Source organism: Pseudomonas sp. 3MA1, assembly GCF_029237275.1.
Taxonomy (GTDB): Bacteria; Pseudomonadota; Gammaproteobacteria; order Pseudomonadales; family Pseudomonadaceae; genus Aquipseudomonas; species Aquipseudomonas fluorescens_AP.
In genome coordinates this window covers 283,127-339,212 of the sequence record NZ_JAACFX010000004.1, presented here as the reverse complement: position 1 = coordinate 339,212, position 56,086 = coordinate 283,127, and the positions used below count along the sequence as shown (strand labels likewise).

Sequence of the window (56,086 nt, the reverse complement as noted above, 5' to 3'; positions counted from 1 at the left end):
AGTAGCCCAGCTTGCCGGCCGAGCGGACCTTGGCGGCGTGTTCGGCGGCCAGGTTCGGATCGCGACGGAAGGCACCGCCGTAGATCAGCGGCGCGATGCGCATCACATGGGAAGGCTGCACGTAGCGCCGTGGGCTGGCCATCATCCACAGCACCTTGGGTTTGCCGGGGACCATGAAAGCGCCAGCGGCAGTGGCCGCCAGTACCAGTTTCTTGCAGCGTTCGGGGTAGTCGTAGGCGAACTGCTGGGCCAGGGCTCCACCCCAGGACACGCCCACGGCATTGACCTGGCCGTAGTCCAGGTAATCGAGCATGCGGGCGGTCAGCTTGGCCAGGCCGGGAAAACGATAAGGCCGGCTCGGGGTCGAGGAACCGCCCACGCCGGGGACGTCGAAGGCAATGACTTCCAGGTCAGGATCCAGGGCCTGGACAAAGGGAAAGACCAGCTCCAGGTTGGCGCCGATGCCGTTGAAGATCAGCAGCGGCGTCAAGTGAGGCTTGCCGGGGCGTACCGCCGTGCGGATGGTCTGCCCATCCAGATCAACGGTGCGAAAGATAAAAGAGTGTGGCATGCCGTAGCCCTGTGAATTGAACCAAGGGCGACGCCGTTCCTGGCGTCGTCCGGATTTTCTGAGGCTAGGCCTCGTACCAAGAATAGGGCTTGGCGACGCCTCCTGGCGCCGCATCGTTCAATGCCTTGACTCAGCGCTCGTGGACGTAGGTCCCCGGTGCGGCTTCGGCGGCGGCGTACTTTTTGTTGCCCAGCGTGCTGGGGGCCGCTTTCAGCTCGCCGGAACGCTCTGCTTGCCAGGCTTGCCAGTACAGCCACCAGGAGTCGGTGTGCTTGATCGAGTTTTCCTGCCATTGATCGGGGCAGACCGGGATCTCGGTGCTGGTCATGTAGCGCGCCTTGGGGTTGCCCGGCGGATTCAGGATGCTCTGGATATGCCCGCTGCTGGACAGCACGAACTCCACGTTGCCGCCAAACAGTTGCGCCGACTTGTAGCAGGACTTCCACGGGGTGATGTGATCGTTGGTGCCGGCCAGGGAAAAGATATCGGCGGTCACCTGTTTCAGGTCGATGGGCGTGCCGCACACTTCCAGTGCATTGGGGCGCACCAGGGGGTTGTTCTTGAACATCTCGATCAAATCGCCGTGGAACGCCGCGGGCAGGCGGGTGGTGTCGTTGTTCCAGAACAGGATGTCGAACACCGGTGGTTCGTTGCCCAGCAGGTAGTTGTTGACCCAGTAGTTCCAGATCAGGTCGTTGGGGCGCATCCAGGCAAATACCTTGGCCATGTCGCGACCTTCGAGCACGCCGGCCTGGTAGGAGTGGCGCTTGGCCGCTTCCAGGGTCTGCTCGTCGACGAACAGCGCCACCTGGGTATCCAGGGTGGTGTCGAGCACGCTGACCAGCAGGGTCAGGGCATTGACCTTCTTTTCCCCGAGCGCGGCGTAGTGGCCCAGCAGCGCGGTGCAGGTGATGCCGCCGGAGCAGGCCCCGAGCATGTTCACATCCTTGCTGCCGGTGATCGCGGTGACCACGTCGACCGCCTCCTTCAGGGCCTCGATGTAGGTCGACAGGCCCCATTCCCGTTGTGCCTTGGTGGGGTTGCGCCAGCTGACAATGAAGGTCTGCACGTTGTTGCGCAGGCAGAAGCGCGCCAGGCTCTTGTCCGGGCTGAGGTCGAAGACGTAGAACTTGTTGATCTGGGGTGGCACCACCAGCAGCGGGCGTTCATACACCTGCTCGGTGATCGGCCGGTACTGGATCAGCTCCAGCACATCGTTGCGGAACACCACCGCACCTTCGCTGGTGCCGAGGTTCTTGCCCACTTCAAAGGCGTCCATGTTGACCTGGCTGGGCATGCCGCCGTTCTGCACCAGGTCCTTGGCCAGATGGGACAGGCCGTCCAGCAGGCTCTTGCCGCCGGTTTCGAAGAAGCGCTTGACCGCGGCGGGGTTGGCCATGCTGTTGGTCGGCGCCATGGCCTCGGTCATCAGGTTGATCACGAAATGACCACGGCTGATGTCCTGGTCGGACAGGTTGCTGTCGCCGATCCAGTCGTGAAGCTCCTTGCGCCACGCCAGGTAGGTTTGCAGATAGCGTTTGTACAGCGGGTTCTGGCTCCAGGCCGGATCGTTGAAGCGACGGTCGTCGCTCTCCGGTTGCAGGGTCGACTTGCCAAATAGCACGTTCTTCAGCTCAAGGCCGAAATGGGCGACATGCTTGACGCTGTGGATGGGTTGTTTGATGGCCTGGGTGAGCACCATTCGAGCAGAGGTAAGCAGATCCTTTCTACGTAAGCCGATGACCGGATTGAGCCCCAGGGTGTTTTCCGAGGCTTGGCGTTTCAGGTCATCGATATTCTTGTTACTCATCTACGACGCTCCATTGTCCTGAGACGAGTACCGGACCTGCTGTGCAGTCACACAGCACGATGCCAGGTACTACTGCTCGGGTGACCGTTGATTGCGTACCGCTGCTTTAAAAGTGCAGAGAACTCTGCAGGGAACTTGCCAGTTCCATTGGTTACCCGAGTTTAATTTTTTTCGCAAGCAGGCCATTCATTGGCCATGCAGCCCAGCATTCAAACAGATGAAATTAGAAAATGCCCTCTAAACAGCCGGAGGCTCGGGCTAGAGCATCAGCTTGATTATCGACTCATTCGGATCGCGGGATTTTCCGGCCGCTTTGAGCTCTGCCAGATAATCGCTCCACAGCTCGTCCTGACGCAAAGCCAACTGGTACAGGTAGTCCCAGGTGAACAGTCCGCTGTCATGGCCATCGTCGAAGGTCAATTTCAGTGCGTACTGGCCCGCCGGTTCAACCTTGCTCAGGCCGACGCCGAGCTTGCCGAATTGCAGGATGGGCTTGCCGTGGCCCTGGACCTCGGCGGAGGGAGAATGCACCCGCAGGAATTCCGCAGGCAGGTGATAGACCTCGTCCGGCCCGTAGGTCAGGGTCAGGGTTTTCGAGGCTTTGTGCAGGTTGATGCCGGAGGGGAGTTTAGTCATGGAGGCAGCTTAAAGCTGCAAGCTGCAAGCTACAAGATGACCGCGATCAACTTGCAGCTTGAGGCTTTGAGCTTGTCTCTTAGAGGATGTAGCGCGACAAATCTTCGTTCTGCGCCAATTCGCCCAGGTGACTGTTGACGTAGGCCGCGTCGATGCGGATCGGCTCTTCGTTATGAGCGCTGGCCAGGTCGCCGGCACTGAACGACACCTCTTCCAGCAGGCGCTCGAGCAGGGTGTGCAGGCGACGGGCACCGATGTTCTCGGTCTTCTCGTTGACCTGCCAGGCAATCTCCGCCAGGCGCTTGATGCCCTCGGGCAGGAACTCGATGTTCAGGCCTTCGGTCTTGAGCAGCTCACGGTATTGCTCGGTCAGCGATGCGTGAGGCTCGCTGAGGATGCGCTCGAAGTCTTCCGGCGACAGGGCCTTGAGTTCGACACGGATCGGCAGGCGCCCTTGCAGCTCCGGCACCAGGTCGCTGGGCTTGCTCAGGTGGAAAGCACCGGAGGCAATGAACAGGATGTGGTCGGTCTTGACCATGCCCAGCTTGGTGTTGACGGTGCAGCCTTCGATCAGGGGCAGCAGGTCGCGCTGCACGCCTTCGCGGGACACATCGACGCCGCCGGAGTTGCCGCGCTTGGCCACTTTGTCGATTTCGTCGATGAACACGATGCCGTGTTGCTCGACGGCTTCCAGCGCCTTGGCCTTCAACTCCTCGTCGTTGACCAGGCGGCTGGCCTCTTCATCCCGCACCAGCTTCAGCGCTTCCTTGACCTTGAGCTTGCGGCTCTTGCGCTTGCCCTTGCCCATGTTGGCGAACAGGTTCTGCAGCTGGTTGGTCATTTCTTCCATGCCCGGAGGTGCGGAGATGTCGACGCCGGTGACTTCCGCCACTTCGATCTCGATTTCCTTGTCGTCCAGCTGACCTTCGCGCAGGCGCTTGCGGAACAGCTGGCGGGTGTTGGAGTCCTGGGCCGGCGCTTCATCGCTGCTGAAGCCCATGCGCGCCGGTGGCAGCAGGGCGTCGAGGATGCGCTCTTCGGCGGCGTCTTCGGCGCGGTGGCGAACCCGGATCATTTCCTGTTCGCGGAACATCTTGATCGCCGCATCGGCCAGGTCACGAATGATCGATTCGACGTCGCGACCGACATAGCCGACTTCGGTGAACTTGGTGGCTTCGACCTTGATGAACGGTGCATTGGCCAGCTTGGCCAGGCGGCGGGCGATTTCGGTCTTGCCGACACCGGTCGGGCCGATCATCAGGATGTTCTTGGGCGTCACTTCAACGCGCAGTTCGGCCGGCAGTTGCATCCGGCGCCAGCGGTTGCGCAGGGCGATCGCGACGGCGCGCTTGGCATCGTCCTGGCCGATGATGTGGCGATTGAGTTCGTGGACGATTTCGCGGGGTGTCATGGACATAGTAATTGGCGGTCCTCAAGCAAGAATGAATGCCGTGGCGCGAGCGCCGCAACAGGCTTATTCCGCGAGATCCTGCTCCTCGATGGTTTGAGTGTGGTTGGTGAATACGCAGATGTCGCCGGCAATGCCCAGGGCCGTCTCGACGATTTCGCGAGCCGACAGGTCGGTCTTTTTCAGCAGGGCGCTGGCCGCGGCCTGGGCGTAGGCGCCACCGGAACCCATGGCGATCAGGCCGTCCTCCGGCTCCACCACGTCGCCGTTGCCGGTGATGATCAGGGAGGCGTCTTTGTTGGCCACGGCCAGCATGGCCTCCAGGCGGCTGAGGGAGCGGTCGGTGCGCCATTCCTTGGCCAGTTCGACGGCGGCGCGCACCAGGTGGCCCTGATGTTTCTCCAACTGGCCTTCGAAACGTTCGAACAGGGTGAAGGCGTCAGCGGTGGCCCCGGCAAAACCGGCAATCACCTGGCCGTGGTACAGGCGACGGACTTTTTTCGCGTTGCCTTTCATCACGGTGTTGCCGAGAGAAACCTGGCCGTCGCCGCCCATGACGACTTTGCCGTGGCGGCGGACTGAAACGATGGTGGTCAAGGGGAAGTCTCCACACAGCGGGGCGAAAGTGCCCTGATGGAAACTCATATGGGGGTGGCTGAGCGTTTTTCAACTGGAGGCTTTGGCGGGGGACCGGCGGTCATTGTTGCCAGCTGCAAGCGCTTCGCGGGCCAGCCCGCTCCTACAGCGCGTTGTGCAGGAGTGGGCTGGTTCGCGATCCATCGTGGAGCGGTCGGCTCAGCGGCTCTGGCGCTGTTGTAACAGCAGGTTGCTGAAGCCGGCGCCGGCCAGTTGTTTCTGGGCCACGGTGAGCTGTTCGCGGTTGCTGAACGGCCCGACCAATACCCGGTACCAGGTTTCGTCCTTCACCGTGCCGGATTCCACCGCCACCGACTGGCCTAGCAGGATGATCTGCGCCCGTACCTTGTCGGCATCGGCCTGCTTGCGGAACGAGCCCGCCTGGAGGAAGAACCTGGTCACCGGCGCCGCCTTGGCCACCGGTGGCGCCGGTGGCGGGGTGATGCCGGCCAGGGCCGCCTGGGCCCGGGCGGTGTCGATCTTCGCCGCTTCCGCCGGGGTTACCGGGGTGGTGGGCACCGGCGGCACTTGCGGCGTCGGCAGGGTTTTCTCCGGCACGGCCTCTGGCGGCACTATGACCTCCGATTCCGGCAGCAGGGTATAGAAGTCGTACTTGGGCTTCACCGGTTGCTGCGGGCTCGGCGGGGTCTTGTTGGCCTCGGCGATCTTGCTGGCTTTCTGCTGTTCGATCTTCTCGCGCTTGACGCTGTCGCCGCCCTTGCCCGGTTCGAGCTTCATCAGAAACACGATGAAGGCACCGATGGTCAGGCCGATGGCCAGCCACAACCAGCCCGGAATCGGCTTCTTGGCCGGGGCCTGGTAGCGGCTGGCGCCACGCTTGGGTGCGGGTTTTTTCTTGGCAGCCAACTTACATTTGCTCCAGGACTTTGAGGCCCAGCAGTTCCAGACCTTGCTTGAGGGTACGGCGTGTCAGCTCGGTGAGGCGCAGGCGGCTGTGCATCTGCGTCGGCGTCTCGGCCGCCAGGATCGGGCAGTTCTCGTAGAAGCTGGAGAACAGGCCGGCCACGTCATACAGGTAGGTGCAGAGGATGTGCGGCGTGCCCTTGTCGGCGACGTTGTTGAGGATCTCGCCGAACTGCGCCAGCTTGGCCGCCAGTTCCATCTCCTGGGCCGCGTGCAGTTCGATCTGCCCGCCGACTTGGCTGAAGTCCTTGCCCAGCTTGCGGAACACACCGGCGGCACGGGTGTAGGCGTACAGCAGGTAAGGGGCGGTGTTGCCTTCGAAGTTGAGCATCAGGTCGAAGTTGAAGCTGTAGTCGCTGGTGCGGTGCTTGGACAGGTCGGCGTATTTCACCGAATCGATGCCCACCACCTTGGCGATGCTGCGCAGATCGGCTTCCGGCAGTTGCGGGTTTTTCTCTTTGACCAGGGCGTAGGCCCGTTCTTCGGCTTCGGTGAGCAGGTCGATGAGCTTCACGGTGCCGCCGTCGCGGGTCTTGAACGGACGGCCGTCGGCGCCGTTCATGGTGCCGAAGCCCATGTGCTCCATTTCCATCGGATGGGTCACGAAGCCGGCCTTGCGGGCCACGGCGAACACTTGCTGGAAGTGCAGGGCCTGGCGCTGGTCGACGAAGTACAGGGCGCGATCGGCCTTGAGCTTGCCACTGCGGTAGCGCACGGCGGCCAGGTCGGTGGTGGCGTACAGGTAGCCGCCGTCGGCCTTGACGATGATCACCGGCAGCGGCTCGCCTTCGGCATTCTTGAACTCGTCGAGGAACACGCACTGGGCGCCGTTGCTTTCTACCAGCATGCCCTGGGCCTTGAGGTCGTTGACCACGTTGATCAGGTCATCGTTGTAGGCGCTCTCGCCCATGACATCGGCCATGGTCAGCTTGACGTTGAGCAGCTCGTAGATCTTCTGGCAGTGGGACAGGGAGATGTCCTTGAACTTGGTCCACAGCTCCAGGCAGTCCGGGTCGCCGGCTTGCAGCTTGACCACCAGGCCGCGGGCGCGGTCGGCAAAGGCTTCGGACTCGTCGAAGCGCTGCTTGGCGGCGCGGTAGAAGTTTTCCAGGTCCGACAGCTCGTCGCTGGTGATCGGGTTTTCTTCCAGGTAGGCCATCAGCATGCCGAACTGGGTGCCCCAGTCGCCGACGTGGTTCTGACGGATCACGGTGTCGCCGAGGAACTCCAGGACCCGCGCCACGCCGTCACCGATGATGGTGGAGCGCAGGTGGCCGACGTGCATTTCCTTGGCCAGGTTGGGCGCCGACATGTCGATCACGGTGCGCTGCACCGGGCCGGCCTTGCGCACGCCCAGGTGCTCGTCGCCAAGGGCGGCGTCCAGGCGCGCGGCCAGGGCCTGGGTGTTCTGGAAGAAGTTGATGAAGCCCGGGCCGGCGATTTCCGCCTTGCTCAGGTCCTCATGGGCCGGCAGCGCGGCGATGATTTTTTCCGCCAGGTCGCGGGGCTTCATGCCGGCGGGCTTGGCCAGCATCATGGCGATATTGCTGGCGAAGTCGCCGTGGGTCTTGTCGCGGGTGTTTTCGACCTGGATCGCCGGCGTCAGGCCTTCTGGCAACACACCTTCGGTGACGAGTTGGGTGATGGCTTGCTGGATGAGCTGGCGAATGGTGTCTTTCATGGTCTTCTCGTTCGACCGCTGGCGCGGCGGCGCGTTGGTGCGCGGGTGGAAAAACTGGGCATTATCCGTTGCTGGAACGGGCTTGCCAACTATAGAGGGCAGCAGGGGGATCGGTGGCGGCTATTCGGTCCTGTTCGCGGGCCGGCCCGCACCTACGGGTCTGATGCTGCCCATTGTAGGAGCGGGCTGGCCCGCGAAAACGCGATATCGGTCAATACAAATCCACCGGGTCCACATCCAGCGACCAGCGGACCTGGCGTCCGCTGGGCATCTGCTCCAGCACCAGCAGCCAGCTGCTCAGCAGCCGATGCAGCGGTGCCCGGGCATTGGCTTGCAGCAGCAGCTGCGCGCGATAACGCCCGGCGCGCCGCTCCATCGGCGCCGGAACTGGCCCCAGCAGCTCGATGCCCCCCAGATTCAGTTCCGCCAGCAGGCGCTCGGCCTCGCTGCAGGCCTCATCGAGAAAACCTTCGGCCTGCCCCGGTTTGTGCGCCTCGGCCCGCAGCAGGGCCAGGTGGGCAAAGGGCGGCAGGCCAGCGGCGCGGCGCTCGCTCAGGGCCTGTTCGGCAAAGGCGAAGTAGCCCTGTTCGGTTAGTTGCACCAGTAGCGGGTGGTCGGCGAGGTGAGTCTGGATGATCACCTTGCCGGGCTCTTCGGCACGCCCGGCGCGCCCGGCGACCTGGACGATCAGTTGCGCCATGCGCTCGCTGGCGCGGAAGTCCCCGGAGAACAGGCCACCGTCGGCGTCGAGGATCGACACCAGGGTGACCCGGGGGAAGTGGTGACCCTTGGCCAGCATCTGGGTGCCCACGAGGATGCACGGATGTCCTTTCTGGATGGTGGCGAACAGCTGGTTCATCGCGTCCTTGCGCGAGGTGCTGTCGCGGTCCACCCGCAATACCGGGTAGTCGGGAAACAGAATGCCCAGGCGTTCTTCCGCGCGCTCGGTGCCGGCGCCCACGGGACGCAGGTCGACCTTGCCGCATTGCGGGCAGTGCCGGGGCACCCGCTCGACATGGCCGCAGTGGTGGCAGCGCAGCTCGCCGGAGCGCTGGTGCACGGTCATCCGGGCGTCGCAGCGCTGGCATTCGGACATCCAGCCGCAGTCGTGGCACAGCAGGGTCGGGGCGAAACCGCGCCGGTTGAGGAACACCAGCACTTGCTGCCCGGCGGCCAGGGTCTGGCCGATGGCTTGCTGCATGGGACCGGAAATGCCGCTGTCCAGGGGACGGCTCTTCACATCCAGGCGCAGGAAGCGTGGTTGCTTGGCGCCGCCGGCCCGTTCGTTGAGGCGCAGCAGGCCGTAGCGGCCGGTATAGGCGTTGTGCAGGCTCTCCAGGGACGGCGTGGCCGAGCCGAGGACGATGGGGATGTTTTCCTGGCGGGCGCGCACCAGGGCCAGGTCGCGGGCGTGGTAGCGCAGGCCTTCCTGCTGTTTATAGGAGCCGTCGTGCTCCTCGTCGATGATGATCAGCCCGGGGTTCTTCATCGGCGTGAACAAGGCCGAGCGGGTGCCGATGATGATGTCGGCCTCGCCATCCCGGGCGGCGAGCCAGGCGTCCAGGCGTTCGCGGTCGTTGACCGCCGAGTGCAGCAGGGCGATGCGGGCGTTGAAACGCTGCTCGAAGCGCGCCAGGGTTTGCGGGCCCAGGTTGATCTCCGGGATCAGCACCAGGGCCTGTTTGCCGGCTTCCAGGGTTTCGCGGATCAACTGCAGGTAGACCTCGGTCTTGCCGCTGCCGGTGACCCCGGCCAGAAGAAAGGCGTGGTAGCTGTCGAACCCGGCGCGGATCGCTTCGTAGGCGGCGCGCTGCTCGCTGTTGAGCGGCAGTTCGGGCTGGGCCAGCCAGTGTTCATGGCGCACGCCCGGCGCGTGCTTGCGTACTTCCACTTGCACCAGGTCCTTGGCCAGCAACAGGTCCAGGCTGTCCTTGCTCAACATCAGCTTGCTCAGCAGCGCGTGGGGCACGCCATGGGGGTGTTGGGCCAGGGTGGCCAGCGCCTCGCGCTGGCGCGGGGCGCGGGCGATGCGCGGGTCATCAAGGCGGGCGCCGGGAGCTATCGACCAGAAGCGTTCCTGGCGGGCCTCGGCCAGCTCGCCCTGGCGCAGCAGCACCGGCAAGGCCCAGCTCAGGGTGTCGCCGAGGCTGTGCTGATAGTACTGGGCGGTCCACAGGCACAGCTTGAACAGGGCCGGGGGCAGCGGTGGCATGGGGTCCAGCAAGGCCAGGGCCGGCTTGAGCTTTTCTGCCGGAACCTCGCTGTGATCCGCCACCTCCACCAGGATGCCGATCATTTCCCGGCGGCCGAAGGGCACTCGCAGGCGCATCCCCGGATGCAGCTGGGCGCGCAGCACACCGGCCGGGGCACGGTAGTCGAAGAGGCGGCGCAGAGGCGAAGGCAGGGCGAGGCGCAGAATGGCGTCGGGCACGCGGGACAATCTCGATGAGCGGACGGTGAATAGGCTCCGGAGCCTAACAGACGAGCCGTGGGGTGTCCTGCATAAGCGTGCGTGCCTCCTGCTCTGCGAAGGTTTTCTCGCGGCCGGGCAGGCGCCGCCGTTCAGTGCTTGGCAAAGCCTGGGCTGTCAAGGTTGTGCTGGCTTTTTCTGATGGGGGGTACTCAGGATCTCTTGCGCGTTTGATGCGGTCTGGTAGAATCCGCGCCCTAATTCGTGCGGTATTCAACAATAGTGTTGGGTGGCGGCACGCTAGCCTGAGGAATACACCATGAAAGCCGATATCCATCCAGTATACGAAGCCGTTACCGCTACCTGCAGCTGCGGTAACGTCATCGAAACTCGCTCCACCCTGGCCAAGCCTCTGAGCCTGGACGTGTGCAACGAGTGCCACCCGTTCTACACCGGTAAGCAAAAGACTCTGGACGTTGGCGGTCGTGTCGACAAGTTCAAGTCGCGCTTCGGTGCTTTCGGCGCAACGAAAAAGGCCTGAGGCTGATCGTTCTGGAAAGCCGATACCGACTTTCCTCGCTGATGAAAAAGGCGTCCCTAGTGGGCGCCTTTTTTGTGGGCGCGATTTGGCTGACCACCGCCCAGGCGTTTTGCCCGGCGCCCGAGGGGCTGATTCCTGCAACGGTCCAGCGGGTGGTGGATGGCGATACCCTGCGCCTCAAGGATGGTCGCAGTGTACGGATGATCGGCCTCAATGCGCCGGAACTGGCCAGCCGGGGGCGTCCGGCCGAGCCGTTCGCGCTGGCGGCGCGGCAACGTTTGCAGCGCCTGGTGGCGCAGAGCGGTGGGCGGGTCGGCTTGTTGCCCGGGCGTGAGCGGCGCGACCGTCATGGTCGGATGCTGGCCCATGTCTATGACGGCAGCGGGACCAATCTCGAAGCCCGGCTGATTGCCGAAGGGCTTGCCTATCAGATCGCCATCGTGCCGAACGTCGCCCTGGTCGCGTGTCAGCAGGCTGCGGAAAACCATGCGCGCCGAGCGGGGCTGGGGCTTTGGCGGCGACCAGCTGTACTGAAAGCGCAGCAGATCCGCCGTTCGGGCTTTGTCCTGCTCGAGGGGCGTGTGAGCAAGGTCGAACGCAATCGTGGCGGGGTTTGGATCACATTGCGTGGTGCAGTTGTATTGCGTATTGCACCCAATGTGCTGGGGCGTTTCGAGCGTCGGTGGCTCAAGGGGCTGTCCGGGCGGCGGATCGAGGCCCGGGGCTGGGTGGTGGCACGATCGCGTTCGGCTGGTTTCAGGTCGGGCGGGGCGGACTGGATGTTGTCGCTGAGCGACGTTTCCATGGTCAGACTTCTCTGATAAAGAAAAATTGTAGACATTTTTTAAATGGATTGTGAACAGTTGAAAGCCTTGTACCCCGTGGCTCTTGGCCCAAAGTCGTACGCTACGGGCCTTGACAGGGGTGACTGGGCAGTCTTGTAGGGACTATGCGACACGCGTATCCTCGGCGGTCCGTCTGTCCAACAGTAAAAAGCGGAATGCCCACATGTCTGATTTGAAAACTGCCGCTCTCGAATATCATGCCAATCCTCGTCCAGGAAAGCTGAGTGTCGAGCTCACCAAGGCCACTGCTACCGCTCGTGATCTGGCCCTGGCCTACAGCCCCGGCGTAGCCGAGCCGGTACGCGAAATCGCTCGCGATCCGGAACTGGCCTACAAGTACACCGGCAAAGGCAACCTGGTTGCCGTCATTTCCGATGGCACCGCGATTCTCGGCCTGGGTAACCTCGGCCCACTGGCCTCCAAGCCGGTGATGGAAGGCAAGGGCGTGCTGTTCAAGCGTTTCGCCGGCATCGATGTATTCGACATCGAAGTCGACTCCGAGAGTCCGCAGGCTTTCATCGACACCGTCAAGCGCATCTCCATCACCTTCGGTGGCATCAACCTGGAAGACATCAAGGCCCCCGAGTGCTTTGAGATCGAACGCGCTCTGATCGAGCAGTGCGACATTCCGGTGTTCCACGATGACCAGCACGGTACCGCGATCGTGACCGCCGCCGGCATGATCAACGCCCTGGAAATCGCTGGCAAAACCCTGTCCGACGCCAAGATCGTCTGCCTGGGCGCCGGTGCGGCCGCCATCTCCTGCATGAAACTGCTGGTGAGCATGGGCGCGCAGATCGAGAACATCTTCATGGTTGACCGTACCGGCGTTATCCACGCTGGCCGTGACGACCTGAACCAGTACAAGGCGGTGTTCGCCCACACCACCGACAAGCGCACTTTGGCCGACGCCCTGCAAGGCGCCGACGTGTTCGTCGGCCTGTCCGGTCCGAACCTGCTGAGCGCCGAAGGCCTGAAGTCCATGGCGCCGAACCCGATCGTGTTCGCCTGCTCGAACCCGGATCCGGAAATCGCTCCCGAGCTGGCCCACGCCACCCGTAACGACGTGATCATGGCCACCGGTCGTTCGGACTACCCGAACCAGGTGAACAACGTGCTGGGCTTCCCGTTCATCTTCCGTGGTGCCCTGGACGTTCGCGCCAAGCGCATCAACGAAGAAATGAAGATCGCTGCGGCCAACGCCCTGCGTGAGCTGGCCAAGCTGCCAGTGCCGCAGGAAGTGTGCGACGCCTATGGCGGCATCAAGCTGGAATTCGGCCGTGAGTACATCATTCCGAAGCCAATGGATGCCCGCCTGATCACCGTGATCTCCGATGCCGTGGCCAAGGCCGCCATCGAGACTGGCGTTGCAACCCTGCCGTATCCGAAGAACTACCCGCTCAAAAGCGTGGATGACGTGTTCAACGGCTAACAGCCGCCCATAAAAAACCCGGCCATCGAGCCGGGTTTTTTTATGGGCGGGCAATCGGCGGCTAGCTGCAAGTTTCCAGCTGCAAGAGCGGGGTGCGCTCTTGCTTGCCGCCGATCACTTGCAGCTTGCCGCTGCTCTTAGAAGAGGTCGATCGGCGCCGCTTCGTCCGCCGGCAGCGGGCTGCCCGGGGCGACGCCATTGCCCAGCTCATTGACCGAGGGTGGCGTGTCTTCGCTCTTGAACAGCTCGAAGTAGGCATTCGGTGTGCCCGGGGCGGCGGCGCGGCCGCTGACCGGATCGACCCGCAGGCTGAGGATGCCTTCCGGTTCGGCCTGGGTGTGCGGCGGCTTGCCCTTGAGGGCGGCGCCCATGAAATTCATCCAGATCGGCAGGGCCACGGTGCCACCGTATTCGCGACGTCCGAGGCTTTCCGGCTGGTCGAAACCGGTCCAGACGGTGGTCACATAGTCTGCGTTGTAGCCGGAGAACCAGGCGTCCTTGGATTCGTTGGTGGTACCGGTCTTGCCGGCCAGGTCCGAACGGCCCAGGGCCAGGGCTCGGCGGCCAGTGCCCAGCTTGATCACGTCCTCGAGCATGCTGTTGAGGATGTAGGTGGTGCGTCCGTCGATGATCCGTTCGGCGACGGCAGGCGTCTGTACCGGCGCCTGGACCGGGTTTTCGCCGGCCACGGTGTTGACCGTGAAGCTGTGCTCTGGCGCCGCGATGCCGCTGCTGGCGGTGTTCCCGGTGGGGACGCTGGGCGGATTGGCGCTGAACAGCAACTCGCCGTTGCGGCTTTCGATCTTGTCGATGATGTACGGGGTGATCTTGTAGCCGCCGTTGGCAAAGGTGCTCCAGCCGGTGGCGATCTCCATGGGGGTCAGGGTCGCGGTGCCCAGGGCCAGGGACAGGTTGCGCGGCAGGTCCTGCTTGTTGAAGCCGAACTTGCTGATGTAGTCGATGGTGTGGTCCACGCCCATGCTCTGCAGCAGGCGGATCGACACCAGGTTGCGCGACTTGTACAGCGCCTCGCGCATGCGAATCGGGCCGAGGAAGGTGTTGGTGTCGTTCTTCGGCCGCCAGACCTTGTCCAGGTATTCGTCGACGAACACGATCGGTGCATCGTTGACCAGGCTGGCCGCGGTGTAGCCATTGTCCAGGGCCGCGCTATAGACGAACGGCTTGAAGCTCGAGCCGGGCTGGCGCTTGGCTTGCATCGCGCGGTTGTAGTTGCTCTGTTCGAAGGCAAAACCACCGACCAGGGCGCGGATCGCACCGTTTTGCGGGTCCAGGGTCACCAGGGCGCCCTGGGCGACCGGGACCTGGCTGAACTTCAGGGAATTGTCCGCCTGGCGCTGCACGCGTATCAGGTCGCCGACCTGGGCCACGTCCGCCGGCTGGCGAGGCGCGGCGCCCATGCTGTTGGTGTTGAGGAACGGCCGGGCCCATTTCATGCTTTCCCAGGCCACATGTTCCTCGCCGTTGCGGGTCAGCACCTGGATACCGTTCTTCTCGACCTGGGTGACGATCGCCGGTTCCAGGCTGCTGATGGTCCGCTGCTTGGTCAGCTCTGTGGCCCAGGCAGCATGGGTCTTGCCGGGCAGGCGCGACTCCGGCCCGCGGTAGCCATGGCGCTGGTCGTAGGTCATCAAGCCTTCCTGGACCGCGGTATTGGCCATTTCCTGCAGGTCGCTAGGCACCGTGGTGGTGACGCGGAAACCTTCGGTGTAAGCGTCGCTGCCATAGCGGCCGACCATCTCGGCGCGGGCCATTTCGGCGATGTAGGGCGCGTTCACTTCCGGTGTCGGCACGTGGTAGCTGGCGTTCAGCGGCTCGTTGATGGCTTCGGTGTAGGCCGCTTCGGTGATCTTGCCCAGCTTGTACATGCGGCCGAGGATCCAGTCGCGGCGCTCCTTGCTGCGCGCCGGGTTGGCCAGCGGGTTGAAGCGCGAAGGGGCCTTGGGCAGGCCGGCGATCATCGCCATCTGCGCCAGGCTCACGTCACGAATGGACTTGCCGTAGTACACCTGGGCTGCCGCCTCGATCCCGTAGGCGCGGTTGCCCAGGTAGATCTTGTTGACGTACAGCTCGAGGATCTCGTCCTTGGTCAGCTGCCGCTCGATCTGCAGGGCCAGGAGAATCTCGGTGGTCTTGCGCGAGAAGCTGCGCTCGCTGCTGAGGAAGAAGTTCTTCGCCACCTGCATGGTGATGGTGCTGCCGCCGGACTGGATGTGTCCGCTCTTGACCAATTGGGTCGCGGCGCGCATCAGGCTGCTGGGGTCAACTCCGTAATGGTTAGCGAAGTTGTCGTCTTCAGCACTTAGTAACGCATTGATGAAGTTGGGCGGAATTTCGGCGAAACGTATGGGGGTACGGCGCATTTCGCCAAATTCTGCGATCAACTTGCCGTCGCTGCTGTACACCCGCAGAGGAATCTGCAACTGGATGCTTCTCAGGGCCTCAACCGATGGAAGGCCGGGACTAAGATAGAGAAACGCACCGGAGAGGGCGAGAAGCAGCCCGCAGAACACAGCGACGATGGACCACCCGAAAAACTTCAGCAGACGAATCAAGGCTTTTGGATTTCCAGAGAAAGGAATGAATTAGGCGTCAGGGCATTCAAGGTAATCAGGGACCGACCCACGCAGCAGGAAAAGCGGAAAAAAACGCTGGGCATTATAAGCATTTTCCGCCGAGAGCGTCATTTGCCCGTCTGTCAAGGTGTGGCGATTGAACGCGGTGCTGCTCCTGGGGTTCGTAAGTCACGGATAGTCAAAGGGAATTGATGTGCTTGGAGTCTTCAGCAGAAAGCCGGGTTCCCTATTGGGGATCGATATCGGCGCCACGTCGGTCAGACTCCTGGCCTTGAGTCGGGAGGGTCGGGGCTATCGGGTCGAGGCGTATGCCCGGCAAGACCTGGCCCCCGACTCATTTCTCGAGTCGGGTGGGGTCGATCCCGAGGCGCAGGCCATGGCCTTGTCCCGGGCCTGGCGCGCCAGCGGCAGTCGGCTCAAGGCGGCCGCGGTGGCGGTCCCCGGTGAAGCGGTGATCAGCAAACTGATCGAGATGCCGGCGGAGCTGGATGAAGCCGAGCTGGAGTGCCAGCTCAGTCTGGAAGCGGGCCAATACATTCCCTATCCCCTGGACGAGGTGGCCACCGATTTTGAGGTGCAGGGCAGGGTGCCGGGCAATCCCCGGCGGGTCCAGGTGTTGCTGGTGGCCTGTCGTCACGAGACGGTCGAGGCCCTGGAGGTGCTGCTGGCCCGGGCCGGTCTGACGCCGCAGGTGGTGGAGAGCGCGCCCCTGGCCCTGGAGCGTTGCCTGGCGCTGTTGACGGCGCAGAGCCCGGTGGCCGCGCAGTCTGCGGTGGCGTTGTTGGACATCGGCTCGGGCGTGAGCGGTTTCAGTGTCATGCGCGACCAGCGAATCATTTACCGCCGCGAGCAGCTGTTCGGTAGCCGACAGCTGGCCCAGGTCCTTGAGCAGCGTTTCTCGTTGACCCTGGATCAGGCGCTGCGAGCCGAGCGCCAGGGAGCGTTGTCGCCTGCCTGTATCGAGCAGGCGCTGCGGCCCTTTGAGCAGGACGTGCTGCAGAACGTCCTGCGTGCCTTGCAACTGTTCGCCGAGTCGCCACAGCGGCAACCGGTGCAGTTGCTGCTACTGGCTGGCGAGGGCAGTCGCCTTGCCGGGCTGGAGCGGCGGATCGAACAGCAACTGGGAATAGCCACGACCCTTGCCAATCCGTTCGTCGGCATGAGCGTCGGGCCTCGGGTCGATGCCCAGGCACTCGCCGAGCAGGCGCCGGAGCTGTTGCTGGCTTGCGGGCTGGCCCTGAGGGGATTCGACTGATGGCCCGGATCAACTTTCTTCCCTGGCGGGAAACCGCGCGGGCGCAGCAACACCGACGCTTTCTGCAGGTATTGGCGGCCATCATGCTGCTGGGGCTGGCGCTGGTGCTGCTGGCCGCTGCCGGCATCGAGCGGATGAGTGCCCGCCAGCAGGCCCGCAACCAGTACCTGGAGCAAGCGAACGCGGGCCTGGATCAACAGATCGCCGATGTTCGCCAGATCAAGGTTCAGCGCCAGCAATTGCTTGAGCGCATGAGGGTTATCGAGGACCTGCAAGGCAACCGCCCGACCCGGGTGCGGATTTTCCAGGAGCTGGCCCGCAGCGTGCCCGATGGCCTGCATTTCACCGAAGCCGATCTGCAGGGGCAGAACTTGAGTATCAGTGGGGTGGCTCAGGCCAATGGCCGGATTTCCGACTTGCTGCGCAATCTGCAAGCGACCGCAGTTTTTGCCGCTCCCAGCCTGGCCGAAGTGAAAAAGGCCAGCGAGGCGCAACCGCAGCCGAGCAACCGGTTTCGGCTCAGTGTCGGGTTGCTGCCGTCACTGCCTGAGGAGGCGAAGCGATGAATCCGGGCGGTTGGCTGGCACAGTTGCGTGGCACCGATCTGCGAGAGCTGGAGCTGAGCAGCCTCGGCTCCTGGCCGACGCCGCTGAAGACGCTGGCGGCGACCTTGCTTCTGCTGGTGGTCCTGGCAACGGGCTACGGCCTGTACCTGAGCCCTCATCTGCGGCAACTGCAGCAGGTGCGTCACGAAGAAACCCGCCTCAGGCAGCAGTTCGCTATCAAGGCCCGGCAAGTGGCCAATCTCGAGCTTTATCGGGAGCAACTCGCGTCCCTGCGCAACAGCTTCGAGCAGTTGCTGCGTCAGTTGCCCAGCGATAGCGAGGTCCCGGGGTTGCTTGAAGACATCAGTCGCCTGGGCTTGGGCAGCGGCCTGGTGTTCGAGGCGATCAAGCTGCAACCGGAAGTACCGCGGCCGTTTTATGTCGAGCTGCCGATTCAGATCACGGTGACTGGGGGCTATCACGATCTGGCGACCTTCGTCAGCGGCGTCGCCGGCCTGCCACGAATCGTCACCTTGCATGACTTTCAGCTCAGGCCCCTGGAGTCGGGTGATCCTGCGCGACTGCGCTTGAGCATCGAGGCGCGAACCTACAGGTACGACCGCCCGGAACCGCGATCATGAAGGCCTGGCGCTGGCTGATGTGTGCTGGCTTGGTTCTTGGCTTGTGCGGGTGTGAGGGGACCGCAGATTTCGCTGGAGCGCAGGCTTATATGAACCAGATGCGCCGGCAAGCGCCGGAGCCGATTGAACCGCTGCCGGTTGTCCGCTCCTACCCCGCGTTCACCTATGACGCCAGCGGGTTGCGCAGCCCGTTCCAGCCTCCGCAGAGCGTCGAACCAGTCGCGCGTCGGCGGGGCGAGCGCGCGGTCCGCCCCGATCCGCAGCGAGCCCGGCAGTACCTGGAGGGCTTTGATATCGAGCAGTTGCAGATGGTCGGAACCTTGTCCAGCGCCAGAGCAAGCTTGGCTCTGTTGCGCAGCGCCGAGGGTGTCCACCCTTTGCAGGTTGGCGATTACCTGGGGCGAAGCGAAGGTCGGATCGTGGCGATCAGCGAGTCCCGGGTGGAAGTGGTGGAAATTGTTGGCGATGGCGCGGGTGGCTGGCAGGAGCGACCACGGACGCTGCTGCTGAAAAAACACTCTTAGGTGGAATCTGCACAATGAACAGGACTGTTTCAGCCATCGGTGTGGCGCTAGGGATGGCGCTGCTGGCACCGCTGGTCGGCGCCGCCGAGCTCACGACCACTGCGGTGGCTAAGGCGGCTCGGGTCTCCGCGGCGCTTCAGGCAGGGGACGCAACCCCGCCACACTCGGTTGGCGGTGCTGTGGCCGGGCCTGCTTATGGGGGTGCCAGGCTTTCGTTGAACTTTCAGGACATCGAAGTGCGTTCGGTGCTGCAACTGATCGCCGACTTCACGGGCCTCAACCTGGTGGCCAGCGACACGGTGCAAGGCAGCATTACCCTGCGCCTGCAGAGCGTGCCCTGGGATCAGGCCCTGGATCTGGTGCTCAAGACCAAGGGTCTGGACAAGCGCCAGGTGGGTGATGTCTTGCTGGTGGCCCCGGCGGATGAAATGGCCGCCCGGGAACGCCAGGAGCTGGAGTCGCAGAGGCAGTTGCAGGACCTGGCGCCGCTGCGCCGGGAGCTGCTGCAGGTCAACTACGCCAAGGCTGCGGACATCGCCAAGCTGTTCCATTCGGTGACCGGCGCCGAGGAGCGGGCCGGCGAACGGGGCTCGATCACCGTGGACGAGCGCACCAACAACATCATTGCCTACCAGACCCAGGAGCGCCTCGACGAGCTGCGGCGCATCGTTGGCCAGCTGGACGTTGCGGTGCGTCAGGTGATGATCGAGGCACGGATCGTCGAGGCCAACCTCGATTACAACAAGAGCCTGGGAGTGCGCTGGGGCGGTTCGCTGCCCAACAGGGGCAACTGGCACGCCTCCGGGGTGCAGGGTGGCGGCTCATCGGCCGTCGAGGTGCCGGGCAGTAGCAGCGCGCCGTTCGTCGACCTCGGGGCTGTGGCCAATACCTCGGGCATCGGCATCGCCTACATCACCGACAACGTGCTGCTGGATCTGGAGCTGAGCGCCATGGAGAAGACCGGCAATGGCGAGATCGTCTCCCAGCCCAGGGTGGTCACCTCCGACAAGGAGACCGCGAGGATCCTCAAGGGCACCGAGATTCCCTATCAGGAAGCCAGTTCCAGTGGCGCCACGTCCGTGTCGTTCCGGGAGGCCTCGCTGTCCCTTGAGGTGACGCCGCAGATCACCCCCGACAACCGCATCATCATGGAGGTCAAGGTCACCAAGGACGAGCCGGACTACCTGAACAAGGTCCAGGATGTGCCGCCGATCAAGAAGAACGAGGTCAATGCCAAGGTCCTGGTCCGTGACGGCGAAACCATTGTCATTGGCGGGGTTTTTTCCAATACCCAGAGCAAGGTTGTAGATAAAGTGCCATTTCTTGGCGATGTGCCGTATCTTGGCCGCCTTTTCCGGCGTGACGTGGTGTCGGAGAAAAAATCCGAGCTGCTGGTATTTCTCACTCCGCGTATCATGAACAACCAGGCGATTGCTGTGAGTCGTTGATTCTGTGCGAAATTTGATTCTTGTTGGGCCGATGGGAGCTGGAAAAAGCACCATAGGCCGCTTACTGGCCAAAGAGCTGCGCCTGCCATTCAAAGATTCCGATAAGGAAATTGAACTGCGCACAGGCGCGAACATCCCGTGGATCTTCGATAAGGAAGGCGAGCCGGGCTTTCGCGATCGCGAGCAGGCAATGATCGCCGAACTCTGCGGCACCGACGGCGTGGTCCTGGCCACCGGTGGTGGTGCGGTCATGCGCGAAGCCAATCGTCGGGCGCTGCATGCCGGCGGACGAGTGGTGTACCTGCACGCCTCGGTGGAGCAACAGGTCGGCCGGACTGCCCGGGACCGCAATCGTCCCTTGCTGCGCACCGCCGATCCGGCCAAGACCCTGCGCGATCTGCTGGAAGTCCGCGATCCGCTTTATCGGGAAATCGCCGATCTGGTGGTGGAAACCGATGAGCGGCCCCCACGAATGGTGGTGCTGGACATCCTGGAGCGCCTGCAGCAGTTGCCGCCCCGTTAATGCGCCGAGCGAAATGCGCTATTCTCGGCGGCGCGCCATGACCGCCAGGGTGTGGCGCAGAGCTATCGGGCAGCGTCAGAAGACCTGACGAGGCCCATCGTCAATACAAGGCACAACGCCTGCTTCCATCTTCACTGTGGGGACACATGCAGACACTTAAGGTCGATCTAGGCGAGCGCAGCTACCCGATTCACATTGGTGAAGGACTGTTGGACCAGCCCGAGCTGCTGGTGCCACATATCGCCGGGCGGCAAGTGGCGATCATTTCCAATGAGACGGTCGCGCCGCTGTACCTTGAGCGCCTGACCCGCAGCCTGGGGCAATACTCGGTGATCTCGGTGGTCCTGCCCGATGGCGAGGCGCACAAGAACTGGGAAACCCTGCAGTTGATCTTCGATGGCCTGCTGACCGCGCGCCATGATCGGCGCACGACCATCATCGCTCTGGGTGGCGGGGTGATCGGTGACATGGCCGGCTTTGCCGCCGCCTGCTATCAGCGCGGTGTGGACTTCATCCAGATCCCGACCACCCTGCTGTCCCAGGTGGACTCTTCGGTGGGCGGCAAGACCGGTATCAACCACCCGCTGGGCAAGAACATGGTCGGCGCCTTCTATCAGCCCAACGTGGTGCTGATCGACACCTCCAGCCTCAATACCCTGCCCAGCCGAGAACTGTCGGCGGGCCTGGCGGAGGTGATCAAGTACGGCCTGATCTGTGACGAACCCTTCCTGACCTGGCTGGAAGAGAACGTCGACCGCCTGCGGGCCCTGGACCAGCAGGCACTGACTTACGCCATCGAACGCTCCTGTGCGGCCAAGGCCGCCGTGGTGGGTGCCGACGAACGTGAATCGGGGGTGCGCGCCACCCTCAACCTGGGCCACACCTTCGGCCACGCCATCGAAACCCATATGGGCTACGGTGTCTGGCTGCATGGCGAGGCGGTTGCTGCGGGCACCGTCATGGCCCTGGAAATGTCCGCGCGCCTGGGCTGGATCAGCCACCAGGAGCGTGACCGCGGTATTCGCCTGTTCCAGCGCGCGGGCCTGCCGGTCATCCCGCCTGAAGAGATGACCGAAGCGGATTTTCTCGAACACATGGCAATTGACAAGAAAGTGATCGACGGTCGTTTGCGTCTGGTGCTGTTGCGCCGCATGGGCGAAGCCGTAGTGACCGACGATTATCCGAAAGAGGTTTTACAGGCCACGCTGGGAGCGGATTACCGCGCCCTGGCTCAGCTTAAAGGTTAATAAAATCCCGATGACTAGTTTGCACGCCGACGAGGCTTTCCTCGGCCATTACCAGTTGAGCCATGATCCTTTCGCTCCCCGGGTTCCTGGCTTCAAATTCTTTCCTGCCCAACGCAAGCCAGTGTTGGGGCAGTTGCATCACCTGGCTCGCTATAGCCAGCTGCTGCTGGTGGTTACCGGCCCCCAGGGCAGCGGCAAGACCCTGCTGCGCCAGGCGCTGGTCGCCAGCACCAACAAGCAGTCGGTCCAGAGCGTGGTGGTTTCCGCCCGTGGTGCCGGCGATGCCGCCGGCGTATTGCGCCAGGTGGCCCAGGCGCTGAATGTGGCCCAGGCCGAGATCGGCGCGATTCTGGCCCAGGTGGTGCAACTGGCCCTGACCGGCCAGGAAGTCTATCTGCTGGTGGATGACGCCGAGCAGCTCGACGAGTCGGCGCTCGAGGCGCTGTTGGCCCTGGCGGCGGGGGCTCCGGAAGGCCGCCCTCATGTCTTCCTGTTCGGCGAGTCGTCGCTGATCGCGACCCTGGATCAGTTGAGCACCGAGGAAGAACGCTTCCACGTCATCGAGCTGCAGCCCTATACCGAAGAAGAAACCCGTGAATATCTGGCCCAGCGCCTTGAAGGCGCGGGTCAGGGCATCGAACTTTTCTCCGCAGATCAGATCAGTGATATTCACGAAAGCTCCGATGGCTGGCCGGGCAACATCAACCAGGTCGCCAGGGATGCAATGATCGAAGCCATGATCGCCAGCCGCTCTGCGGTCAAGCGTCCAAGTATGGGGTTCAACATGCCGAAGAAACACGTATTGGCCATTTCCGCTGTGGTAGTGGTGGCCTTGGCTGCCGCCTGGCTGATGCCGGGGCGCAGCAAGGCACCGACCAGCGGTACGCCGACCAATGAGCAGGCGCAGTTGCCTCTGGGGCAGACGCCGACGCCAAATGCCAATGGCAGTCCATCCGTGGAGTTCGCCGGCTCATCCCAGCCGATGCCTCTGCCGTTGGTCGGCCAGTCGCAGCCAGTGATGCGTGGTCCTCTGGCGGAAGCCGCGGGCGGCATTACCGAGGGGGATGACGGGGTTCCGGTGGAGGGTTCCAGCGCGGTTCCGCCCACCGTGACCACCACCGCGCCACCTGCTGGCGCCGTGGCCGGTCCGGCACCGACTCCGGCTGCGCGGCCAACCCCGGCGCCGACCCAGGTCGCCACCGCCAAGCCGACACCAGCGCCCAAGCCGGTGGAGAAACCGGTTGCCGCCAAGCCTGCTCCAGCCGCCAAGCCAGCGGAGAAGCCGGCCACCGTGGCCAAGGCCGCCGGTGGCAGCTGGTACGCCGGTCAAGCGCCAGGCAACTACGTGGTGCAGATCCTCGGTACCAGCTCGGAAGCCACCGCGCAGAATTTCGTCAAGGAACAAGGCGGCGAGTACCGCTACTTCAAGAAAGTCCTCAACGGCAAGCCGCTGTATGTGATTACCTACGGCAACTTCGCAAGCCGCGACGCCGCGGTCAGCGCCATCAAATCCTTGCCAGCGAAGGTTCAGGCTGGTAAACCTTGGCCTCGCACTGTCGCTAGCGTTCAACAAGAACTGGCAACAACTCGCTGAAGATTCGGCGGCCTTACCCAGGCCGCCTCTCCCGGCAACCTCAAATTTCCGCATCGGCATGCTGCCTTACAGGCCGCGTGCCTTGTGGTGTCTGCGTCACAGTAGTTTTTGAGTCGCGGCAGTCAAAAGCAAAACTTTTTGACTAGCACAGCATATCGCTTTAAAACGTTCATAAATGCGACATAAATTTGCGACGAATCGTCGCTTAATTTGTGGGCCTTTGTGTCGGTGTGTACAATGACCTCCCTTTTGCCCCCGCAAAGTCGGCGTACGTTCGACGTGGATGGTAAGTGGTTGAATTGAAAAGAAATTTGTCTCGATAAGAGGCAGCCTGGTGAGAAAGTGTCTATGAAAGCAGGTCTGTACCAACCAGATGAATTTAAGGACAACTGTGGTTTCGGCCTGATAGCCCATATGCAGGGCGAACCCAGTCATACCCTGTTGAAAACGGCCATTGAGGCCCTGACCTGCATGACCCACCGCGGTGGGATCAACGCGGACGGCAAGACCGGCGACGGTTGCGGTCTGCTGATGCAAAAGCCCGACCTGTTCCTGCGCGCCGTCGCCAAGGAGCAATTCGGCACCGACCTGCCCAAGCAATATGCCGTGGGCATGGTGTTCTTCAACCAGGATCCGGCCAAGGCCGAAGCCGCTCGCGAAAACATGAACCGCGAGATCCTGGCCGCCGGCCTGCAACTGGTGGGCTGGCGCAAAGTGCCGATCGATACCAGCGTGCTCGGGCGTCTGGCCCTGGAGCGCCTGCCGCAGATCGAGCAGGTGTTCATCGGTGGCGAAGGCCTGAGCGATCAGGATTTCGCCGTCAAGCTGTTCAGTTCCCGTCGTCGCTCCTCGGTCGCCAACGCTGCCGACACCGACCACTACATCTGCAGCTTTTCCCACAAGACCATCATCTATAAAGGCCTGATGATGCCGGCGGACCTCGCCGCCTTCTATCCGGACCTGGGTGATCCGCGCCTGCAGACCGCGATCTGCGTGTTCCACCAGCGCTTCTCCACCAACACCCTGCCGAAATGGCCGCTGGCCCAGCCATTCCGCTTCCTCGCCCACAACGGCGAGATCAACACCATCACCGGCAACCGCAACTGGGCCCAGGCCCGGCGCACCAAGTTCAGCAACGATCTGATGGATCTGGAAGAACTCGGGCCGCTGGTCAACCGCGTGGGTTCCGACTCTTCGAGCATGGACAACATGCTCGAACTGATGGTCACCGGTGGCATCGACCTGTTCCGTGGCGTGCGCATGATCATTCCGCCAGCGTGGCAGAACGTCGAAACCATGGACCCGGATCTGCGGGCGTTCTACGAATACAACTCCATGCACATGGAGCCCTGGGACGGCCCGGCCGGCGTGGTCATGACCGACGGCCGCTACGCCGTCTGCCTGCTGGACCGCAACGGCCTGCGTCCGGCCCGCTGGGTCACCACCAAGAACGGTTTCATCACCCTGGCTTCGGAGATCGGCGTCTGGAACTACCAGCCCGAGGACGTGATCGCCAAGGGCCGGGTCGGTCCGGGGCAGATCTTTGCCGTGGACACCGAAACCGGGCAGATCCTTGACACCGACGCCATCGACAACCGCCTGAAGTCGCGCCATCCGTACAAGCAATGGCTGCGCAAGAACGCCCTGCGCATCCAGGCCACCATGGAAGACAACGACCACGGTTCGGCCTTCTACGACGTCGACCAGCTCAAGCAGTACATGAAGATGTACCAGGTCACTTTCGAAGAACGTGACCAGGTCCTGCGTCCGCTGGGCGAGCAAGGCTACGAAGCCGTGGGTTCGATGGGCGACGACACGCCGATGGCGGTGCTGTCGCAGCGCGTGCGCACCCCTTACGACTACTTCCGCCAGCAGTTCGCCCAGGTCACCAACCCGCCGATCGACCCGCTGCGCGAAGCCATCGTCATGTCGCTGGAGATCTGCCTCGGTGCCGAGCGCAACATCTTCCAGGAATCGCCCGAGCACGCTTCGCGGGTGATCCTCAGCTCGCCGGTGATCTCCCCGGCCAAGTGGCGCTCGCTGATGAACCTCGACCGCCCGGGCTTCGAGCGGCAGATCATCGACCTCAACTACGACGAAAGCGTCGGTCTGGAAGCGGCGATCCGCAACGTCGCCGATCAGGCAGAAGAGGCCGTGCGCGCCGGTCGTACCCAGATCGTCCTCAGCGACCGCCATATCGCGCCGGGCAAGCTGCCGATCCATGCGTCCCTGGCCACGGGCGCGGTGCACCACCGCCTGACCGAAAAAGGCCTGCGTTGCGACTCCAACATCCTGGTGGAAACCGCCACCGCTCGTGACCCGCATCACTTCGCGGTGCTCATCGGTTTCGGCGCTTCGGCGGTCTATCCGTTCCTGGCCTACGAAGTGCTGGGCGACCTGATCCGTACCGGTGAAGTGCTGGGCGACCTCTACGAGGTGTTCAAGAACTACCGCAAGGGCATCACCAAGGGCCTGCTGAAGATCCTGTCGAAGATGGGCATCTCCACCATCGCCTCCTACCGTGGCGCGCAGCTGTTCGAAGCCATCGGCCTGTCCGAGGAAGTCTGCAACCTGAGCTTCCGTGGCGTGCCGAGCCGGATCAAGGGCGCACGTTTCGTCGACCTCGAAGCCGAACAGAAAGCCCTGGCGGCCGAAGCCTGGAGTCCGCGCAAGCCGATCCAGCAAGGCGGCCTGCTGAAGTTCGTCCACGGTGGCGAATACCACGCCTACAACCCGGACGTGGTCAACACCCTGCAGGCCGCCGTGCAGCAGGGCGACTACGCCAAGTTCAAGGAATACACCGCGCTGGTGGATAACCGCCCGGTGTCGATGATCCGCGACCTGTTCCAGGTGAAGACCCTGGACACGCCGATGGACATCAGCGAAGTGGAGCCCCTGGAATCGATCCTCAAGCGCTTCGACTCCGCCGGCATCTCCCTGGGCGCCTTGTCGCCCGAGGCCCACGAAGCCCTGGCCGAAGCCATGAACCGCCTCGGTGCGCGTTCCAACTCCGGTGAAGGCGGCGAAGACCCGGCGCGCTACGGCACCATCAAGAGCTCGAAGATCAAGCAAGTGGCCACCGGCCGTTTCGGCGTGACCCCGGAGTACCTGGTCAACGCCGAAGTGCTGCAGATCAAAGTCGCCCAGGGCGCCAAGCCCGGCGAAGGCGGCCAGCTGCCCGGCGGCAAGGTCAACGGCCTGATTGCCAAGCTGCGTTACGCCGTGCCCGGCGTGACCCTGATCTCGCCACCGCCGCACCACGACATCTATTCCATCGAAGACTTGTCGCAACTGATCTTCGACCTCAAGCAGGTCAACCCGCAGGCCCTGGTCTCGGTGAAGCTGGTGGCGGAAGCCGGCGTTGGCACCATCGCCGCCGGTGTGGCCAAGGCCTATGCCGACCTGATCACCATTTCCGGCTACGACGGCGGCACCGGCGCTTCGCCGCTGACCTCGATCAAGTACGCCGGCGCGCCGTGGGAACTGGGCCTGGCGGAAACCCACCAGACCCTGCGCGGCAACGACCTGCGCGGCAAGGTCCGGGTGCAGACCGACGGCGGCCTGAAAACCGGCCTCGACGTGATCAAGGCGGCCATCCTCGGCGCCGAAAGCTTCGGCTTCGGCACCGCGCCGATGATCGCCCTGGGTTGCAAGTACCTGCGCATCTGCCACCTGAACAACTGCGCCACCGGCGTCGCCACCCAGAACGAGAAGCTGCGCAAGGACCACTACATCGGCACCGTCGACATGGTGGTGAACTTCTTCACCTACGTCGCCGAGGAAACCCGTGAGTGGCTGGCCAAGCTCGGCGTGCGTTCCCTGGAGGAACTGATCGGTCGCACCGATCTGCTGGAAATCCTCGAAGGCCAGACCGCCAAGCAGCACCACCTGGACCTGACCCCGTTGCTGGGTAGCGACCATATCCCGGCGGACAAACCGCAGTTCTGCCAGGTGGACCGCAACCCGCCGTTCGACCAGGGCCTGCTGGCCGAAAAAATGGTCGACATGGCGCGTTCGGCGATCAACGACAAGAGCGGCGCCGAGTTCGACCTGGACATCTGCAACTGCGACCGTTCCATCGGCGCACGGATCTCCGGCGAGATCGCCCGGCTCCATGGCAACCAGGGCATGGCCCAGGCGCCGATCACCTTCCGCTTCAAGGGCACTGCGGGCCAGAGCTTCGGCGTGTGGAACGCCGGCGGCCTGAACCTGTACCTGGAAGGCGATGCCAACGACTACGTGGGCAAGGGCATGACCGGCGGCAAACTGGTCATCGTTCCGCCCAAGGGCAGCGTCTACAAGACTCAGGACAGCGCCATTATCGGCAACACCTGCCTGTACGGCGCCACTGGCGGCAAGCTGTTCGCCGCCGGCACCGCGGGCGAGCGTTTTGCCGTGCGTAACTCTGGTGCCCACACCGTGGTGGAAGGCACTGGCGATCACTGCTGCGAGTACATGACCGGTGGTTTCGTCTGCGTCCTGGGCAAGACCGGTTACAACTTCGGCTCAGGCATGACCGGCGGTTTCGCCTACGTGCTCGACCAGGACAACACCTTCGTTGACCGGGTCAACCACGAACTGGTGGAAATCCAGCGGATCAGCGGCGAAGCGATGGAAGCCTATCGCAGCCACCTGCAAAACGTGCTGAACGAGTACGTCGCGGAAACCGACAGCGAGTGGGGGCGTGAACTGGCCGAGAACCTCGACGACTACCTGCGTCGATTCTGGCTGGTCAAACCCAAGGCAGCGAACCTGAAATCGCTGCTCACCAGCACCCGTGCCAGTCCGCAATAAAGCAGCTGCAAGTGGCAAGCCTCAAGCTGCAAATGAAGCGGTTCGAGGTTTGCCGGGCATACGTGATCGACTTGCGGCTTGCAGCCTAGAGCTTGCAGCTGCTGTATAGAGGTTTTGAAAAATGGCTGAACGTCTGAATAACGACTTCCAGTTCATCGATGTCGGGCGCAAGGATCCGAAGAAGAAACTGTTGCGTCAGCGCAAGAAAGAGTTCGTGGAGATCTACGAACCGTTCAAACCCCAGCAATCGGCCGACCAGGCCCACCGCTGCCTGGGGTGTGGCAACCCGTACTGCGAATGGAAGTGCCCGGTGCACAACTTCATTCCCAACTGGCTCAAGCTGGTGGCCGAGGGCAACATCCTCGCCGCCGCCGAGCTGTCGCACCAGACCAACACCCTGCCGGAAGTCTGCGGCCGGGTCTGCCCGCAGGATCGTCTGTGCGAGGGTGCCTGCACCCTCAACGACGGCTTTGGCGCGGTGACCATCGGTTCGGTGGAGAAGTACATCACCGACACCGCCTTCGCCATGGGCTGGCGCCCGGACATGTCCAAGGTCAAGCCCACCGGCAAGCGTGTGGCGATCATCGGCGCGGGCCCGGCGGGCCTGGGCTGCGCCGACGTGCTGGTGCGGGGCGGCGTGACCCCGGTGGTGTTCGACAAGAACCCGGAAATCGGCGGCCTGCTGACCTTCGGCATCCCCGAGTTCAAGCTGGAAAAGACCGTGCTGAGCAATCGTCGCGAAGTCTTCAGCGGCATGGGCATCGAGTTCCGCCTCAACACTGAGGTCGGCAAGGACGTGACCATGGAGCAACTGCTCGCCGAATACGATGCGGTGTTCATGGGCATGGGCACCTACACCTACATGAAGGGCGGCTTTGCCGGCGAGGACCTGCCGGGGGTGTACGACGCGCTCGACTTCCTGATCGCCAACGTCAACCGCAACCTGGGCTTTGAAAAGTCGCCGGAAGACTTCGTCGACATGAAGGGCAAGAAGGTGGTGGTACTGGGCGGTGGCGACACCGCGATGGACTGCAACCGCACCTCGATCCGCCAGGGCGCCAAGTCGGTGACCTGCGCCTATCGTCGTGACGAAGCCAACATGCCCGGCTCGCGCAAAGAGGTGAAGAACGCCAAGGAAGAAGGCGTGAAATTCCTCTATAACCGCCAGCCGATCGCCATCGTCGGTGAAGACAAGGTCGAAGGCGTGAAGGTGGTCGAGACCCGTCTCGGCGAACCGGACGCCCGTGGCCGCCGCAGCCCCGAGCCGATCCCCGGTTCCGAGGAGATCATCCCGGCCGACGCCGTGGTCATCGCCTTCGGTTTCCGCCCGAGCCCGGCGCCGTGGTTCGAGCAGTTCCAGATCCAGACCGACAGCCAGGGCCGGGTCGTTGCACCTGAACAAGGTCAGTACAAGCACCAGACCAGCAACCCGAAGATCTTCGCCGGTGGCGACATGGTGCGTGGTTCTGATCTCGTGGTGACGGCGATCTTCGAAGGGCGCAACGCCGCCGAAGGCATCCTCGACTACCTGGGCGTTTAAGCTGCTGCGCTCGGCAATGCTGCGTTGAAAACAGACTCGGAATGCTCATTGACAGCAGTCAACTCCGCTTCCTCGTCTGTTTTCGCCTTGCCTTGCCTTCGCTCGCGACGCTTAAACAACTGCTTGTAGTCCGCGATAAATTGACCTGATACATAAAAGGCACGGCTCTTGCCGTGCCTTTTGTGTCGCGCTCTGAGAAAATGCCCCCACTTTTTTTCCGGATGCCGACATGACTGCCCTGAAGAACGACCGTTTCCTTCGTGCCCTGCTCAAGCAACCCGTAGACGTCACCCCGGTGTGGATGATGCGTCAGGCTGGGCGCTACTTGCCTGAATACCGCGCCAGCCGTGCCAATGCCGGTGACTTCATGAGCCTGTGCATGAACCCGGCGTTCGCCTGCGAAGTCACCCTGCAGCCTCTGGACCGCTATCCCCAGCTGGATGCGGCGATCCTCTTCTCCGACATCCTGACCATCCCCGACGCCATGGGCCAAGGCCTGTACTTTGAAACCGGCGAAGGTCCGCGCTTCAAGAAAGTGGTCAGCACCCTGGCCGACATCGAAGCCCTGCCGATCCCTGATCCGCAAAAGGACCTGGGCTATGTGATGGATGCGGTCAGCACCATTCGTCGTGAACTCAATGGCCGCGTACCGCTGATCGGTTTTGCCGGCAGCCCCTGGACCCTCGCCACCTACATGGTCGAAGGCGGCTCCTCGAAAGACTTCCGCAAGTCCAAGGCCATGCTCTACGACAACCCGCAAGCCATGCACCTGCTGCTGGACAAGCTGGCGCAGTCGGTCACGTCCTACCTCAACGGGCAGATCCTGGCCGGTGCCCAGGCGGTGCAGATTTTCGATAGCTGGGGCGGCAGCCTTTCCTCGGCGGCTTATCAGGAGTTCTCCCTGGCCTACATGCGCAAGATCGTCAGCGGCCTGATCCGCGAGCACGACGGGCGCAAGGTGCCGGTGATCCTGTTCACCAAGGGCGGCGGCCTGTGGCTGGAAAGCATTGCCGATGCCGGCGCCGATGCCCTGGGCCTGGACTGGACCTGCGACATTGGCGAAGCCCGCCGCCGGGTCGGCAGCAAGGTCGCCCTGCAAGGCAACATGGACCCCACCGTGCTGTATGCCAACCCGCAGGCGATCCGCAGCGAAGTGGCGCGCATCCTCGCCAGCTACGGCACCGGCAGCGGCCACGTGTTCAACCTGGGCCACGGCATCACCCCGGAAGTCAAACCGGAGCACGCCGGAGCCTTCCTGGAGGCGGTGCACGAGTTGTCGGCGCAATACCACGCATAAGCGCCACCCGATAAAAAACGCCCGGCACCTGCCGGGCGTTTTCATTGGCGAACCCTTTTTTGTAGGAGCCAGCTTGCTGGCGAATAGGCCCTCGAGACTTGCTCCTGCCTGTCGGCCGCCTTCGCTGGCAAGCCAGCTCCCACAAGGGCCCGCCGGCACAGCCCCGATCCGTGTAGGAGCCGGCTTGCCGGCGAAAGGGCCCTCGAGACCTGCACCTGCCTGACGAACGCCTGCACACAGGCCAGGCGTCACAACGGCGGCAGTCTCGCCAGTTTCACGGCAATCAGCAGTGCCCCGAGCAACAGGGCGCCGATAAACAGGCCGATGCCGTTCCACCCCGCCAGGTGCCAGAACACCCCGCCCGCGGTGCCGGCGATGCTCGACCCGGCGTAGTAGCTGAACAGGTACAGCGAGGAGGCCTGGCCCTTGGCCTTGGTGGCGCGGCGACCGATCCAGCTGCTGGCCACCGAGTGGGCACCGAAGAAGCCGAAGGTGAACAGCAGCATGCCGACCAGCACCAGGGCCAGTGGGGCGAGCAGGGTCAGGGCAATGCCCGCGAGCATTAGCACGATGGTGGCCCACAGCACCCGACGCCGGCCCAGCTGGTCGGCCAGGGCACCGATCTTCGCCGAGCTGTAGATGCCCGACAGGTAGACCACCGACAGCAGGCCGACCAGGGCCTGGCTCAGGTGATAGGGCTCGGCCAGCAGGCGATAGCCGATGTAGTTGAACAAGGTGACGAAGGCCCCCATCAGCAGGAAGCCTTCGAGAAACAGCCAGGGCAGGCCGGCGTCGCGAAAGTGCATGGTAAAGCCGTCCAGCAGGCTGCGCGGATGCAGCGAGCGCGGGCGGAAGTTGCGCGACTCGGGAAGGATGCGCCAGAACACCGCCGCTGCAATCAGCGCCAGGCCGCCGATCACCAGCATCGCCGTGTGCCAGCTGACAAAATCGATCAGCACCCCGGTGATCAGCCGCCCGCTCATGCCGCCAATGGCGTTGCCGCCGATGTACAGGCCCATGGCCAGGCCGATGTGCTGCGGGTGGATCTCTTCGCTGAGGTAGGTCATGGCCACGGCCGCCAGCCCGCTCAGGGACAGCCCCACCAGCGCTCGCATCAGCAGCACCCCGTGCCAGCTGGGCATCAGCGCGCTGGCGATGGTGCACAGGGCGGCGGCCAGCAGGGCGGCGAGCATCACCGGCTTGCGGCCGATGCGGTCGGAAATCGGCCCGGTGATCAACAGACCGATGGCCAGCATGGCGGTGGCGACTGAGAGGATCAGGCTGCTCTGGGCCGCATTGATGGAAAACTCCGTGGACAGCAGCGGCATCATCGGTTGCACGCAATACAGCAGGGCGAAGGTGGCAAAGCCTCCGGAGAACAGCGCCAGCACGGTGCGCATGAACAGCGGCGTGCCTTTTTCGATGTAGACCTCGTTGAGCTGGGCGACCACCTCGTCCAGGGGCGTGGAGGGGATTTCGTGGGCAAGGGGGGCGACAGCGGTTTTCACGGGAACCTCGGGGGGCAGCGCAGCCGGTCAGGCAATGGAAAAAAGCATATAGCTGGCTAATGTTCCTTTCCAATATATTGTTCGACCTGTTTGATAGCTTTAACGACTCAATGGAGCCGCCCCATGGAATTGCGTCACTTGCGCTACTTCATCGCCGTCGCCGAAGAGCTGCACTTCGGCCGCGCGGCCCAGGTCCTGGGCATTTCCCAGCCGCCCCTGAGCCAGCAGATCCAGGCCCTGGAGCAGGAGGTGGGTGCCCGCCTGTTCGAGCGCACCAATCGTCGGGTCGAGCTCAGCGAGGCCGGACGCCTGTTCCTTGAAGAGGCGCGCCTGGCGCTGGCCCAGGTGGACAAGGCGGCGGACGTGGCGCGGCGTGCGCAGCTGGGCGAACTGGGGGAGCTGAAGATCGGCTTCACCTCGTCGGCGCCGTTCAACTCGACCATTCCCCAGGCGATCTTCGCCTTTCGCCAGCGCTTTGCAGCGGTGCACCTCAAGCTCAAGGAAATGAGCAGCACCCAGGTGGCCGAGGCGCTGGTGGACCAGTCGATCCAGGTCGGCATCATGCGGCCCCTGCCATTGCCCGATTCGCTGTCGGTGGTGGAGCTGCTGCGCGAACCGCTGGTGGCGGTGCTCAGTTCCAAGCACCCGCTGGCCAGTGGCAGCGAAGAGGGCCTGCATTTGGCGGCGCTGGCCCAGGAGCCCTTTGTGTTCTTCCCTCGCAGCTACGGCAGCGGCTTGTATGCGCAATTGCTCAGCCTGTCCCGGGACGCCGGTTTCACCCCGCATTTTGCCCAGGAGGCGGCGGAGGCCATGACCATCATCGGCCTGGTGGCGGCGGGCCTGGGGGTTTCGGTGCTGCCGGCGTCCTACCAGCGCATGCGCATCGACGGCGTGGTCTACCGCCGGCTGCTGGACCCCGAGGCCATGACCGCGGTGTGGCTGGTGCAGCGCAAGGATCAGTGCTCACCCATGGCCAGGGCCTTTGTCGAGCTCCTGACGCGCAAGACCGGGGCCGCCTCCTGAGCCGGCGCTGCCGCATCAGCCGATCGTCTCCCGCGCTTTCACCTGCACGCACGGCCCCGGTCTCCCGACCAGCGGCTCGCCCATAAAAAAGGGCGCCTCAAGGCGCCCTTCGCGGTGTGCAACGGCTCACTGCACTTTCGACAGATCCCCGCGCAGCGCCACGCCCGCCATGATCGCGCCGGCATGGCACTCATAGGTCGTGGCGTCCTTGCGCTCGCGGCTCTTGTAGAAGCTGGCGATGTCGGTCACGGCGTTGGCGCCGACTTTCTTCGCCGCTTCATGCAGGGTGATCAGCGCCGACTGCAGGGCCCACTCGCAGGCCACCTGGTCCGCCTTGCCGAAGGCGTTGGTCTTCTTGTTGGTCACGGCGCCGGGGCTGAGCACGCTGACCTTGCCGGCGGGCTTGTTGCCCGCCAGGTAGAACTTCACGCTGCCGTCGATCTTGCCGGTGCTGATGGCTTCGGCCACCACCTTGTCGAACGGCAGGAACAGGGCGGTGTCGCGGGCCTGGCTGACGCCGGGCAGGGTGCACAGCAGCAGGGTGGCGGTTGCCGCCAGGGTCTTCAAACGCATCGCAGTCTCCTTGACTTGAAAAGGGGGCAAAGCAGCCCGGTGACCGCGGTCACCGGGGGATGATCATTGGCCAGCCGGGAAGCTCTTGGCCGCGGCGTCTGACAGTTGTTGCGCGGTCCGCTCGTTCTGGTTGTCCCGCAGCTCGCGCAGGATGCCCTTGTCCAGCAGGCGCACCCAGCGGATGTAGTTCTTGTGGATCTTGCCGTCCTTGTAGTCCAGGTCGCGGCTGTCGCGGTAGACGATCTTGTAGGTGCTGGCGCTGTACGGGATATCGATCTCGGCGTGGAACTGGCCGCGCACGGTGATCTCGGCCTGGATCAGCTCCGGGCTGATGCGTTGCACTGTCCACTTGCGGGCCACCAGATTCTTCAGGATCGCCTGTTTGACCTGCTCCTGGCTGGCCTGGATGGTGGCCGGGATGACCCGGTTCGGGGTGTACATCGGTTTGCTGGTGCAGGCGGCCGTGCTCAGCAGGGCCAGGACGATCAGCGTTGCGCGAAACAGGGAGGACATTCCATTTCTCCAGTGGGGTTGGGCGTCAAGGCCAGCGGCGGAAGATCAACGAGGTGTTGACCCCGCCAAAGGCAAAGTTGTTGTTCATCACGAATTCGTGGCTCATGGCCCGGAAACCGCCCTGCAGGTAGTCCAGCTCGCCGCAGCGCGGGTCGATCCGGTCCAGGTTGCAGGTGTGCACGTACAGGTCGCGGTTGAGCATCTCGATGCTGAACCAGGATTCCAGGGCCCCGCAGGCGCCCAGGGTGTGGCCGAGAAAACTCTTCTGCGAACTGATGGGCATGCGGCTGCCGAACAGGCTGTGGGTGGCCAGGGTCTCGGCGATGTCGCCCTGCTCGGTGGCGGTGCCATGGCCGTTGACGTAGCCGATGGCCGCCGGGTCCAGCATCGCATCTTCCAGCGCCAGCTCCATGGCCCGGCGCATGGTGCTCTGCTCGGGACGGGTGGTGTGCTGGCCGTCGGCGTTGCTGCCGAAACCGACGATTTCCGCGTGAATGCGCGCGCCACGGGCCAGGGCGTGTTCCAGCTCTTCGAGCACCAGCATGCCGCCGCCTTCACCGATCACCAGGCCGTCGCGGTCGGTGTCGTAGGGCCGGGGGCTGGTGTGGGGCGCATCGTTTTTCAGGCTGGTGGCATAGAGCGCGTCGAACACCATGGCCTCGGTGGGGCACAGCTCTTCGGCGCCGCCGGCGAGCATCAGCGGCAGGCGCCCGAACTTGATCGCTTCATAGGCGTAGCCGATGCCCTGGCTGCCGCTGGTGCAGGCGCTGGAGGTGGGAATCAGGCGTCCGGTGAGGCCGAAGAAGATGCTGATATTGGCCGCGGTGGTGTGGGGCATCATGCGCACGTAGGAGTTGGCGTTGAGCCCCTCGGCCACCGAGTTCAGCAGCATGTTGCCGAAAGCCTTGATCTCGTCGGTGCTGCCGGTGGAGGAGCCACAGGCCACGCCCATGCGCCCGTCCTTGATCGACGGGTCGCCCAGCAGTCCGGCGTCGGCCAGGGCCTGCTCGGCGGCGCCCACGGCCAGCCGCGAAACCCGGCCCATGCTGCGCAGTTGCTTGCGGGTCCAGTGGCCAGGCACCTGGAAGTCATCGATGGGGCCGGCCAGGCGGGTGTTGAGCTCGCTGAAGCGGTCCCATTCATCCATGCGCCGGATGCCGCTGCGGTTGGCGGCGAAGCGCTCGGCGATGCTGGCCCAGTCGCTGCCCAGGGAGGTGATGCCGGCCATGCCGGTGACAACCACGCGTTTCATCAGCACAGGCCCCCGTTCACCGCCAGCACCTGGCGGGTGATGTAGGCGGCCTCGGCGGACATCAGGAAGTTCACCGCGCCGGCGACTTCTTCCGGGGTGCCCATGCGCTGGGCGGGGATCATCTTCATCAGCTCGTCCACCGGCACGTTCTCATCGAGCATGGCGGTGTCGATCAGCCCCGGGGCCACGCAGTTGACGGTGATCTTGCGCTTGCCCAGCTCGATGGCCAGGGCCTTGGCGGCGCCGATCAGGCCGGCCTTGGAGGCGCTGTAGTTGACCTGGCCGCGGTTGCCGATCAGCCCCGACACCGAGGTGATGCAGACAATGCGCCCGGCGGCGCGGCGGCGGATCATCGGCATCATCACCGGGTGCAGGACGTTGTAGAAACCGTCGAGGTTGGTGCGCAGCACCTGGTCCCAGTCGTCTTCGCTGAGGGCCGGGAAGGCGCCGTCGCGGGTCAGCCCGGCGTTGAGCACCACGCCGTAATAGGCGCCATGGGTTTCGACGTCGGCTTCCAGCGCGGCCTTGCAGGCCGCTCGCTCCGACACGTCGAATTGCAGGATGCGGGCGCTACGGCCCAGGGCTTCGATCTCGCCCTTGACGGCTTCGGCTTCGCTGCGGCCACTGCGGCAGTGCAGCACCAGGTCATAGCCAGCCTGGGCCAGGCGCAAGGCGATGGCGCGGCCGATGCCACGGCTGGAGCCGGTGACCAGTACGGAGTCAGTCATGAGGGAGTTCCTGTAGAAGAGGCAGGTGTTTCATGCAGATAGTCGGCGGCCTGGGGCGGACGGTACACGTTCAGGCGTGCCGTGGCGGCAATGCCGGGGCCGCTGAGGTGGCATTCGAACACGCCCATGCCGTTGTCGTCTTCGAGGGAGCGCAGGGCGTGGATCTCCAGCAGGCTGTCGACCGGGAAGTGCTCGACATTGCATTCGAACTTGCGGCTGCCCAGCAGAAAGCCCAGCTCCACCGGCAGGCCTTGCTGGCGCGCACGACAGCCGGCGTAGGCGGCCACGCTCTGGGCCATCAGTTCGATGCCGACCCAGGCCGGCAGGCTGCCGTCGGGGCGGTTGAACAGGCCGCCGGGGCGAACCTGGAGGCGGGTACGGATCTGTTCTTCATCAAAGGCCAGGACCTGATCGATGAGGATCATGTCCCCGGCGTGGGGCAGCAGTTCGGCGAGCGGCCAATCGATCATGGGGCGTCTCCGATTATCAGGCTGACGTTGTTGCCACCGAAGGCGAAGGAATTGCTCATCAGGTGGCGCGGTGCATGCGCCGCCAGCCGGTCGGCCGGGGTGACCCAGCGCAGGGGCGGCAGGGCCGGGTCGGCCTCGGCGTCCCAGACATGGGGCGGCAGCGCCCGGTCGGGGTTGTCGGCGCTCAGGGCCAGCCAGCAGAACGCCGCTTCCAGGGCTCCGGCGGCGCCCAGGGTGTGGCCGCTCATGGGCTTGGTCGAGGAACAGGGCAGGCCCTCGGGGAACAGCTGGGCCACCGCCAGGCTTTCCATGGCGTCGTTGTGCTGGGTGGCGGTGCCGTGCAGGTTCAGGTAGTCGATCTGCCGTGGCTGCAGGCCGGCGCCGCGCAGCGCCAGGCGCATGGCCTGCAAGGCGCCACGGCCATCGGGAGCCGGGGCGGAAATATGGTAGGCATCGGAGCTGGCGCCACCGCCGAGCAGGGCGATGGGAGCTTCGCCGCAGGCCTCCCGGCTCATCAGGAACAGCGCCGCCGCCTCGCCGATGTTGATCCCGTCACGGTTGCGCGAGAACGGATTGCAGCGCTGCGCGGACACCGCTTCCAGGGCGGTGAAGCCGTTCAGGGTGAGCTTGCACAGGCTGTCGACCCCGCCGCACAGCACGGCGTCGCACAGGCCCAGGTCGAGCAGGCGCCGGGCGCTGATCAGGGCCCGGGCGCTGGAGGTGCAGGCGGTGGAAATCACATAGGCCGGGCCGCAGAGTTGCAGCCAGTCGGCGAGGAAGTTCGCCGGGGCGCTGAGCTCCTGCTGGCGGTAGTCGTATTCGGCGGGAAACTGCCGGTCCTGCAGATAACGGGCAATGCCCCGGCTGGCTTCGTCGATCCCTGAGGTGCTGGTGCCCAGGACGATGCCGATGCGGCCCCGGCCGTAACGCTGGATCGCCTGGCGGATGTCGTCCTCGATCTGCAGCGTGGCCTCCAGCAACAGCTGGTTGTTGCGGCTGTTCTGCGCTTGCAGGCCGTCCGGCATGCTCGCCAGCGCACCACGAACCGCCGCCACCGGCAGGCTGCGCTCGGGCACCCAGTGGCTTTCTTCGCGCATGCCCGAGCAGTCGCCGGCAAACAGGCTGCGGGCGACTTCCCGGCGATTGCGGCCCAGGGCGCAGATCACCCCGAGGGCATTGAGGTAGGCCGTCATGGCGTGCTCCCGGTGCTCAGTGGGCTGATGTGGTAATGCGGGCCTTGAGGCAGGTTCAACTCGAAATCCAGAGGTTGTTGATAGTCAATCCGCCAGCGTGGGCCGAGGGTGCGTCGCGTGCCTTGCTCAAGGGCGCCGGGGTAGTTGGCCCGCAGTTCGGCCGCGGGGGTGAGGGCGAACAGCAGGGCGGCGAACAGCTCCCGGGCCTCCGGGTTGGGCGGCAGCAGACCGTCGGCCTGCCACTGGCCAGCCACCAGGCGCTGACGGGCCTGGGGAATGCCCAGCGGGTCCATCAGCGACCAGCGCAGGTCCGGGCCTTCGGCCTGGATCACCAGCAGCCAGTCCTGGCGTTGTCCGTCGGCCTGGCGCTCTACATGCAGTTGCAATGGCAACGCCAGGGTAGGCATGCGCTCGGGCAGCGGCGCCTGACTGACGCAAGCGCTCAGCAACAGGACACACCCGAGCAACAGAGCGCGGATCATGCGCACCCACCTGCCCCGGCAACACTGGCATCCAGAGGCTTGCGCGCCACCACGTTGACCAGGGTTTCCTCGCGCTGGCCCACCGGCGGCGGCTGGCGCAGGCCGAGGCGTTCCAGCAGGCCGAAGTCCTTGGCGCGACTCCACCACAGGTAGGGATAAGACACGTTCTGCGGGCCGAATTCAAAGCCCTGCCGACGAATCATCTGCAAATATTCATCGGCACTTTTCTGCACCTGCATCGGATGGCGGAACAGCCAGCGGATCACCCAGGTATCGATGTAGGCCTCGGTGGATTCGGCGAACAGCAGGTAGCCCCCGGGCTTGAGCACCCGGTAGAACTCGGCCAGGGCCTTTTCCTGTTCCACCAGGTGATGGAAGGTCTGGTGGCAGAACAGCAGGTCGACGCTGGCGTCGGCCAGTTGCAGGCTCGCGCAGTCGCTGCCGATCAGTTCCACCGCGAACTCTTGGCGCCGGGCTTCTTCGGCGCTGAGCTTGAGGCTGTGGGGGTCGGCGTCGATACCGATCAGGCGCTGCGGGGCGAACACCCGACGCAGGTGCTGGAAGGATTTGCCCTGGCCGCAGCCGGCATCCAGCAGCACCGGATGGGCCGGCGGTTCGCCGTCGAACAGTGAACGCAGGTCGTTGATCGCCACCCGCAGCACATGGTGCTGCCAGGTGTGGCTGCGCAGGAACCAGAAGCCGAAGCGGGTTTCCTCGACGTAGCTGGGGCTCAGGTACTGGCCGCTTTGCTCGCTCATGCCACGTCCCTCGCGCAGACTTCCGACAGCGCCTTGAGCCGGCGCTTGGGCTCGCTGACGAAGGGGTTGCGCTCATCCCAGGCGTAACCGGCGAGGATCGAACTGATCATGCGGCGGATTTCCGGCGAACTGCCGGGGTGGTAGATCACGTCCTGGAAGCTGCCGGCGTACCAGCCCTCGACGTAGCAGCGGAAGGTATCGACGCCACGCTTGAGCGGTGCGGCGAACTCGCTCGCCCAGTCGACGCTTTCGCCCTGCAACTGCCGGTGCAGCACGGCGGCGGCCATGCTCGACGAGCGCATGGCGATGGTCACCCCGGAGGAGAACACCGGGTCGAGGAACTCCGCGGCATTGCCCAGCAGGGCGAAGCCCGGGCCGTGCAGGGTGCTGACGTTGGCCGAGTAGCCGCCGATGGTCCGCGCCGGGGTGTCCCACTCGGCGTTTTCCAGGACCCTGGCCAGGCTCGGGGTTTCGTTGATGAAGCCGCGCAGGCAGGCGTCCAGGTCGCCATCACGTCCGGCGAAGTGTTCATCGGCGGCCACCACGCCCACCGAGCAGCGGCCGTTGCTGAAGGGGATGCTCCAGAACCAGATGTCGCGGTGCTCCGGGTGGGTGGTGATGAGGATCTTGTTGCGGTCGAAATGCTCGCAGTCGATGCGGTCTTCGACATGGGTGAATACCGCCCGGCGTACCGGGAAGTTCGACGGCGCTTCCAGCTCCAGCAGGCGCGGCAGCACCCGGCCGTAGCCGCTGGCGTCGAGGATGAAGTCCGCTTCGATGCGGTACTGGCTGCCGTCCTCGCGGCGGCAGTCGAGCTGCGGCAAGGGCCGCTCCACGTCCACTGCGATGATCTCCTCGCCGTAGCGGATCTCGACCCCTTGCAGCGCCGCCTGATCGGCCAGCAGCTTGTCGAAGTCGGCGCGCTGCACCTGGAAGGTGGTGGGCTTGCCACGGCTGAAGGTGTCGCCGAAATCGAAGGTGCTGTAGTGCTCGCCCCAGGCAAACGCCGCGCCATTTTTCAGCTGGAATCCGGCGGCCTGCACCGCCTCCAGCATCCCGGCTTCCTCGACGAAATCCAGGCAGTGGGACAGCAGGCTTTCGCCGATGGAGAAACGCGGGAAATGTTGCCGCTCGACGATCAGCACGTCATGGCCCTGGCGCTTGAGCAGCGCGGCCGCGATGGCCCCCGAGGGACCGGCACCGATCACCACGACCTGGCGACGTTGCATTTCAACTGTTGGCACTGGGGCTCCTTGCCGGTTTGGCGATGTTCAGATTCAAGGGGGCCGCGTGGGGCGCGGTCCGAGGTGTTCGGTGCATCCCGGCCAGGGCCGGCAGCAGGGTGGCGATCAGGCCCATGAGCATCAGCGCGAAGTACAGCGCCGGGCTGATCAGCTGTTGTTGCAGCAGCAGGTTGAGAAAGACGATCTCGCTCAAGCCGCGAATGTTCAGCAGCAGGCTTTCCCGCCAGCGGCTGGCGCCCTCGAAGGAGGCGCCGGCCCAGCCCAGGCCCAGCCAGTTGCCCAGCAGCTTGCTGGCAATCGGCAGCACCAGCAGCGCCGCCAGCTGCACCCAGCCGAGGCTGTCCATGGCGCTGTGCACATTGATCTGCACGATGCCGAACGTGAGGATCAGCGGGATGGCGACCAAGGTCTGCAAGCGGTGCATCCAGGCAGCCTGTAACGGCAGCACCAGCGGCAGCTTGAGGGCAGCCATGCACAGCAGGTAGCCGATGCCGAAGATCAGCGCATTGAGCTGGTAGTGCTCGGCCAGCACCAGCAGGCCGAAAAAGCCCAGGCTGTGCAGCAGCGGCTGGCGCAGGCCCAGGCCACGCAGTAGCAACGGCAGGCAGGCACCGGCCAGCGGCAGCAGCAGGCTGCTCAGGTGCAGGCTGCCCTGGGCCAGGGCGAACAGGCTCCAGCAGGTCAGGTCGATGAGGATCGCGGTCTGCACCAGGCGCCGGGTGGCGGCGGGCGGGTACTGGATGTGCCGCAGGTACAGGTACAGCACCGGGATCGCGGTGATGGCGAACAGCAAGCCCAGCGCCAGGGAGCTGATCCAGGGTTGCGCCGGCAGCAGCCACAGGGCCGTGGCCAGCCCGCAGGCGAAGGGAATGCCGAAGCTCGGCATGGCGATCTTCAGGCTCTGACGGTCCAGGCGCAGGTCGATCACGTCACTGAGGATGTGCCCCAGCAGCAGGGCGAAGCTCAGGCCGTAGAGGAACTTGAGCCATTGCGGGGAGACCAGCTGCGCGCCGCCCAGCTGCCAGTGGGGTTCGATCCACAGGAGCATCAGCAACGGCAGGCCGAAGGTCGCCAGCAGCAGTTGGCTGACAATCGGGATCAGGCCCAGACGCCGGCCGACGTGGGTGGCCAGGGCGAACAGCCCGAGGGCCAGCAGCCAGAACAGCAGGATCAGCATGGGCCGTGCTCCGCCTCGGGCAACGGGTGTGGCGTGTGGCCGGCCCAGGGCGCGAGGATAAAGCTGAAGGCCAGCCCCAGGCTCACCGCCAGGCCGAAGTTGCTCACCGCCGGGGTGCTGGAAATCGCCAGCAGGCCGAACGACAGCCAGGTGGTCAGGGCCGCCAGTAGGGTGCCCAGCAGGCTCACCGCGGCGCCACCGATCTGCTCGCGCATGAGGATCGCGTAGTCGACGCTGATGGCGGTCACCAGCAGCAGGCCGAACAGGCTGAACAGGGTCAGGGGCTGGCCCAGCCAGCCGAGGCTGGCCAGGCTGCACAGGGCCGCCAGCAGCGGCAGCGCCACCAGGCGCAAGGCGCCGCCCAAGCCGAAGGGCAGGATCAGCAGCAGCACGATCAGCGCGCAGGAGGCCAGCTTGAGTTCGGCGGCGCTGACCTGGGTCGCGGCGAACACCCGGTTCAGCTCATCGAGGCGATCCACCAGTTGCACCCCGGGCAGATCGTCGGCCTGGACCCGCAGCAGGGCGGCGTCGTTCAACCCTTGCAGGCTGACCATGGCCGCCACGCCGTCGGCATGGGGCCCCAGCCACAACGGGCGATAGGGTTCGGCCAGGGGGCCGTTTAGGGCGCTGTCGATATCGGTCAGCGGCAGTTCCTGCAGTTGCTGCAACTCGGCTTGCAACGCCTCCAAGGGCACGCCCAGGGCCAGCAGCGGCTGCCAGAATTGCGGCAATTGTCGGAGGGCGTCGCGGACCCGCTGCTGCTCCTGGGCCTGGCTGAGCAGTTGCTCCAGGGACAGGTAGCCCTTGAGCTTGCCCAGGTTCACCAGTTGCTGCAGGCGCTGGTCCAGGGCGCCCAGGCGTTGCAGCAATTGCTGCTGGTCGGCCGCGCGCACCAGGAAGAACTGGCTGGTGGGTTGATAGCCGGTGATCCGGGCAATGGCCTGGGCTTCTTGCAGCAGTTGCGGCGGCGCGCCGACCCACTGGCGAATGTCGTTCTTGCTTTCCAGTTGCCACAGGCCGCCGGCGCAGAACAGCGCCAACAGGGCCAGCAGCGCTGGGCTCGGCACGCGTTTGAGCAGCGCCTCACGCACGCTGAGCAAGGCCTCGGCGACCCGCAGCGGCCATTGCGCCGGACGCAACTCGACGCCCTTGAGCAGCGCTGGCAGCAGGCACACCGCCGACAGGTAGGCCCCCAGCAGGCCGGCGGCGGAGAACGCGGCGATCTGGGTCAGGGCCGGGAACGGGGTCCAGGCCAGGGCCAGGTAACCGATGCAACTGGTGATCAGGCTCAGGCTCAGTCCGGGCAGGGTCAGGCGCAGGGCCGGCCAGCTGCGCCAGGGGTTCAGGCTCCAGCTCTTGGACAGGTAATGCAGCGGGTAGTCGACGGCCACGCCGATCAGGCTCGACCCCAGCACCAGGGTCATCACGTGCATGTGGCCGAACAGGGCGACACAGGCCACCGCGCCAAACAGCATGCCCACCAGCACCGGGACGAAGGCCAGCAAGGCGCGCCAGCGGCGAAAGGCCAGGAGCAGCAGCAAGAGGATGCCCAGGGTCGCGCCACCGCCCACCCAGGTGATCTCGCGGCTGGCCTGCTGCTGGCCGTTGGCGGCGTACAGCAGGCCGCTGGCGGCCAGCAGCTGGACCTCGCCCTGGCTCGCCTGTTCGCGGCTGTGGCGCAGCAGCTCGGCCACTTGCAGCGGCAACTGCATGTCGAACGCGTTGCCGCGGGTATGGGCCCGCAGCAGCACCCATTGCCGGCCCTCGGCTTCGGCCACCAGGGCGCCGCTGGCGATATCCAGCTGCACCGCGCCGTGTTGTGGCTGGCTGTTCTGGATGCGTCCGCTCAGGCCCAGCCAGTCATCCTGGCTCGGCACCAGGGAGAAGCCGGCAAAGGGGTCGAACAGGCTTTGCACCCGCTGCTCGATGAACACCTGGGGCTGGTTGATCAACTGCTCGCGGTCCTTGGCCGCGAGCATCGCCAGGCGGCCTTGCAGCAACTGCTTGCGCAAGGCCGGCAGGTCGGCCTGGAGGTTCCACTGCACCTTGTCGAACAGCCCGCTGGCCTGCCACTGCTCGGCCAGTTGCCGGGCCATGTCCACCGCCTGCGGGCGCTCGGCGTGGCCCACCAGCACCAGGATTTCCCGGTTCAGCGGCTCCTGCATGCGTTGCTCGGCCTGCAGCTCCAGGGCGTCCGGGGCGGTGCCGGGGACCAGCTCCATGAGGTTGGCCGACAGCGGCGCGCCGTGGCGCCACTGCCAGGCACCCAGGGCCAGGACCGCCAGCAGCAGGATCAGGAAAGCCCGGGGCAGCCAGCGTTCACTCGGCAAAGTCATGTTGCTCCGCTTCGCTCAAGGGTTGGGCGCTGCTGCTGTCCTGCATGATCAGCAAGGTACGGTCGCCCTGGGCCTCCAGCAGTTCGATGCGTTGCACCAGGGCGCCGCCGTCGATGTTGATCTGGTTGAAGATCTGCTTCAGCAGCAGGGACCGGGGGATCAACTGCAGGTGCCAGTCCTCGGCGCTGCCTTGCAGCTTGAGCTCGAAGTCCCGTTGCAGGCCGCTGCTGTCGCCTTGCAGCACGGCGAGGAACAGGCGGTTCTGCTCGGCCCCGGCGCTCTTGCCCGGCAGCATCTGCCAGCCGCCGGCATCGCGCCGGGCAATGCCGGCGGCGGTGATGCGGTAGTCCTGCTGCAACGGGGTTTGCAGCAGCCACAGCAGGCCGTGATTTTTCGCCAGCACGAAGTGGCCCTTGCTGGTCAAAGGCTGGGGCAGGGCGCGCAGGTGTTTTTCCTGGATGAAGCGGCCGTGGATCACCTCCGGCCGCGACAGCTGATCGCTCAACTGTTGCAGATCGAAAGCCTGGGCCAGCCCCGGCACACACCACAGCACCAAAACCGTAGGAGCGAGCTTGCTCGCGAACCGCCGCACCATGGTGCTTAGCCTTGTGCAATGGGCAGATAGACCAACGATCTTCGCGAGCAAGCTCGCTCCTACCTTCATGGCAGGGCCCTGGCGACGGCGTCGGTGAACACCTTGGGCGAGGCCAGTTGCATTTCCCGGCTGGCGATCTCCACCGCCACCTGCACCGAGCTGGCGCGGGTCAGGCGCTCGCCGGTGGCCAGGTCGGTGATCAGGTAGTTGATCTTCAGGCGGTTCTCCCACTCCACCAGGCTGGCGCGCACGTTCAGGGTCTGGCCGAACACCGCGCCGCGCACGTAGCGCAGTTGCAGGTCGATCACCGGCCAGGCGTAGCCGGATTCGAGCATCTGGTTGTAGTTGTGGCCGAGCTTGTCCAGCAGGGCGCAGCGGGCGACTTCCAGGTACTTGACGTAATGCCCGTGCCAGACGACGTGCATGGTGTCGACGTCGAAGAACGGCACCAGCACCTGGGTGTCGGCGTGGATCACTCCCTTGCTACGCATGCAGCCTCCAGTGTTGTTCGGCGATACGTTGCAGGCACAGGCGCAGTTCGCGCTCCAGGGCGCGGTCCTCGATCACCGGTGGGAAGTCCGCGGCCAGTTGCTGGTGCATGGCCTCCAGGGCCGGCGGCAGCGGCCGCGCATCGGCTTCCTGGCGGCGCAGCCAGACGCCCTGGTTGGCCGCGAGCAAGGTGGCGGCGGCCACTTGCTCGGTCAGTTCCAGCACGCGGATGGCGTCGCGGGCGGCGATGGTGCCCATGCTCACCTTGTCCTGGTTGTGGCACTCGGTGGAACGGGAGAACACGCTGGCCGGCAGGGTGTTTTTCAGGGCTTCGGCGGTCCAGGCGCTGGCGCCGATCTGCACCGCCTTGAAGCCGTGGTTGAGCATGGCGCGTTCGGCGCTGGCGCCGGACAGGTTGCTCGGCAGGCCGTGGTTGTAGCGCACGTCCACCAGCAGCGCCAGTTGCCGGTCCAGCAGGTCGGCGACGTTGGCCACCAGGTTCTTCAGGCTGTCCATGGCGAAGGCGATGTGTCCGCCATAGAAGTGCCCGCCGTGCAGCACGCGTTCGGCTTCGGCGTCGATGATCGGGTTGTCGTTGGCGCTGTTGAGTTCGGTTTCGATGAAGCTGCGCAGCCAGTTCAGGCTGTCGGCCAGCACCCCCAGCACGTGGGGCGCGCAGCGCAGCGAGTAGCGGTCCTGCAGGCGGTGCAGGGGCGCGGTCGGTGCGTCGATGGCCAGGTCCTGGCGCAGCCAGGCGGCCACTTGCATCTGCCCCGGGTGCGGCTTGGCGGCGAACAGGCGTTCGTCGAAGTGCTCCGGGTTGCCTTGCAGGGCCACCACGTTGAGGGCGGTGATGCGGGTGGCCAGGTGCAGCAGGTAGTCGGCCCGGGCAAAGGCCAGGCAGGCCAGCCCGGTCATCACCGCGGTGCCATTCATCAGCGCCAGGGCTTCCTTGGGCCGCAGCACCAGGGGTTCCCAGCCCAGCTCGCGGTGCACGTCGGCGGACTCACGGCGCTCGCCGCGAAACAGCACTTCGCGTTCGCCGGACAGGGTCGCCGCCACGTAGGACAGCGGCGTCAGGTCGCCGCTGGCGCCCACCGAGCCTTCTTCCGGGATCAGCGGCAGGATGTCCTGGTCGAGGAAGGCCTGCAGGCGCTCCAGCAGCTCCACCCGGACCCCGGACACCCCGTGGCACAGCGACTGCAAGCGCGCCGCCAGCACCGCGCGGGTGGCCTGGGCGTCCAGCAGCTTGCCCAGGCCGCAACCGTGGAAGGTGTACAGATGACGGGGCAGGGCCTCGACGTGCTGCAGCGGCACCGCCACCACGCAGGAGTCGCCGTAGCCGGTGGTCACGCCATAGATCACCCCTTCCTTGTCCAGCAGGGAATCGAGGAACTGCGCGCCCTTGGCGATCCGCTGGCGCCAGGCGGCGTCGTCTTGCAGGCGGGTCGGCGCCTGGCGGTTGGCCAGGGCCAGCACGTCTTCGATGCGCAGGGGGTGTTCGCCGAAGGTTACCGGCTCATGGGTCGAGGTCGTCATCGGTCTTCCAGAATGGGTAAAAGTTGAACCATTGTTGCGGTGCCTGCAGGCAGTAGTGGCCCAGGCGCTCGGCGTAGCGGGCGGTCCATTGGGCGATCACCTGCTGGCGGTCGTTGCGTTTCCACTGCACGGCCTCGGCGAAGGGTTCGAGGGTCACCTGATAGCGGCCCTGCTGTTTCAGGCACAGCAGCAGGTTGACCGGGCACTTGAGCAGCCCGGCCAGCAGCCAGGGACCCTGGGGGAAGGCCGCCGGATGACCGAGGAAATCCACCCGCACATTGCGCCCGCCGTGCAGCGGCACGCGGTCGCCGGCAATCGCCAGCCACTCGCCGCGATCCAGGCGCTGGCTCAGTTGCAGCATGATCGCCGGGTCCAGCTCGCTGACCTGGATCAGCCGCAGGTGGCTGGCCCCGGCTTCGCCCAAAAGGCGGTTGAAGCGTTCGGCGTGCTTGGTGTGCACCAGCACGTTCATGGTCACCTGCTCCCCCAGCTCGGCCAGGGCCCGGCAGACTTCCAGGTTGCCCAGGTGCGCGCCCACCAGCATCTGCCCGCGCTCGCCGCGCAGCTGATGGCGCAGTTGCGCCGGGTCGATGATCTCGATCTGTTCGATGCGCAGCTTGCCGTTCCACACGTCGAGCTTGTCCAGCAGGGCATCGGCAAAGGCCATGAACTGAGCGAACACCCGCCAGTGGCTGGGGCGCAATTCGTCGCGCCCGCTCCATTGCGCCAGGCGCTGCTGGTACTGCCAGATGCTGCGCCGGGCGCTGCGGCCGAACACAAAGAAATAGAACACGATGACGTACAGCACCGGGCTCAGCAGGCGTCGTCCCAGGACCCGCACGCCGAAGGCGGTGAGCTTCATCAGCCAGAAGCTGCCGCGCTCCTGGTGCTCGGCCCAGTGTTCGTTGGGGGGCGTCTGGCTCATGGGCGCCACCGGCGCCAGAGGATCAGCGGCAGGCGCGCCAACATGCCGAAGAACAGCTTGGCGTGCATCTTCGAGATCAGCGCGTTGTCGTGGAACAGGCGAAAGTGCGACAGGCCGTCCTGGGGATAGTGCACCCGGGTCGGCAGCCAATGCATGGGCTGGTTGCGCCAGGACAGGCGCACCAGGATCTCCGGGTCGAAGTCCATGCGCCGGCCCAGTTGCACCGAGTCGATCAGGGCCAGTGCCGCGGGCAGGGGATAGACCCGGAAGCCGCACATGGAGTCCGGAATCTGCAGCGACAGGCTGTTGATCCAGACCCAGACGTGAGTCAGGTAGCGGGCGTACAGGCGACCCTTGGGCACGCTGGCGTCGTACTGTGGATAACCGCAGATCAGCGCCTGGGGATGGGCCCGGGAGCGCTGGATGAAGTTATCCACATCCGCCAGGTCGTGCTGGCCGTCGGCGTCCACTTGCAGGGCGTGGCTGAAGCCCAGCTGCGCGGCTTCACGCAGGCCGGCCATGACCGCACCGCCCTTGCCCTGGTTGATTGCCAGGCGGATCAGGAACACCTGCTCGCGCTCGGCCAGTTGTTCCAGTACCGCGGCACAGGCCGGGCTGCTGGCGTCGTCCACCAGCACGCAGGGCAGGCCCCGGGCCAGCAGCGCGTCGACCACGGCGGGCACGGCGGTTTCATGGTTGTAGACCGGAATGACGGCGCAGGGCTTATGCATGGACGCTGGCCCCTGCACGGCAGGAGCTGGCTGGCCAGCCAATCCCAGGTTCAACGCTCGGCAACTTATCCACAGCTGGCCTCCAGAACGATCCGCCCGCTGGAGCAGGGAGCGCCGTCGTTGAAGTAGGCGAAATACAGTTTCTGGCGCTGGGCATCGAAGCGCAGGTTCAGCTGGATGCGGTCGCCGGGGCGCACCAGTTGCTGGAACTTCAGCACTTCCATGCCGGCGAAGCGGCCCGGCAGTTCGAGCAGTTGCTGGCCCAGGGCCAGGGCCCAGTCCACTTGCACCACCCCCGGCAGCACCGGGGTGGCGGGGAAGTGCCCGCTGAAGTAGGCCAGGTCCGGCGGGATCGCCAGTTGCAGTCGCCATTCGTCGGCGTGCTGCACCTGCTCCAGCACCTCCGGCGCTTGCGGGCGCGGCGCCAGCAGCAGGGCCTGGACCTCGGCCTGGGGCAGCTTGCCCTGGTTGTTCAGCGGCAGTTGCCGCACCAGGCGCCAGCGTCGCGGCAGGGCCAGGGCTTCGCAGTGCCGGGACAGGTGCTGGCGCAGGGTCTGGGTCAATGTGCGTCGGCCCTGGTTGCGCAGGGCATGCAGGCCGGACTCGCTGAGCACCAGCAGGGCGCCGAGGTAGGCGCGGTTGTCTTCGACCACCCCCAGGCGTGCTTCCGCGACCCAGTCGTGGCTTTCCAGGGCCTGTTCCAGCATCGGCAGGGAGATGCGTTTTTCTTCCAGTTTGACGATGCGGTCCAGGCGGCCCAGCAGTTCGAAGCGCCCGTCTTCGGCAATGCGCGCGGCATCGGCCGTGTGTTCGATGTGCCCGGGCGGCAGGTAGGGCGAGGCAATCAGCAGCGCGCCGTCAGGGTCCTGGCTCAGGCGCACCTCGGCGAAGGGTTGCCACAGGCCCGGCCCCTGGCGCCAGGCGATACCGCCGGTTTCCGAGCTGCCGAGGATTTCCGTCGGCCATTGCCGCAGCCGTTGCTGCAGGCTGGCGGCGGCTTCGCTCGGCAGGGCGCCACCGGAGGAGAACACCCGCCGTACCGGGCTCAGGGCCGGCCAGTCGAGGTTGTCGCCCATGCGCTTGAGCAGCGCCGGGCTGGCTACCCAGGCGAAGGCCGGGCATTCGCGGCTGGCCCGTTGCAGGTCTTCGGGGAACGGCAACTGGCGACGCACGAAGGGGCGCCCGGCACACAGCGGCCAGAGCACGCGGAACAGCAGGCCGTAGATGTGCTGGGTGGCGACGCTGCCGATGATCCAGGCCGGGCCCAGGTCGGCGCCCCACAGGTGTTCCAGGGCGCTGACTTCGTTGGCCAGCTGGCGCAGGCTTTTTTCGATGCGCTTGGGCTCGCCGCTGGAGCCCGAGGTGCACAGGCTCAACAGGCAGGCATCCAGGTCCAGCTCGGCCGGTTCCAGGGGCTGGGCCTGCAACTGTTGCAGGGGCGTGTCCTGGTCGGTCAGCCACAGGTCGACGTCCGCCGCCCAGCGCTGGCGAGTCTGGGGCTGCAGGTCGGCGGGCAGCAGCACGCTGACCCCGGCGCGCCAGGCGCCGAGCAAGGCCACGGCCAGGTCCACGGCGTCTTCCAGGTGCAGCGCCAGGCGCTTCACGCCGCGCTGTTGCAGGGCGCCGGCCAGGCACAGGGCCTGTTCTTGCAGGCGTTGCAGGTCGATCTCGGGCTGGGCACTGACCACTCGCGGTGCTTGGGTCTTGAGCAACAGCCGCTCAAGGGCAATCCAGTTCATCTACGGCCTCTTACCCGTTGTCGTAAAAGCCATTCAATGGCAAACAGCAGACCCATCAGCCCATAGGCGATCAGGCCGTTGTACAACGTCCACCAGCTCAGCGGCGCCCACAGGGTCAGGGCCGCGGCGAGCACGCCGTTACAGAGGAAAAACACGCTCCAGGCGATGGTCACCTGGCGGGTATAACGTATGGCTTTTTCCGGCAGGTCCGGCTCGCCAAGGCGCGCCAGGCGTTCCGCTACCGGGGGGCCATATTTCAGGCTCAGGCCGAACAGGCCGAGCATGAAGCTGCTGATCAGCACCGGGTACCAGCGCAGCAGCGCCGGGTTGTCGAACCAGGCCAGCAGCAGGCAGAAGCCGATCGCCGCCAGGGCCATCCACAGGCTGCCGGGGCGGCGTTCGCCGGTCAGCGCCCGGGCCAGCCACAGGCCGCCCAGCAGCAGGCCGAACTGCCAGGGAGCGAAGTGCTCCATGCCGAAGTACACCGCGAAGGGGTAAAGCAGGCCGGCCAGCAACAAGCCCAGGCCGATCAGCCGGCTCATGCGGCCGGCTGGACCAGACGGTAGACCGCCTCGACCACATCGTTGACGGTGCGCACCGACTTGAATTCCTCGGCGGCGATTTTCTTGCCGGTCTGACGCTTGATGTGGTCGATCAGGTCGACGGCGTCGATGCTGTCGATTTCCAGGTCCTGGTAGAGGTTGGAGTCCAGGCTGATGCTCTCCGGTTCCAGTTCGAAAAGCTCGACCAGGGCATCGCGCAGGGTGTTGAAGATGTCGTCACGGGTTTGCATGGTCGGTTCTCAAGCTGCCTGTTTTGCAGTGACGAACGCCGCAAGGCTCGCCACGTTACTGAAGTGGTTGCGGGTGTCCTTGGCGTCGGCATCGATCTTGATGCCGTACTTTTTCTGGATCGCCAGGCCCAGTTCCAGGGCGTCCACCGAGTCCAGGCCGAGGCCTTCGCCGAACAGGGTCTGATCGTTGCCGATGTCCTGGGCACTGATGTCTTCGAGGCCCAGGGCGTCGATGATCAGCAGTTTGATTTCAAGCATCAGGTCCGGGTGTGTATCGCTCATCTCTGGCGAGCTCCTTAATGAAATAGTGGTGCAAGTGCTCATTGAGCTTGCGCGAAGCCTGGGGCGCCGGGCCTTGGGCTGCAAAGGTCTGTGGGTCTATATCGGCACCGACGTGGAAACTGAAGTGCACGCGGCGCTGCGGGATGCGATACCAGGGCTCGGCCTTGGTCAGGGTGGTGGGGCTGACCCGGATCACCACCGGGGTGATGATTTTCGCACCGCGCAAGGCGATGGCCGCAGCCCCCCGATGAAAGGCGGGGGCGCTGCCGGGCTGGGTGCGGGTGCCTTCGGGAAAGACGATCAGGGTCTGGCCTTCCTGCAGTGCCCCGGAGGCCGCATCGAGCATGTCCATGCTGCCGTCGTTGCTGATGTACTGGGTGGCGCGCACCGGGCCGCGGGTGAAAGGGTTGCTCCACAGGCTTTGCTTGACCACGCAGTTGGCGTCGCGCACCAGGCCGATGAGGAACACCACGTCGATCAGCGACGGGTGGTTGGCGATGATCATTTGCCCCGGCCGCCCGAGCCGCTCGGCGCCCTGCACTTCATAGGTGAGCACGCCGCTCCTGGCCATGAAGCGGATAAACAGCCAGAACAGCCGGCTCACGGTGTTGCGCGCGCGTTGCCGGTGGCGGTGGGCATCGCCGGGCAGGCAGGCAAGCAGCGGGAAAATCACCAGGCGCAGGCACAAACCACCTATTCCGAACAGCGCAAAGCTCAGAGCGGTGGCGATCAGGCGCCAGTGGTAGGCATTGCGGCCCTTGGCGCTCAGTGCTTGTGTTGCCAGGTCCATACACGATTCATCCAGGCATGTTGGCAAGTGTTCTGTGCCCCGAGCAGCACGCGCAGCAGGTTCAGGGCGTGGGGCCACGGGGCTTTGGGGGTTTGACCGTCGTTGCTGCCCAGGGACAGCTGCCAGTCGTCGCCTGGGGTCAGCAACAGGCCCAGGGCGTAGGGAAAGGGCACGTCGTCGATCCAGCTGGCATAGGCTTCGGGCGGCTGCTCCTCGGTGATCACCAGCAACACGTGGGGCGCGCCGTCGGCCAGCAGGGTGGCGGCTTCCAGCAGGCCGTGTTCCAGGCCATCGCCGGCGGCGGCCAGGGCGGTCATTTCACTGGTTTCGCCGCGCATGATCGACCACAGGCCGATCACCGCGTTGTGCACCGACAGGCTGAACTGGGTGGGTGACAGCGGCTGCTCGGCGGCCAGGTCGCTGAGGATCTCGAAGGTCCGCGGGGTTTCGCCATGCCGGGAGATGAACACCAGCGGCAACTGCTCCAGGCCTTCGGCCAGGGGCCAGCCAACGCTGAAGGCCATGCGCGCCAGGCGGCTGAGACGGCGGCGCTGCATGGCCGGCAGAAAGGACACATCGGGAGCGGCATCGCTGCTTTGTGGCAGGGTCGGCTGGTGGCTCCAGGCCTGCCAGGCGTCCACGCTTTCGAGCCCAGGGGCCCATGCACGCCATTGAGCGATGTTGAACTTGATCACTTGATTTCATCCCGCCCCTGCGGGCTTCCTTGACGCGGTGTATCGCTTCGATTGGCGATTGACCTGAGTGACGCGAAGGCGTCAGTGGCGCGCATTATCCCGGTGCGACTGGCTTGTAGCAAATGCTGCTTGGGTTGTTGGTCGCAAAAACGTCGAATCTGCACCGCTAAAAGATGTCTATTTGCCACTATCGACGACCGCTCCGAGCCAACCCGCCGTGGCCACGCCTTGCTCCGGCCTGACCGGTGGCGCCAGGACTGCGCAAACTCTTGCGCTGTCGAGGTAGCTAAGCGGCAATCAGGCCTACTACACTCGGTGCTCTTTGATACAGGGAGGTCTAGACATGCGGCGTGTGGTGTTCAATCAGAAAGGTGGCGTCGGCAAATCCAGCATTGCCTGCAACCTGGCGGCGGTCAGCGCCAGCGAGGGCTATCGCACCTTGCTGGTGGACCTGGATGCCCAGGCCAACTCGACCCAGTACCTCACCGGCCTGACCGGCGAGGACATTCCCATGGGCATCGCCGACTTCTTCAAGCAGACCCTGTCTTCCGGGCCCTTCTCGAAGAAGAACCACGTCGACATCTACGAGACGCCGTTCGACAACCTGCACGTGGTGACCGCCACTGCCGAGCTGGCGGACCTGCAGCCCAAGCTTGAGGCCAAGCACAAGATCAACAAGCTGCGCAAACTGCTGGACGAGCTGGCCGAGGATTACGACCGGATCTACCTGGATACCCCGCCGGCCCTGAATTTCTACGCGGTATCGGCGCTGATCGCCGCTGATCGCGTGCTGATTCCTTTCGACTGCGACAGTTTTTCCCGTCAGGCGTTGTACGGCCTGCTGGCGGAGATCGAAGAGTTGAAGGAAGACCACAACGAGGGCCTGGAGGTCGAGGGCATCGTGGTCAATCAGTTCCAGGCCCGGGCCAGCCTGCCGCAGCAGATGCTCGACGAGTTGATCAGCGAAGGTTTGCCGGTGCTGCCGGTGTACCTGGGCAGTTCGGTGCGCATGCGTGAGTCGCACCAGGCCAACATGCCGCTGATCCATCTCGATCCACGGCACAAGCTGACCCAGCAGTTCGTCGACCTGCACAACCTGCTGGAAAACGCCTGAGCCTCAGGTCGTCATGAGCGCAGGACGCGTCCTGCGGCCCATGGCGTCGCGTTAAATCCCCTGGCTGCGCAACCAGCCCAAGAGTTGTGGCAAAGGCAAGGCGCCGCTTTGCCGCGCCACTTCCCGGCCGTTCTTGAACAGGATCAGGCTGGGAATCGAGCGAATGCCCAATTGCCCCGACAACTGCGGGTTGGCTTCGCTGTCGAGCTTGGCCAGCCGGCACTTGCCACTGAGCTGCGCGGCGGCCTGCTGGAAGATCGGCGCAAAGGATTTGCACGGTCCGCACCAGTCGGCCCACACGTCCACCAGCAACGGCAGGTCGCCCTTGATCTGGCTGGCGTAGTCGCCCTGTTTCAAGTCAAAAGGCTGGCTCAGCAAGACCTCGGCCTTGCAGCGTCCGCACTTGGGGTGATCGCCCAGGCGTTCGCCGGGGATGCGATTGAGGCCGTTGCAGTGCGGGCAGGGGATCAGCAGTGGCTCGGACATGATGGGCTCCGCAAATAGGTTGAGCGCCTTAGATGGCGGCGCCCGGGGTGAATATCAAGCTGATGCCCGTCCTGGGTTCAGCGGCTGGGCGAGGCCAGTTCGACGCTGACCAGGCGATCCAGGGTGCGGCCCATGTGAAAGGTGAATGGCCGGCCGAGGGCCTGCATCTGCTGATTGCACAGCTCCTGCAGCTCGTCCTTGCGGGTGTCGAAGGGCAGGGCCGAGGTCAGGGTCTGGACACCGATGGAGCCGATGACGATGGCGAATTCGTCGAGGGGCACCGGCGCGGGCCGGGTGCTTTTCGAGCTGGAAGGCCAGGCCTGGATGGTCTTCTGTTGCAGGTGCCGGCTCAGGTCCGGGTCATCGAAATGCACCTTGAGCGGCACCTTGGCGATGCTGCCGCCGCGGGTCAGCAAGGAGATCAGGCCGCGCTCGCTGTTGTCCTGTTCCAGGGCTTCGTAGCCGATCAGTTGCAAGGGCGTGGGCAGGGTCAGGTGCGCGTTGATCTTGCAGCTGACCGGGCCTTCGATTTCCCTCGCGTTGACGATGGCCTGCAGGCTGTCTTCGTAGCTGCGGTCCAGCAGCATCTCGAACGTCGGGTCGAACTCAAGGGTGGCGTCGATGCTGTCCGGCAGGCCGCTGGGGCCGGGCGGGGTAACGCTGGCCTTGGTGTTATCCAGCTCCAGATGCAGGTTCATCGAGCTGGCCTGGCGCGCACGGGTGACCTGCTCGAAGACGGCCTTGAGTTGGCCCCGTTGTTCCGGGCTCAGGGAGTAGTCCACCAGGCGCAGGTGGATCACTTTGTCGTCCTTCTCGTCACGTTCCAGGGCGATGGCGTCCGGGTCCAGGCCCTGGGCGCCGAGCGCGGCGTAAATGCTCTGTTTGTAAGCCTCGTGCACCAACTGGTCGGAGTATTGCGGGCCGGCCTTGGGGTCGGAGCGCACCGAGTCCTGGAAGTGCAAGGTGGCGAAGTCTTCCTTGCACCCGGCCAGCGACAGCAGCAGGGGCAACAGCAGCAGGTAGCGGGTTTTCATGGCGAACTCTTGCAGGACAATGATGGTGGCAGGGCTCGTGGCATGGGCGAGCGGTGAAGGTGGCAGCCAGGCCGCCAGCGCGTCATTGGGCCAGGCGATGCCCGTTGAGGCCGATGACCACGGCGAACTGCTTGGCGATCACCACTTCGGCCTGGTTGTTGTCGGCCAGGAAGCTTTCCATCGGGAAGGGAAATTCCACGGGAATACCGGCGATCGACATGTGTTTCACCGACTGGACCTGCAGCTCCAGCCCGTCGCTCGCGGTGCCGCCGCTGATCAGATAGACGCTGTCGCTGATCGGCTCGTAGGACATGCCGCCGCTGCCCTGGATACGTTGCAGGCTGGCGGTCTGTTTGGCCAGTTCGTCCAGTTCGGCCTGGGTAATGCGGCGATGCGGTTTACCGTGCAGGCGCAGGTCCTGCAGGTTCATCCGGTACTTGGCGCGGCGGCTCAGGTAGATGACGACCGACACCAGGCTGAAGACGCCCAGGGCCAGGGTGACCAGAGTGAAGAACAGGTTCATGTGCATCCTTGCAGGTACTGGAAATCAGGGCGCGGATTATCCCTGCCCGTCAGTGGCGGGTCCATGTGCAATCCCAGGTTGAGCCGGTGCTGGACGGCAAGCGCCTGTTCAACCTGCGGCAGGTTCGCAGGTTGGCCGAGGGTTTCCAGGTGCCGATGGACGGCTTCGCCCGACTCAGGACGAACAGCTGATTTCCAG

The 56,086-nt window shown here is 64.7% G+C and carries 52 protein-coding genes and 1 pseudogene (2 of these 53 cut by a window edge); 17 read left to right on the top strand and 36 right to left on the bottom strand.

All coding sequences use genetic code 11. The features are described 5' to 3' along the window. From phaZ to GWQ44_RS14030, 8 genes are all read right to left on the bottom strand, one after another. A protein-coding gene (phaZ, locus tag GWQ44_RS14065) for a poly(3-hydroxyalkanoate) depolymerase (RefSeq protein WP_016962741.1) crosses the window boundary here: on the bottom strand, positions 1-571 show its 5' portion. Its footprint begins 290 nt before the window's first position; 571 of the gene's 861 nt are visible here — the first part of the coding sequence; the start codon lies at positions 569-571; its stop codon lies off the left edge, out of view. A 130-nt stretch (positions 572-701) separates the two neighbouring features. Beyond that, a complete protein-coding gene (phaC, locus tag GWQ44_RS14060) occupies positions 702-2,381 on the bottom strand; it encodes a class II poly(R)-hydroxyalkanoic acid synthase (RefSeq protein WP_016962742.1) in 1,680 nt (559 codons plus the stop codon). A gap of 258 nt (positions 2,382-2,639) precedes the next feature. Then, positions 2,640-3,017 carry a gamma-butyrobetaine hydroxylase-like domain-containing protein gene (locus GWQ44_RS14055; RefSeq protein WP_016962743.1) on the bottom strand — a complete coding sequence of 126 codons (378 nt, stop codon included), beginning with the start codon at positions 3,015-3,017 and terminating at the stop codon, positions 2,640-2,642. 79 nt (positions 3,018-3,096) lie between these two features. Further along, positions 3,097-4,434 (bottom strand): ATP-dependent protease ATPase subunit HslU, encoded by a 1,338-nt coding sequence (hslU, locus tag GWQ44_RS14050; RefSeq protein WP_016962744.1) that lies wholly within the window; start codon positions 4,432-4,434, stop codon positions 3,097-3,099. Between the two features lie 57 nt (positions 4,435-4,491). Then, positions 4,492-5,022, bottom strand: a complete 531-nt coding sequence (gene hslV / locus GWQ44_RS14045; RefSeq protein WP_003186641.1) for an ATP-dependent protease subunit HslV — start codon at positions 5,020-5,022, stop codon at positions 4,492-4,494. Between the two features lie 198 nt (positions 5,023-5,220). Further along, entirely contained in the window at positions 5,221-5,928 is a 708-nt protein-coding gene (locus tag GWQ44_RS14040; RefSeq protein ID WP_275927588.1) for an SPOR domain-containing protein, read from the bottom strand. Position 5,929: 1 nt separating this feature from the next. After that, positions 5,930-7,666, bottom strand: a complete 1,737-nt coding sequence (gene argS, locus GWQ44_RS14035) for an arginine--tRNA ligase (protein WP_275927587.1) — start codon at positions 7,664-7,666, stop codon at positions 5,930-5,932. Positions 7,667-7,877: 211 nt separating this feature from the next. After that, positions 7,878-10,097, bottom strand: coding sequence for a primosomal protein N' (locus GWQ44_RS14030; RefSeq protein ID WP_275927586.1), 2,220 nt, complete (start codon positions 10,095-10,097; stop codon positions 7,878-7,880). 298 nt (positions 10,098-10,395) lie between these two features. Here GWQ44_RS14030 and rpmE point away from each other — a divergent pair, with 298 nt between their 5' ends. The 3 genes from rpmE to GWQ44_RS14015 all read left to right on the top strand — a co-directional run bounded on the left by rpmE (position 10,396) and on the right by GWQ44_RS14015 (position 12,894). Continuing rightward, positions 10,396-10,617 (top strand): 50S ribosomal protein L31, encoded by a 222-nt coding sequence (gene rpmE, locus GWQ44_RS14025; RefSeq protein WP_016962748.1) that lies wholly within the window; start codon positions 10,396-10,398, stop codon positions 10,615-10,617. 41 nt (positions 10,618-10,658) lie between these two features. Then, positions 10,659-11,438 (top strand): thermonuclease family protein, encoded by a 780-nt coding sequence (locus tag GWQ44_RS14020; RefSeq protein ID WP_275927585.1) that lies wholly within the window; start codon positions 10,659-10,661, stop codon positions 11,436-11,438. A 187-nt stretch (positions 11,439-11,625) separates the two neighbouring features. Continuing rightward, positions 11,626-12,894 carry a malic enzyme-like NAD(P)-binding protein gene (locus GWQ44_RS14015; RefSeq protein ID WP_016962750.1) on the top strand — a complete coding sequence of 423 codons (1,269 nt, stop codon included), beginning with the start codon at positions 11,626-11,628 and terminating at the stop codon, positions 12,892-12,894. A gap of 137 nt (positions 12,895-13,031) precedes the next feature. On the opposite strand, the gene GWQ44_RS14010 is transcribed toward GWQ44_RS14015, so the two are convergent. Then, positions 13,032-15,467 carry a penicillin-binding protein 1A gene (locus tag GWQ44_RS14010; RefSeq protein ID WP_103742456.1) on the bottom strand — a complete coding sequence of 812 codons (2,436 nt, stop codon included), beginning with the start codon at positions 15,465-15,467 and terminating at the stop codon, positions 13,032-13,034. Positions 15,468-15,681: 214 nt separating this feature from the next. Between GWQ44_RS14010 and pilM the strand changes: the two genes are divergently transcribed. From pilM to hemE, 11 genes and pseudogenes are all read left to right on the top strand, one after another. Continuing rightward, entirely contained in the window at positions 15,682-16,743 is a 1,062-nt protein-coding gene (gene pilM / locus GWQ44_RS14005; protein ID WP_275927584.1) for a type IV pilus assembly protein PilM, read from the top strand. Further along, positions 16,743-17,309, top strand: a complete 567-nt coding sequence (locus GWQ44_RS14000; RefSeq protein WP_275927583.1) for a PilN domain-containing protein — start codon at positions 16,743-16,745, stop codon at positions 17,307-17,309. The genes pilM and GWQ44_RS14000 overlap by 1 nt, the downstream gene beginning before the upstream one ends. Next, a complete protein-coding gene (locus tag GWQ44_RS13995; protein ID WP_275927582.1) occupies positions 17,306-17,929 on the top strand; it encodes a type 4a pilus biogenesis protein PilO in 624 nt (207 codons plus the stop codon). The genes GWQ44_RS14000 and GWQ44_RS13995 overlap by 4 nt, the downstream gene beginning before the upstream one ends. Further along, positions 17,926-18,453: a pilus assembly protein PilP gene (locus GWQ44_RS13990; protein ID WP_179598569.1), complete on the top strand. Its 528-nt coding sequence runs from the start codon at positions 17,926-17,928 to the stop codon at positions 18,451-18,453. The genes GWQ44_RS13995 and GWQ44_RS13990 overlap by 4 nt, the downstream gene beginning before the upstream one ends. Before the next feature lie 191 nt (positions 18,454-18,644). Next, a pseudogene (locus GWQ44_RS13985) lies at positions 18,645-19,901 on the top strand (type IV pilus secretin PilQ family protein); the annotation flags it as partial. 4 nt (positions 19,902-19,905) lie between these two features. Beyond that, a complete protein-coding gene (gene aroK, locus GWQ44_RS13980; RefSeq protein ID WP_016966152.1) occupies positions 19,906-20,424 on the top strand; it encodes a shikimate kinase AroK in 519 nt (172 codons plus the stop codon). Positions 20,425-20,570: 146 nt separating this feature from the next. Continuing rightward, positions 20,571-21,671, top strand: a complete 1,101-nt coding sequence (gene aroB, locus GWQ44_RS13975; RefSeq protein WP_275927581.1) for a 3-dehydroquinate synthase — start codon at positions 20,571-20,573, stop codon at positions 21,669-21,671. 10 nt (positions 21,672-21,681) lie between these two features. Next, positions 21,682-23,265, top strand: a complete 1,584-nt coding sequence (locus GWQ44_RS13970) for an AAA family ATPase (protein ID WP_016966154.1) — start codon at positions 21,682-21,684, stop codon at positions 23,263-23,265. Between the two features lie 348 nt (positions 23,266-23,613). Further along, entirely contained in the window at positions 23,614-28,059 is a 4,446-nt protein-coding gene (gltB, locus tag GWQ44_RS13965) for a glutamate synthase large subunit (protein ID WP_275927580.1), read from the top strand. 121 nt (positions 28,060-28,180) lie between these two features. Further along, positions 28,181-29,599, top strand: coding sequence for an FAD-dependent oxidoreductase (locus tag GWQ44_RS13960; RefSeq protein ID WP_016966156.1), 1,419 nt, complete (start codon positions 28,181-28,183; stop codon positions 29,597-29,599). 229 nt (positions 29,600-29,828) lie between these two features. Then, on the top strand, positions 29,829-30,896 hold the full coding sequence (gene hemE / locus GWQ44_RS13955; RefSeq protein WP_016966157.1) for a uroporphyrinogen decarboxylase: 1,068 nt from the start codon (positions 29,829-29,831) through the stop codon (positions 30,894-30,896). 248 nt (positions 30,897-31,144) lie between these two features. Here the strand turns inward: hemE and GWQ44_RS13950 are convergent, their stop codons facing one another. After that, positions 31,145-32,404, bottom strand: coding sequence for an MFS transporter (locus GWQ44_RS13950; protein WP_275927579.1), 1,260 nt, complete (start codon positions 32,402-32,404; stop codon positions 31,145-31,147). Between the two features lie 123 nt (positions 32,405-32,527). Here GWQ44_RS13950 and GWQ44_RS13945 point away from each other — a divergent pair, with 123 nt between their 5' ends. Next, a complete protein-coding gene (locus GWQ44_RS13945; RefSeq protein WP_275927578.1) occupies positions 32,528-33,427 on the top strand; it encodes a LysR family transcriptional regulator in 900 nt (299 codons plus the stop codon). 126 nt (positions 33,428-33,553) lie between these two features. Here the strand turns inward: GWQ44_RS13945 and GWQ44_RS13940 are convergent, their stop codons facing one another. From GWQ44_RS13940 to GWQ44_RS13835, 22 genes are all read right to left on the bottom strand, one after another. Beyond that, complete coding sequence (locus tag GWQ44_RS13940; protein ID WP_016966160.1) at positions 33,554-34,000, bottom strand: hypothetical protein; 447 nt, start codon at positions 33,998-34,000, stop codon at positions 33,554-33,556. A 63-nt stretch (positions 34,001-34,063) separates the two neighbouring features. Continuing rightward, positions 34,064-34,513 carry a hypothetical protein gene (locus tag GWQ44_RS13935; protein WP_016966161.1) on the bottom strand — a complete coding sequence of 150 codons (450 nt, stop codon included), beginning with the start codon at positions 34,511-34,513 and terminating at the stop codon, positions 34,064-34,066. A gap of 25 nt (positions 34,514-34,538) precedes the next feature. Continuing rightward, on the bottom strand, positions 34,539-35,765 hold the full coding sequence (locus GWQ44_RS13930) for a beta-ketoacyl-ACP synthase (RefSeq protein ID WP_047301207.1): 1,227 nt from the start codon (positions 35,763-35,765) through the stop codon (positions 34,539-34,541). After that, complete coding sequence (fabG, locus tag GWQ44_RS13925) at positions 35,765-36,493, bottom strand: 3-oxoacyl-ACP reductase FabG (RefSeq protein ID WP_275927577.1); 729 nt, start codon at positions 36,491-36,493, stop codon at positions 35,765-35,767. The genes GWQ44_RS13930 and fabG overlap by 1 nt, the downstream gene beginning before the upstream one ends. After that, complete coding sequence (locus tag GWQ44_RS13920; protein ID WP_199009128.1) at positions 36,490-36,963, bottom strand: hotdog family protein; 474 nt, start codon at positions 36,961-36,963, stop codon at positions 36,490-36,492. Before GWQ44_RS13920 ends, fabG begins: the two co-directional genes overlap by 4 nt. Further along, positions 36,960-38,156 carry a beta-ketoacyl-[acyl-carrier-protein] synthase family protein gene (locus tag GWQ44_RS13915; RefSeq protein ID WP_275927576.1) on the bottom strand — a complete coding sequence of 399 codons (1,197 nt, stop codon included), beginning with the start codon at positions 38,154-38,156 and terminating at the stop codon, positions 36,960-36,962. Before GWQ44_RS13915 ends, GWQ44_RS13920 begins: the two co-directional genes overlap by 4 nt. After that, on the bottom strand, positions 38,153-38,638 hold the full coding sequence (locus tag GWQ44_RS13910; protein ID WP_179598554.1) for a DUF3261 domain-containing protein: 486 nt from the start codon (positions 38,636-38,638) through the stop codon (positions 38,153-38,155). Before GWQ44_RS13910 ends, GWQ44_RS13915 begins: the two co-directional genes overlap by 4 nt. Further along, the gene (locus GWQ44_RS13905; protein WP_016962642.1) at positions 38,635-39,396 is read right to left on the bottom strand and encodes a class I SAM-dependent methyltransferase; all 762 of its coding nucleotides are present in this window, start codon (positions 39,394-39,396) and stop codon (positions 38,635-38,637) included. Before GWQ44_RS13905 ends, GWQ44_RS13910 begins: the two co-directional genes overlap by 4 nt. After that, entirely contained in the window at positions 39,393-40,640 is a 1,248-nt protein-coding gene (locus GWQ44_RS13900) for an NAD(P)/FAD-dependent oxidoreductase (RefSeq protein ID WP_103742093.1), read from the bottom strand. The genes GWQ44_RS13905 and GWQ44_RS13900 overlap by 4 nt, the downstream gene beginning before the upstream one ends. Next, a complete protein-coding gene (locus tag GWQ44_RS13895) occupies positions 40,627-41,817 on the bottom strand; it encodes a sodium:proton antiporter (RefSeq protein ID WP_275927575.1) in 1,191 nt (396 codons plus the stop codon). Before GWQ44_RS13895 ends, GWQ44_RS13900 begins: the two co-directional genes overlap by 14 nt. After that, complete coding sequence (locus GWQ44_RS13890) at positions 41,811-44,153, bottom strand: hypothetical protein (protein ID WP_275927574.1); 2,343 nt, start codon at positions 44,151-44,153, stop codon at positions 41,811-41,813. The genes GWQ44_RS13895 and GWQ44_RS13890 overlap by 7 nt, the downstream gene beginning before the upstream one ends. Further along, positions 44,137-44,817: an outer membrane lipoprotein carrier protein LolA gene (locus tag GWQ44_RS13885; RefSeq protein ID WP_275927573.1), complete on the bottom strand. Its 681-nt coding sequence runs from the start codon at positions 44,815-44,817 to the stop codon at positions 44,137-44,139. Before GWQ44_RS13885 ends, GWQ44_RS13890 begins: the two co-directional genes overlap by 17 nt. Further along, positions 44,814-45,239, bottom strand: a complete 426-nt coding sequence (locus GWQ44_RS13880; protein WP_016962647.1) for an acyl-CoA thioesterase — start codon at positions 45,237-45,239, stop codon at positions 44,814-44,816. Before GWQ44_RS13880 ends, GWQ44_RS13885 begins: the two co-directional genes overlap by 4 nt. Then, positions 45,232-46,776, bottom strand: coding sequence for an aromatic amino acid ammonia-lyase (locus tag GWQ44_RS13875; protein WP_016962648.1), 1,545 nt, complete (start codon positions 46,774-46,776; stop codon positions 45,232-45,234). Before GWQ44_RS13875 ends, GWQ44_RS13880 begins: the two co-directional genes overlap by 8 nt. Then, entirely contained in the window at positions 46,757-47,701 is a 945-nt protein-coding gene (locus GWQ44_RS13870) for a glycosyl transferase (RefSeq protein WP_047301229.1), read from the bottom strand. Before GWQ44_RS13870 ends, GWQ44_RS13875 begins: the two co-directional genes overlap by 20 nt. Further along, entirely contained in the window at positions 47,698-48,432 is a 735-nt protein-coding gene (locus tag GWQ44_RS13865) for a glycosyltransferase family 2 protein (RefSeq protein ID WP_016962650.1), read from the bottom strand. The genes GWQ44_RS13870 and GWQ44_RS13865 overlap by 4 nt, the downstream gene beginning before the upstream one ends. A 65-nt stretch (positions 48,433-48,497) precedes the next feature. Continuing rightward, entirely contained in the window at positions 48,498-50,171 is a 1,674-nt protein-coding gene (locus GWQ44_RS13860; protein ID WP_275927572.1) for an acyl-CoA synthetase family protein, read from the bottom strand. Further along, positions 50,168-50,713 (bottom strand): membrane protein, encoded by a 546-nt coding sequence (locus tag GWQ44_RS13855; RefSeq protein ID WP_047301233.1) that lies wholly within the window; start codon positions 50,711-50,713, stop codon positions 50,168-50,170. Before GWQ44_RS13855 ends, GWQ44_RS13860 begins: the two co-directional genes overlap by 4 nt. After that, entirely contained in the window at positions 50,710-50,964 is a 255-nt protein-coding gene (locus tag GWQ44_RS13850; RefSeq protein WP_047301236.1) for an acyl carrier protein, read from the bottom strand. The genes GWQ44_RS13855 and GWQ44_RS13850 overlap by 4 nt, the downstream gene beginning before the upstream one ends. A gap of 9 nt (positions 50,965-50,973) precedes the next feature. After that, positions 50,974-51,246, bottom strand: coding sequence for a phosphopantetheine-binding protein (locus GWQ44_RS13845; protein WP_011058851.1), 273 nt, complete (start codon positions 51,244-51,246; stop codon positions 50,974-50,976). After that, complete coding sequence (locus tag GWQ44_RS13840) at positions 51,215-52,036, bottom strand: lysophospholipid acyltransferase family protein (RefSeq protein ID WP_016962654.1); 822 nt, start codon at positions 52,034-52,036, stop codon at positions 51,215-51,217. The genes GWQ44_RS13845 and GWQ44_RS13840 overlap by 32 nt, the downstream gene beginning before the upstream one ends. Continuing rightward, positions 52,012-52,731 (bottom strand): beta-ketoacyl synthase chain length factor, encoded by a 720-nt coding sequence (locus tag GWQ44_RS13835; protein WP_275927571.1) that lies wholly within the window; start codon positions 52,729-52,731, stop codon positions 52,012-52,014. Before GWQ44_RS13835 ends, GWQ44_RS13840 begins: the two co-directional genes overlap by 25 nt. A 343-nt stretch (positions 52,732-53,074) precedes the next feature. On the opposite strand from GWQ44_RS13835, the gene GWQ44_RS13830 reads away from it, so the two are divergent. Beyond that, entirely contained in the window at positions 53,075-53,845 is a 771-nt protein-coding gene (locus GWQ44_RS13830; RefSeq protein ID WP_047301238.1) for a ParA family protein, read from the top strand. A gap of 51 nt (positions 53,846-53,896) precedes the next feature. On the opposite strand, the gene trxC is transcribed toward GWQ44_RS13830, so the two are convergent. The 3 genes from trxC to GWQ44_RS13815 form a co-directional block, all read right to left on the bottom strand. After that, a complete protein-coding gene (trxC, locus tag GWQ44_RS13825; RefSeq protein WP_016962657.1) occupies positions 53,897-54,331 on the bottom strand; it encodes a thioredoxin TrxC in 435 nt (144 codons plus the stop codon). A 77-nt stretch (positions 54,332-54,408) separates the two neighbouring features. Next, positions 54,409-55,365: a hypothetical protein gene (locus GWQ44_RS13820; protein WP_275927570.1), complete on the bottom strand. Its 957-nt coding sequence runs from the start codon at positions 55,363-55,365 to the stop codon at positions 54,409-54,411. An 82-nt stretch (positions 55,366-55,447) separates the two neighbouring features. Then, entirely contained in the window at positions 55,448-55,888 is a 441-nt protein-coding gene (locus GWQ44_RS13815) for an IgaA/UmoB family intracellular growth attenuator (protein ID WP_016962659.1), read from the bottom strand. An 8-nt stretch (positions 55,889-55,896) separates the two neighbouring features. On the opposite strand from GWQ44_RS13815, the gene GWQ44_RS13810 reads away from it, so the two are divergent. After that, positions 55,897-56,079: a hypothetical protein gene (locus tag GWQ44_RS13810; protein ID WP_103742104.1), complete on the top strand. Its 183-nt coding sequence runs from the start codon at positions 55,897-55,899 to the stop codon at positions 56,077-56,079. Here GWQ44_RS13810 and GWQ44_RS13805 read toward each other — a convergent pair. Further along, on the bottom strand, positions 56,063-56,086 hold the 3' portion of the coding sequence (locus tag GWQ44_RS13805; protein WP_275927569.1) for a protein adenylyltransferase SelO. The gene runs 1,440 nt beyond the window's last position; the window shows 24 of its 1,464 coding nt (coding positions 1,441-1,464); its start codon lies beyond the right edge, outside the window; its stop codon occupies positions 56,063-56,065. The two genes, GWQ44_RS13810 and GWQ44_RS13805, sit on opposite strands and share 17 nt — an antisense overlap.

Bases quoted from the DNA above. Each gene is read 5' to 3' on its own strand.
- phaC (WP_016962742.1), bottom strand. From the start codon at position 2,381: ATGAGTAACAAGAATATCGATGACCTGAAACGCCAAGCCTCGGAAAAC.
- GWQ44_RS14055 (WP_016962743.1), bottom strand. From the start codon at position 3,017: ATGACTAAACTCCCCTCCGGCATCAACCTGCACAAAGCCTCGAAAACC.
- hslU (WP_016962744.1), bottom strand. From the start codon at position 4,434: ATGTCCATGACACCCCGCGAAATCGTCCACGAACTCAATCGCCACATC.
- argS (WP_275927587.1), bottom strand. From the start codon at position 7,666: ATGAAAGACACCATTCGCCAGCTCATCCAGCAAGCCATCACCCAACTC.
- rpmE (WP_016962748.1), top strand. From the start codon at position 10,396: ATGAAAGCCGATATCCATCCAGTATACGAAGCCGTTACCGCTACCTGC.
- GWQ44_RS14020 (WP_275927585.1), top strand. From the start codon at position 10,659: ATGAAAAAGGCGTCCCTAGTGGGCGCCTTTTTTGTGGGCGCGATTTGG.
- GWQ44_RS14015 (WP_016962750.1), top strand. From the start codon at position 11,626: ATGTCTGATTTGAAAACTGCCGCTCTCGAATATCATGCCAATCCTCGT.
- GWQ44_RS14000 (WP_275927583.1), top strand. From the start codon at position 16,743: ATGGCCCGGATCAACTTTCTTCCCTGGCGGGAAACCGCGCGGGCGCAG.
- GWQ44_RS13995 (WP_275927582.1), top strand. From the start codon at position 17,306: ATGAATCCGGGCGGTTGGCTGGCACAGTTGCGTGGCACCGATCTGCGA.
- GWQ44_RS13990 (WP_179598569.1), top strand. From the start codon at position 17,926: ATGAAGGCCTGGCGCTGGCTGATGTGTGCTGGCTTGGTTCTTGGCTTG.
- aroB (WP_275927581.1), top strand. From the start codon at position 20,571: ATGCAGACACTTAAGGTCGATCTAGGCGAGCGCAGCTACCCGATTCAC.
- GWQ44_RS13970 (WP_016966154.1), top strand. From the start codon at position 21,682: ATGACTAGTTTGCACGCCGACGAGGCTTTCCTCGGCCATTACCAGTTG.
- gltB (WP_275927580.1), top strand. From the start codon at position 23,614: ATGAAAGCAGGTCTGTACCAACCAGATGAATTTAAGGACAACTGTGGT.
- GWQ44_RS13960 (WP_016966156.1), top strand. From the start codon at position 28,181: ATGGCTGAACGTCTGAATAACGACTTCCAGTTCATCGATGTCGGGCGC.
- hemE (WP_016966157.1), top strand. From the start codon at position 29,829: ATGACTGCCCTGAAGAACGACCGTTTCCTTCGTGCCCTGCTCAAGCAA.
- GWQ44_RS13945 (WP_275927578.1), top strand. From the start codon at position 32,528: ATGGAATTGCGTCACTTGCGCTACTTCATCGCCGTCGCCGAAGAGCTG.
- GWQ44_RS13940 (WP_016966160.1), bottom strand. From the start codon at position 34,000: ATGCGTTTGAAGACCCTGGCGGCAACCGCCACCCTGCTGCTGTGCACC.
- GWQ44_RS13935 (WP_016966161.1), bottom strand. From the start codon at position 34,513: ATGTCCTCCCTGTTTCGCGCAACGCTGATCGTCCTGGCCCTGCTGAGC.
- GWQ44_RS13930 (WP_047301207.1), bottom strand. From the start codon at position 35,765: ATGAAACGCGTGGTTGTCACCGGCATGGCCGGCATCACCTCCCTGGGC.
- fabG (WP_275927577.1), bottom strand. From the start codon at position 36,493: ATGACTGACTCCGTACTGGTCACCGGCTCCAGCCGTGGCATCGGCCGC.
- GWQ44_RS13920 (WP_199009128.1), bottom strand. From the start codon at position 36,963: ATGATCGATTGGCCGCTCGCCGAACTGCTGCCCCACGCCGGGGACATG.
- GWQ44_RS13915 (WP_275927576.1), bottom strand. From the start codon at position 38,156: ATGACGGCCTACCTCAATGCCCTCGGGGTGATCTGCGCCCTGGGCCGC.
- GWQ44_RS13910 (WP_179598554.1), bottom strand. From the start codon at position 38,638: ATGATCCGCGCTCTGTTGCTCGGGTGTGTCCTGTTGCTGAGCGCTTGC.
- GWQ44_RS13905 (WP_016962642.1), bottom strand. From the start codon at position 39,396: ATGAGCGAGCAAAGCGGCCAGTACCTGAGCCCCAGCTACGTCGAGGAA.
- GWQ44_RS13895 (WP_275927575.1), bottom strand. From the start codon at position 41,817: ATGCTGATCCTGCTGTTCTGGCTGCTGGCCCTCGGGCTGTTCGCCCTG.
- GWQ44_RS13890 (WP_275927574.1), bottom strand. From the start codon at position 44,153: ATGACTTTGCCGAGTGAACGCTGGCTGCCCCGGGCTTTCCTGATCCTG.
- GWQ44_RS13885 (WP_275927573.1), bottom strand. From the start codon at position 44,817: ATGAAGGTAGGAGCGAGCTTGCTCGCGAAGATCGTTGGTCTATCTGCC.
- GWQ44_RS13880 (WP_016962647.1), bottom strand. From the start codon at position 45,239: ATGCGTAGCAAGGGAGTGATCCACGCCGACACCCAGGTGCTGGTGCCG.
- GWQ44_RS13875 (WP_016962648.1), bottom strand. From the start codon at position 46,776: ATGACGACCTCGACCCATGAGCCGGTAACCTTCGGCGAACACCCCCTG.
- GWQ44_RS13870 (WP_047301229.1), bottom strand. From the start codon at position 47,701: ATGAGCCAGACGCCCCCCAACGAACACTGGGCCGAGCACCAGGAGCGC.
- GWQ44_RS13865 (WP_016962650.1), bottom strand. From the start codon at position 48,432: ATGCATAAGCCCTGCGCCGTCATTCCGGTCTACAACCATGAAACCGCC.
- GWQ44_RS13860 (WP_275927572.1), bottom strand. From the start codon at position 50,171: ATGAACTGGATTGCCCTTGAGCGGCTGTTGCTCAAGACCCAAGCACCG.
- GWQ44_RS13855 (WP_047301233.1), bottom strand. From the start codon at position 50,713: ATGAGCCGGCTGATCGGCCTGGGCTTGTTGCTGGCCGGCCTGCTTTAC.
- GWQ44_RS13850 (WP_047301236.1), bottom strand. From the start codon at position 50,964: ATGCAAACCCGTGACGACATCTTCAACACCCTGCGCGATGCCCTGGTC.
- GWQ44_RS13845 (WP_011058851.1), bottom strand. From the start codon at position 51,246: ATGAGCGATACACACCCGGACCTGATGCTTGAAATCAAACTGCTGATC.
- GWQ44_RS13840 (WP_016962654.1), bottom strand. From the start codon at position 52,036: ATGGACCTGGCAACACAAGCACTGAGCGCCAAGGGCCGCAATGCCTAC.
- GWQ44_RS13830 (WP_047301238.1), top strand. From the start codon at position 53,075: ATGCGGCGTGTGGTGTTCAATCAGAAAGGTGGCGTCGGCAAATCCAGC.
- trxC (WP_016962657.1), bottom strand. From the start codon at position 54,331: ATGTCCGAGCCACTGCTGATCCCCTGCCCGCACTGCAACGGCCTCAAT.
- GWQ44_RS13820 (WP_275927570.1), bottom strand. From the start codon at position 55,365: ATGAAAACCCGCTACCTGCTGCTGTTGCCCCTGCTGCTGTCGCTGGCC.
- GWQ44_RS13815 (WP_016962659.1), bottom strand. From the start codon at position 55,888: ATGAACCTGTTCTTCACTCTGGTCACCCTGGCCCTGGGCGTCTTCAGC.